Source organism: Mucilaginibacter rivuli (assembly GCF_019391655.1).
Taxonomy (GTDB): Bacteria; Bacteroidota; Bacteroidia; order Sphingobacteriales; family Sphingobacteriaceae; genus Mucilaginibacter; species Mucilaginibacter rivuli.
Genome location: NZ_JAHXPQ010000007.1, coordinates 230,687 through 280,235, shown reverse-complemented (window position 1 = coordinate 280,235; position 49,549 = coordinate 230,687). Strand labels below are relative to the sequence as shown.

Sequence of the window (49,549 nt, the reverse complement as noted above, 5' to 3'; positions counted from 1 at the left end):
TACGAAGCAATCCTAAACTATCCATTTAAGCTGTGCATATTGCAAACCTGTCTATCGGGGATTGCTTCGTGCCTCGCAATGATGTAAATCTTATATCACCATTTCCGGCACATCTCCCTCAACAATCAATTTACCCGCTGTAGCAGCGATGATCTCTTCAACACTAACTCCCGGTGCACGTTCCAATAGTTTGAAACCGCCTTCGGGGAGTACATCGAGCACCGCCAATTCTGTCACTATTTTTTTTACGCAGTGTACGCCTGTGAGCGGGAGCGTGCATTGTGGCAACAGCTTTGACTCGCCTGCTTTGTTAACGTGCTGCATAGCTACAATAATGTTTTCGGCACTGGCTACCAGGTCCATAGCGCCACCCATACCTTTTACCATTTTGCCGGGGATTTTCCAATTTGCTATATCGCCGTTCTCGGATACTTCCATAGCTCCCAGTATAGTGAGGTTTACCTTTTTAGCGCGGATCATACCAAAACTCATGGCCGAATCGAATATGGCCGAACCGGGCAGCATGGTAATGGTTTGCTTGCCCGCGTTAATGGTATCGGGGTCTTCTTCACCTTCGAAAGGGAAAGGGCCCATGCCCAGTAAGCCATTTTCTGATTGCAGCACCACATCCATATCCGCGGGGATATAGTTTGCTACCAACGTAGGGATACCTATGCCCAGGTTTACATAATAACCGTCTTTAATTTCGCGGGCAATGCGTTTGGCAATATCGTTTTTATCGAGCATGGGGCGCCTGGTTTATTAATTGATCAAAGTTAAACAGTTATAGCGGTTTTTTGATTGCCCCGATTTGAAATTAGTGTATCATTAAAAATAAAGCGAAATTTGAGAAAGCACTTCAGCGATAAATCATATGTTATGAGTATACCGGAACAGATAACAAACTATATTAACAGTCAACCCGAAGCAAAACGCATTGATATGGAAAGTTTACATACACTCATACTTCGGGTATTACCAACAGGTAAACTCTAGTTTTTGGATGGTAAAAACAGCGAAAACAAAGTCGTTTCCAACCCTAATATTGGATATGGTGCGTACACTATAAAATATACTGATGGAACAACGAAAGAATTTTATCAAATTGGGATGAGCGCGAACACCAGCGGCATATCTGTATATATCCTTGGCATTGCCAATAAGGACTATTTAGCTCAAACTTTTGGAAAAAACCTGGGCAAGGCAAATGTGACGGCATATTGCATTAAGTTTAAAAAGCTAAAAGATATAAATATGGATGTACTTGAAGCGGCAATACGATACGGGATTGGAGTTACCAACGAAAATACAAACTGAAACACCAGCGATTTTTTAGTTTAAAACTATCTGCGTATCTTTGAGCGCTGCAATTGCAGTACTTTCATTTTTTTACCGTGGTACTCCTAAGTATATCAGCGTTCCCATCCCGGGGATAAATACTCAGTAAACGGCAAACACAAACATTATTTAAATTAGAAAAGCTATGCCTTTACAGGAATTTGATTATAACTCAACGCGCAGTAAATTACTGCTATCGGAGTACGGCCGTAACGTACAAAATATGGTAAAGTACATTGTTGCTTTACCAACAAAAGAAGAACGCAATAAATACGCGTTGGTGGTGATTGACCTGATGGGGTTTTTAAACCCGCACCTGCGCGACGTTGCCGATTTTAAGCATAAGCTATGGGATCACCTGCACATCATATCTAACTTCCAGATCGATGTAGACTCGCCGTACCCACCGCCAAACCCGGAAACGATACACCTTAAGCCCGAGCCTTTAAAATATCCGCACCAGCGTATAAAATACAAGCACTACGGTAAAACCATCGAAATGATGATTACCAAAGCCAAAAGTATTGAAGAGCCCGAGCGCCGCAACCATATGGTACAGGCTATTGCCAACTTTATGAAAATGGCCTACGTGCAGTGGAACAAAGATTCGGTTACCGATGAGACCATTTTTGCACATTTACGCGAATTATCAAACGGCGAGTTGAAACTGGATGAATCTGTTAACCTGAACAAGGTTGAATACCGCAGCGCCAACACGCATAAAACCGAAAGCGCGGGCCGTGGCCGTAATAACCAGAATAACAATAATAAAAACAACCAGAACAACCGCAATAACAACAACAATAAGAACAACCAAAACAACCGTAACCGCAATAGCGGCGGTGGAGGGGGTGGAAGGAAGTACTAAGTCTTGAGTTCTGAGTCTTGAGCCTTTAATCCTAAGTGGTAGTATTTGTAAAATTTATCTTTTAACTTCGGTTCGACTTCCGACTCATGACTTCGGACTCCAGACTAAAAAACTAAACAATGGGTGCATTTGAAATTCGCGGTGGTAAACCGTTAAAGGGCGAAATAACTCCGCAGGGAGCCAAAAACGAGGCGCTGCAAATTATATCGGCAGTGTTACTGACCGAAGAAAAAATTACCATAAGCAACATACCCGATATTGTTGATGTGAACAAGCTGATAGAGCTGGTTGGCGATATGGGCGTTACGGTTGAAAAGCTGGCATCAGATACCTATACTTTTGAAGCTAAAAACATTGATCTGGAATTTTTCCAGTCGGATACATTTAAAGCTAAGGGCGGCAGCCTGCGCGGCTCCATCATGATAGTTGGCCCTTTGCTGGCACGCTTTGGCAAGGCAGCGATACCTAAACCGGGAGGCGATAAAATTGGTCGCCGCAGGTTGGATACCCACTTTTTGGGTTTTGAGAAATTAGGCGCACGATTTGATTATAACCCTGAGACCGGCTTTTTTAATGTAGATGCCTCAAACTTACAGGGCACATATATTTTGCTTGACGAAGCCTCGGTTACCGGGACAGCCAACGTGGTAATGGCGGCTGTTTTAGCCAAAGGCACCACCACTATATATAACGCGGCCTGTGAGCCTTACCTGCAGCAGCTTTGTAAAATGCTAAACCGCATGGGCGCCAAAATTAGCGGCATAGGCAGTAACCTGCTCACCATTGAAGGTGTAACACGCCTTGGCGGAACAGAACACCGCATGCTGCCCGATATGATCGAGATAGGATCATTTATTGGCCTCGCGGCGATGACAGGTTCTGAGATCACGATAAAGGATGTGCATTACGATGAGTTGGGTATGATACCTGATGTGTTTAAACGCCTGGGCATTAAACTGGAGCGCCACGGCGATGATATTTATATCCCTGCGCAGGACCACTACGAGATCGAGACCTTTATTGATGGTTCGATAATGACCATTGCCGATGCACCATGGCCGGGCTTTACTCCCGACTTGTTGAGCATAGTATTGGTTATTGCAACCCAGGCTAAAGGCTCTGTACTGATACACCAGAAAATGTTTGAAAGCCGCTTGTTCTTTGTGGATAAACTGATAGAAATGGGTGCCCAAATCATCCTGTGCGATCCGCACCGTGCTACGGTTATAGGTTTGGATAAACAAATGCAATTACGTGGCATATCGATGACATCGCCGGATATACGTGCCGGGGTATCGTTATTGATAGCAGCCTTATCGGCAAATGGTAAATCAACCATATCAAATATTGAGCAGATAGAGCGCGGGTATCAAAATATCGACCAGCGTTTGATAGCGTTGGGGGCGGATATTAGGAGGGTGTAAGAAATGTTATGGTGATAACACCGTACCATAAACTAAATATTCATAAAATACACCTTGCAAAAATTAAGAATTATTGTGGCGCTGTTGCTTTGCTTTTGGGGACTTCAAGGTTTTGCTCAAACGATTAAAACAGTTGATTCTCTTAGGAACTCTTATCAAACCTGTTTGGATAAAGGAGTATATATGCTCGGATGTTCTAAAGTGCATTATCACCAAATAGACAGCATGTTAAATTTGGCTTATATAAAACTTCGCACAAAACTACTATCTCCCCAAATCTCCAAATTAAAATCAGAACAGGCACAGTGGCTGATTAAACGGGATCAGTATTTTAAAAATCTAACTTTAGATCCTGAAGTAAAGAGTTTGGGAGGCGAAGATAGGGAAATGGTACTTATAGATAAAAAAGCGACATTTGTTGAGGAAAGGGTAATTGTGCTTTTAAGACGACTATAAGCATTCAGCCTGTGGTCGGTGTTATCACCGTACCACCAAACATATGCCTAAATAGCGTGGTATAACATCGGCCGTAGCCAAAATACGTTTTTATCTTTTCAAGTATATTTGCGGTAACATGAGCAAAATTTCCTACCAAATCATACAACCACACGACAAGGAATCAATTGAACTTATTGCAGACTGGTATCTGCATGAATGGAATATTGACCGGGAAAAAACCATCCAACAATTATCTGCATTTTCAGAAAACAGCACAGAATTTCAAATGGTAATGAGCCTAAACAACATCCCGATAGCCACCGGTGGAATCTATGCTCATGTGAGGTTACAGGATGTAGCACCTAAATATAAAGCTTTAGGCCCCTGGCTGGCTTTGGTTTTCACTAAAAACGAATACCGCAAAAAAGGTTACGGTGCGTTACTATGTGAAAAAATACAGGAGGTTGCTAAAAGCAGGGGCACAAAAAAGATATTTCTGTTTACCCACACAGCAGAAACATTATATAAAAGATTGGATTGGCAGCAATTAGAAAGGATCAATTTAAACGGTAGAGAAATTGTTGTGATGACGAAAGAGTTATAATTTGCCTGATGCTTACAACCTGTGATCGGTGTTATCATGATAGGTGTTCTGAAGATTAAAAAAGCGTTGGGGTTGTGCGATTCTCTCCCAACGGGAGGCTTTAGGGAGGGGTTTATGCGACATTGCATTATGCAATTACCCCTACCCACCACTACACAATTCAGCCGCACCCTTCCCCGAGGGAAGAGTTTTGGTAGTTACATTATAATCAGGTGCGGTGATAACACCGACCAGCGCCGGTGTATATTTCAGGTGGCGTGTTTACCAAAGGACACACCCCTTGCCCCTCTCAAGAGGGGAACCTTGCGCACAGGCCTTTTGAGCAAAAAAATAGCGATGGGTTAAACCCATCGCTATTTTTTTGAAAGTTTTTTTAACGATTACTCAGCTGGTGTTGTGTCTTCATTAGCTGCTGCTTCACGTTCTATATCATATAGTGTTTTCTCTTTTTTAAATATAGATGCCCCTATCAAGGCTAATATGGCACCAAGGATGGCATACCATATCGCTAAAAAGAAAGCGCCGCCAATGGGGCCAAACTTTATTGCCATAGCCATCGCTTTTTCAACCTGCTCATCGCTCATGCCTTTTGCTACCATGGCTGCTCTTGAGGTTTCCATCGCTTTGGCAAAAACATCAGGACTTAAAATAGCTAAGTACAGGTAAGTGAATATGGCCAGTAATAAACCATTGAACAATGCAAAGCGGAAACCTGCAGAAAAACCCTGCCCGAAAGTAAGGTAGCCACCCAGCTCATCTTTAAACTCTTTTTGGGTAAGCAATAAGCCTCCTATAAATGGAATATATCCCAAATATTTTACCGGGCTATTCATATCCAGGCCTGAAAACTGGACGGCATAGGTAATAACAATGCCTATCGCAAGGCTGATCAATGCCCATTTCGTCGCAATTTTGGTTGGATTTGGGGGTAGCGGGATAAGTTGGTCTTCCATGATAGTAGGTTTTTTAAGCGTGATTAAATGTTTCTAAGATACTAAAAATAGCCAGATCAAAGTCTTTATTTACAGCGTTTTGCGCAATCTGTTTTTTAGTATCCGCGGTTGGTTTTGGGTCGTAAAAGAAACACATGATGGGGTAGAACAGTTCCTTCAGTTCCGATTCTTCATCAACGCTTTGGGCTACCTTGGCAATTTCGGACACGTTGCTTTCCATTAATATCTGGTTGGCAATCATATCCTCATAAATGCGGTGTTCATCCTGGAACTCGTCTTCCTCTACCAATAAAAACTCTTTTAAAAAGTCTTCCAGTTCAGGCTCAATACCTTCATCTTCGCACTCGTTAAGGTACAGCAGTACGTTAAGCAGTTCGGTTCCGCGGTCAAGCGTATCTTCTTCTATCTGCTCCCATTCGGGCGAGTCGAGGTAATCTTCTTCCAGCTTGATCACATCAGCGCTGAAGAAATTCATCAGCAACAGGTCGAAAAACACTTCGCGGAGTTCTTCCAGTTGGGGATAGTTATCGAACGCGGCATCCAGCAGGTCAACCTTAGATAAAAAGTCTTCGTCGGCCGAAAACACTTTTACCAGTTCAGTATTGATCGCTTTAGCATTTAAGCTTTTGCTGTCGGCGTATAGCTCTATCGCGTTTTGGATAGCTAACTGTATTTTCGGGTCCATCATTTTTATTAAGATTTAAATAAGTGGTTATTGTTACAAGTAAGCAGCACCTTACCGCTTAATTGCTGGCCGATAAACGGCGAGTTGGCCGATTTAGACCTGTTGTTATCTTTAGTGAATGTCCACTCCTGCTCCGCATCAAAAACAACCAGATTGGCTTTGCTGCCTTCGGCAATGATTACTGTGCCGGTGTTTAATATTTTGCGCGGGTTGATAGATAGCTTCTCCACGATAAGTTGGGGCGATAAGCCGGCTTTAAGGCATAGCGACAGGGCAGTTTGCAGGCCTATCATACCATACTCGGCTACCTCGAACTCTACATCTTTAAATTCGATCTCGTGCGGGGTATGCTGCGATACGATGGCATCAATGGTGCCATCTTTAAGGCCTGCTATCAATGCCTTTACATCCTCATCGGTGCGCAACGGTGGTTTTACTTTGTATTGGGAATCGAAGCCTAAAAGGGCCTCGTGCGTTAATACCAAATGGTGCGCGGCTACATCGCAGGTTACTTTGGTGCCTCTCTTTTTAGCCTGGCGTATTAAATCAACAGCGTGCTCGGTGGATATGGTGCTGAAATGTATGGGCGAGTTGGTGTATTCGGCCAGGTACAGGTCGCGGGCTATCATCAGCTCTTCGGCCAGGGCGGGTATGCCTTTCATCCCCAAAAGGGTACTGATCTCGCCTTCATGAACCTTTGCCTTGCCGGCGATGGCTTTATCTTCGGGATAAGAGAAGATCAACCCACCGAAACCTTGCGCGTATAATAAGGCACGTTCCATGAGGCCTGCATCCTGCACAGGATATTTGCCATCGGTAAAGGCTTTGGCGCCGCTTTGGTACATATCGTACATTTCGGCCATATCTTTGCCTTCGCATTTGTGCGATATGGTGCCTATAGGGTATACATCAACCAGGTTGTTATGCGCCTTGTTGAGGATAAACTCCACTTCGGATTTTGAGTGTACGGGTGGCTGGGTGTTGGGCATAAGCGCCAAACCTGTAAAGCCTCCCGCCATGGCGGCTTTGGTACCGCTTTGCAGGTCCTCTTTACTTTCCAGGCCTAACTCGCCGATGTTGCAGTTGAGATCGAAAAAGCCGGGGGAAACGTGTTTGCCGGCGGCATCAAATACGTCTAAGTCCGATTGGATATCCGGGGCTATCTTAGTGATAAGCCCTTTCTCAATTAAAATATCGGCAACTTGATTATTAAAGGGTGAATTTGGATCGGTAATGAGGGCTGATCTGATAAGCAAATTCATTATGGCGCTTTGTTGTTATGTTATGGGTACAGAAACGGCTTGTTTTTCTGCCTGGTAAAACCTGATGAGTAATATTTCGGCGGCCAAACTAATCAGGCCCAAAATTATACAAAGTTTCCATAATTCGATGCCTCTATTTGCATTAACTACGGCATCTTTTAATGTTGGCCCCGAGTTTACCACAATGGTATTGCCGTTGCTGCCGGTTTGGGCCTTTAAGCCTGCATCGTCAAGATAGGTCAGGTCGCTTTCGTTGCGGTTGTTATTGAAGGCCAAAACGGCTACCGTGCTATCCTGCCTTTTTAGTTCGTAATTGCCGGGCTGGTGTACCTGGTCGCTAAAATAAAGTTGCGTGCTTCCCTCCTGCTGGCGCACATCGGGTATGATGGTTTGCTGGCCCATGCTGAGCTTAAGCAGCTGCTTATCGGATGATTGTACTGGCGGCAGTTCGGCGCTTTCATCGCGACCGATCGTATAAAACAAAGGCGAATCGTGCCCGCTTAACAGGGCTATCCTGAACATCAGCGGAACAAATAGCGCGTGGTGCGCCAGGTTGCTGTAATCATCCTGTAAAGGCACGGCAGATACGTATACTTTGCCGCCCCGGGCGGAATAATCGCCGAGGAAAGTTTTTTTACCGGGCAGCTCCATTAAACTTTCGCCGGAAGCTGTGGATTGGCTGAGTTGATAATATTTGCTGATCTGCGGCAGATCGGGGTTTTGCGGCAATTGCTCGAAGGTGTTTTTAAACACCGGGTTTTGCAGGTTGAGGGCGTTTACCTTTGTTTTTTCGGTAATTACCTTTTCGGGATAGGGGGCGCCTAAGGGTTGCAGCAGCGATTGGTAGCTCGGGATATCCGCGCCATCGGCAGGAAAAACCAACAGGGTACCTCCCTTATTAACGTAAGTTTTGAGCTGTTGCGATAAGCCGGTGGAGATGGATTTGATATCGCTTAGCACCACCAGCGGGTATGCGGCCAGCCTTGCATAATCCACGTTGCCATAGTGTACGGCTTGCGGGTTAAAGAACGGATCGGTATTGAAAAGGGCCTGAATGTATTTGTTGGGTGTGCCGCCGTCAACCAGTAGCACGGGCATTTGCTGCTGTACCTTAAAGGTGAAGAAGAATTGATTATCGAAGTTTACGGGGTTATCTTCGAGTGTGATCTCGGCGTGCTGCCAGCCTGCCTGTAATCCCGAAAAGGAAAGCGTATCATTCTGCACGGCGCGTTTATCGATACTGAAACTACCGATGGCCTTTTGCGCGCCGTTGATCATCAGCTTTAGCGGCACTTTATCGGCCTTTTCATCCGCGTAATTATGGAGGCGGACGATGAGCTTTTCGCTTTCGGCGGGGCGGTGTACGGCGCTGAGCAGCCAAACGGAATCGACGGCGACGTTGGGCAGCGAGGTGGCTTTTAGCCTGATGAGGTTTAAACCTGTTGAAGCTTCGGTTTTAACGGGGTGGCCGGTGAACAGGTTCTGCTGGAAATCGGACAGGATGTAGATGCTGCTTACATCGCCATGCTGTGTGCTCAGTAAGCTTTGCTGGCGGTTTATTATTTGCTGCAGGTTGCGGCTTTGGGGGCTTACCTTTATTTTGTCGACCTCGTCGTTAAATTCTTCGCGGTTGAGCAGCCTTTGGTGGTGGCCCTCAAAATCTTGCGTGAGAAGTTGGAAACGGTCGTTAAGGCTATACGCGGCGGCAATTTCTTTGGCGCGGGTGCGGGCTTCGTCCAACAGCGTACCCTCCCGGTTAACGGTAAGCATGGAGTACGAATTATCTACAAATATGGATACCACGTGCTGCCTGCCCAAATTGGTGTTTTGTTTGGATGGGATGTACGGCCGCGCGAAGGCCAAAACTAAAAAAGCCAGGGCCAGCATACGGGTGATGAGGATGAGGCGTTTTTTGAGGTTCTTTTTTGAGGATTGCTGTTGCTGTATGTTTTTAAGGAACTGCACATTGGAGAAATACACCTTTTGATACCGCCTGAAATGGAACAGGTGGATGATGTAAGGTATGGCCAAAGATGCCAGTCCGAATAAAAATGCAGGGTATATGAATTGCATACAGGTAGGTAAAGATAGGGAAATTTAATTTTGAATGATTGATGGATTGAATGATTGATTTTGTAACGATTTGGATGTTTTAATGTGCGAATGGGAAAATGTGCAGATGTGCAAATGAAGAATCTTGATTTAGTGCGTTAACTGCGGGGTTAGATTTGACAAATTTAAAAAGTTGTCAAATCCTTCGGGGGAGAAATTTCCTTATTGAAATACCCGCTTATGTATTATTTTTTCATCAGGATAAAATAATACATACAGATGCCAATATATCACAATAACACAGTTAGTTACATCGGTACATTTGGTATTATAAACCTATAAAAAACATCTTCTTATGAAAAAAACAAGACTACTTTTAGTGGTAGCAATGGTATTTGCTGCGCTTTCTTTTGGCTTTAAAGCCAAGGCACAGGCAACTATTCCGGTGCGCCTAAGTTCGTTATCGGGAACGTACAGCAACTGGACAACCGCCACCATGGTGTATGTTACCCTGCACAACAACACTACCAATGAGGACTTTAATTTTTACACCCGATCCATGGACATGGAAAGTAACGGGATCTACGATTTGGGCCATGTTACCGAGGGGACGTATACCTTAACGGTATCTTACTACAATGCTAACGTTTTTTGGGATCCATTCGACTTTTTGGCTAACGGAGAAGAAGGTTACAATTTGCATATGTATAGTAGTACCGACTATACCCTATCAAATAATATCCCTGTAAGTACTGACCTAGGCGAACTGTTTATAGTGCTTTACGCCTATTAAACCGCAATAAATCAATTAACACCATTTATAAACTATTTAAAAACACAAATTATGAAAAAAACAAGATTACTGCTCGCGTTGGCAATGGTATTTGCAGCGCTTTCGTTTGGCTTTAAAGCTAAGGCCCAAGGTACTGTTCCGGTTTTATTTACGCTGGCATCGGGTAGCTTCCAAAGCTGGTCGGGATCTTATTGGTATTTTACGTTGCATAATAATACCACTAACGAAGACTTTTACCTGTACAACAATTATTACCAATTACGCGATGATGGCGCCTACCACATGGGTTATGTTACGCCAGGTTATTACAGCGTAACGGTTAGTTATTATAACGGCGGCGTTACCTGGGGTAATTTTGACTGGTATATTAACGACCAAAGCGGCAACAAAAGCATGTATTGGCAAACCGACTATGAGTTGGTATCGAGCGTGGAGGCGAGCGATGTTTATTATTACAACCCCAATTATGGTTTAAATATTTATATATGGGGGCAGTAACCTGTTAAAAAACAATTAACATGAAAAGCATTAAATTACTGGTTACGGCGGCAATGGTATTTGCCGCCCTATCACTTGGCTTTAATAAAGCTAACGCGCAAACTACGGTTCCGGCAACGTTAACTACATGGTCGGGTAGTATGCCGTATTGGGCGCAAAACACAATTTGGTGGGTTACGCTGCATAATAATACCACTAACGAAGATTATTATTACCAAGTGTACCCCTACCAGCTAAATTATGATGGATCTTACCACTTAGGTAATATTACAACGGGTACTTATACTGTAACAGTTAATTATTATAACTACAATATTTACTACGATAATTTTGACTGGTATATTAATGATCAAAGTCGCGAAGGTCTGAATATGTGGGCACAAACTGATTATACCTTAACGGATAATGTAGTTGTAAGCGATGATACATTTTACCCTAATAATTACGGATTGAGTATCTATATATGGGCTATGTAAGCCGCAGAGGAATATTGTAATTAAGCCGTCTTCTAAAACAGAAGACGGCTTTTTGTCGTGATACGCCTCCTATATATATCTAATGTAATTATTGTGATATCTACATACCGGATGGATGGGCTAATATGCGGGTGGATTTATTTGTACACATGCATACTTACACATTTGCATAATAACTATTTATACAACAAATATTTCTGTCGCATTAATTTGAACTGGCTTAAGGCGGGTTCCCAGCTTAGCCTGATGGTTTCTTCGCTATCGCCATTCTCAATTTGCTTTTGCAGCTGGGTTGTGCCGGCCAGTTTAGTAAAGTAAGGTATAAAAAAATGCGCTTTATCAGGATAGGCTTTATAAGCGGCCATCAGCCAGCTTAAATTGAGTTTACCAGCGGTTGGGCGGTAATAACGCAGGTCGGTACCGTAGCAAAGCTGTCCCTTTAGTGGTGGGTTATCGCTAACACCGGCTATGGGTTGCGGTGTAAACTCAAACCTGTATTTATCCTTTAACAATGGACTGCCAAATACCATAAACGGGAACGGTGTACCACGGCCAACGCTGACGTTCGTCCCTTCGAACAAGCACAGGCTGGGGTACAGTACTACCGCCTGTTGCGTTTGTAAATTGGGCGAAGGGTTTACGGGCAAGGCAAACTGCAGTTCACGGAAGTAGTTGAGCATTTTAATGATGCGGAGCTTGCATTTGATACCATTTTTTAGCCAGCCCTGGCCGTTTATCATCTGGGCATATTCGGCAATGGTCATCCCGTGAACAATGGGGACAGGGTGCATCCCAACAAAGGAACGCAGGGCGGTATCCAGCAATACGGGGCCGTCAACATAGCCGCCATTGGGGTTTGGCCGGTCGAGCACCATAAGCTCGATGTTATTTTCGGCGCAAGCCTCCATTACATAGTGCAGGGTGGAGATATAGGTATAAAACCGGGCGCCTACATCCTGGATATCGAAAATAAGGATATCAAGGCCTGCCAGATCGGCCGGTGTTGGTTTAAAGTGCTTGCCGTAAAGTGATATGGCGGGGATACCTGTTTTAGCATCAATAGCGTTATTGATCTCGGCGCCATCGGCAGCGTTGCCGCGGATGCCGTGCTCGGGGCCGAAGATCTTTTTGATGGCAACGCCCAACTGGAGCAAGGTGTCAACGCTTGGGGTTTTATTGGAACCTATTATGGAGGTTTGGTTGATCACCATCCCTACATTTTTACCTTTTAAATAAGGCAGGTAGGTGTCGGTGCGGTTGGCCCCGGTAATAATTTTTGGCAGGGCACGCTGCGCGTATCCGGTGGTTATCGCAACCAAAACCAACAATGCCCCTATCGCATTTTTAATAAGTTTTTTCATATCCCATCGCTCTGTAAAACATTAACTTCAAAATCCGCTATCAAATCTGCATCTTTGCTAAAGTACAAAAAAACAGTTTCAACATCTTGAATTTCGCCTCATTTATAGCTTCACGCATTTCGTTCCGTTCAAAACGGACCTTCTCCAAACTCATTGTGCGGATTGCCGTTGCCGGGATAATGCTTGGCCTTGGTGTAATGGTCCTTTCATTCGCGATAATGAAAGGCTTTAAGCAGGAAGTGCGGGAAAAGATACGCGGCTTTTCGGGTGATATCCAGGTGCTCAAGCTCGACCTGAATACATCTTACGAAAACTCACCCGTTGCAGATAGTCCTGCTTTTGTAGCGCAGCTAAAGGCCAAAAAACTGTACACGCATATTATGCCTTTTGCCACCATCCCATGTATTATAAAAGCGAATGATGAGATTGAAGGGGTAGTAATGAAAGGCGTTAACCGTGATTACGACTGGGCCTTTTTTAATAAGATAATGGTTGCGGGTAAAGTACCTGACTTTAGAGATACGGTAGCATCGCAAAAGCAGATTATGATATCGCAGCATACTGCCGACAGGCTAAAACTAAAGGTAGGCGACGATTTTTTAATGTACTTTATCAAAGAGAGCCTGCACAAGCGTAAATTTAAAATAACAGGCATTTTTACCACCGGTATTGAAGAGGTTGATAAAACTTTTGTAGTGGGCGATATCAACCTGATCCGCAAAATAAATCACTGGCCGCCCGATTATATTGGCGGGTACGAAATACAGGTAAAACAATTTGAGGATATTGATGCAGCCAACGCAGCAATGGCTGATGTTATACCTACTACACTGAAAACATTTACCGTAATGGAAAGCTTTGCCCAGATATTTGACTGGCTAACCAAAATTGACATTAATACCCAGATCATGCTGGTACTGATGCTGATAGTAGCTGTTATTAATATGATATCAGCCATGCTGATCATGATACTGGAGCGCACCGCTATGATTGGGATGCTCAAGGCGATGGGCGCCCGAACGCAAACCATACAGCAAATATTTTTGATAAACGCCTTTTACCTGATAAGCCTGGGATTGATACTGGGCAATGCGTTTGGCTTGGGTATAGCTTATTTGCAACAACAAAGCCATTGGATAAAGCTTGACCAGGAATCGTACTATATGAAGTACGTACCCATAAAAGTAGAGTGGCTGGATGTAGTGGAATTAAATTTGGGTACGCTTGTTATCAGCCTCATCGTACTAATTGGGCCATCGTTGCTGGTGAGCCGCATATTGCCGGTTAAGGCCATACAATTTAAGTAGCTGCTATTTAGAAAAGCTGAACCTGAGGTTAAGGCCTGCAGAGCCGAATTTTAATTCATCATAACCTAAACCACCGAGCGGCACCCTGGCAAAGGGCTCAAACACCAACCTGTAACCCTTCCCGAAAGGGAAACCAAAGCCTGCAGACAGGTTTAATATTTTTCCGATATTGAACGTATTCAAGTGCTTTTCAGTTTTGATATCCTGTAATGTATTGTATCCTGACTGTGCCTGATAACCATTGGTATAGGTTTGCAGGTAATTTTCGTTGATATAAGTTGACGAACTTAACCCGGCCGAAATGTAGTTGCCGCTTTTACTAAACAGGTAACAAATATTAACCGGGATATCCAAAACAAGTAAGTCTGCCTGGTAGCTGTTATAATTTACAGAAGAAGAGCCACCGGAAGAGCCGGAACCTGTAGCCGGGGTATTGTAAAGGTACTGATTGTTATACATAGCTGATAATGGCACGGCATTATACTTTAATGCTACACGGTAAACACCCAAACCTGCAGACAACCGCAGCCTGCCTGATAAACTGAAAGCGGCATTTGCACCCCCGCCAAAGTTAACAGTGCGATTGCTGCCTTCGGCATAATTAACAAATGACGATGCATACACGCTAAATGCTACATTAGTAGTTTTTTTAATTTCGGGCTTGGTTTTAGCAGTAGCTGCAACTTTAGCATTGGTTACCGTATCCTTTGTATCGCCGGGTTTACTTGTTTTAGTTACCGCGATGGGTTGGTTCAAACCTATTATGGTCTTATTTTCATTTGCTGTATCTGCTCCAAAAGCCTGGCTATTCTGTTGGTTTGTTATTGTGGCATATTGATCAATAATTACAGGCGCAGTATGTAGCTTTTTTACTGCTACCGCTCTTGATGTATTCCTCTTAAAAGTAACATTATGGATCGATCTACCACTTTTAGTAATGCTAACCGGTTTAACCGAGTGCACAGTTTTTTCGGTTACTACCGGGGTGGTTATAGTGGATAGCGCGGCCGTATCCTTTTTAGTTGATGATACTATCGCTGCTCTGTTAATTTGCTTATTAACAGTAGCATTGTTTTTTGCAATATCAGTTTTATACTGTATTGTTTTATCATTGCTTACGTTGTAATAAAACCATATTGCCCCGCTTATGCAAAGCAGTAATATAGCGGCGGCACTATACCACCAGACAAGCGGGCGTTTTTTATCCTTAGATGGGTATTTTTCGCGCAGCAAAGCCCAAGCGGCATCAGCCGAAGTATCTTCATAATTATCGAAGATATCGTTAATATGGCTTTTTAGCTGTTTATCAAACTCTTCGCTCATGTTCTTTGTCCTCTTGTAACATCGATCTCAATTTTTCCTTTGCCCTGGCTAAGTACACCCGTGATGAGCTTGCAGATATCCCCATCATCGCGGCAATTTCATTATGATCATAGCCGTCTATCTCATAAAGGTTAAACACCATGCGGTAAGCAGGTGGCAGGGTATCCAGCATCTTTAAAATATCATTGGCGTTTAATTGCTGTAATATAGATGCCTGCGAGCCAATGTGTACCGCGTTATCCAACTCAACGTTCATCAGGTGCTTTTTATCCCTGCGGTACTTATCAATAGCTGTATTTACCACTATTTTACGCAGCCAGGCTTTAAATGGCTTATCAGTACGGTAGTTTTCAATATCGCCAAAGGCTTTAATAAAAGCATCGTTAACAACCTCCAAAGCATCATCCCGGTTAGCGCTGTAACGCAGGCCAACCCCCATAGCATAGCCATAGAAGTGTTTATATAACATTTCCTGGTGCTTCAGATCGCCGTTTTTGCATTGCCGAACGAGCTCTTGTTCAGTAATGCCGGGTGGTAGCTGCATTAATTTTATTTAGTTCCGCTTTAGCCGGTATTGATACGTTGTTAACATACCGGGAATGTTCAATGTTAAAATTAAGCTATCTCCTTTATATTCTCTTTTGTATTGAGCATCCAGTTTGTAGGGTGGTGGGTATACCTGTAAAAATAATTGCGACGCTAATGTAAAAGCAATGGCTGTATCCGCCTTCAAGGCGTAGGTGCCTTTTAACGGAACAGAGTTTACATTCGGTATAATAAAGTCCGTGGTGTAATTACCATTATCAAAAGTAATATACACCGGTTTTTCGGTATGGGTATATACAATGCCCAAACTTGATGAAAAATTAAGCTTCCCGGTATATGTGCCTCCAGCCAGGGGTAATATATCACTTTTAGCGCATCCTGTAAAAGCAAGTACCACAAGTACCCCCAAATAAACTAATCTTTTAACTGATCTCATAACGATGTATTTATTGCCGGTACGTAAATTCATATCAAAACGCTACAATGAATTAAAAAAATTAATGGATAGAATTAATGACGGTTGCCAACCGGGTAACATATTCGCGTATTTCAACCGGCAGTTGCCCGACAGAAGTATCAACACGCCAATATATCTTTTTACCATTCTCCATAATTTCAATATAATACCCACCCTGGTCGGCACAATCAGGGCAGCCGAAAGTTTGGTTAGGATGATCACGAAAATACTGCGGAAATGTTTCTTTTAAAGGCACTGCCTTATGATACGAGCTATCGGCCAATGCCTTGGTTTGTAAAGCGAGGGGCTTATTAAAATCAGTAAAAGTTACAGGCACCAATTTATTGCCAGTAATGGCGAAAACTTTACTGCAATTGCCCGCACAAAACGAGTAGTGACTACCAAATGCAAAATAGTTGGCCGTATCAATGTCTGATTTGGAGCAACTACCCACCAAAAACAAGAGTGCGAAAAAACAAGTGATGTATCCGAATGTTTTCATATTTACCAATACGCAACACAGCTACAAAACGCTACAGGGAATTATAAAATTTCTATATTTTTTTTGCCTCGTTCCAAAACTGATCCATTTCGGCAAGGGTCATGTCGCGCAATTGTTTGCCGTTCTCTTTGGCTTTGCTTTCGAGGTACTGGAAGCGTTTGATGAACTTTTTGTTGGTTTTCTCCAAAGCGTTCTCAGGGTTGATGTCGATAAAGCGGGCGTAGTTAATGAGCGAGAAGAGCAGGTCGCCAAACTCGCCTTCGGCTTTTTCCTTGTCAATGGTTTCGGTTCCGGCGGCATTGAACTCGTCGCGAAACTCACGCATCTCCTCCTCTACCTTGTCCCACACCTGTGTTTTTTCTTCCCAGTCGAAACCTACACCGCGGGCCTTTTCCTGGATGCGTGAAGCCTTGACCAATGCGGGTAATGATGCAGGGACGCCTTCGAGTACCGATTTGTTGCCTTCTTTGAGTTTGAGCTGCTCCCAGTTGCGCTTCACATCTTCCTCGCTGCTCACTTCCACATCGCTGTAAATGTGCGGGTGGCGGTGTATCAGCTTATCGCAGATGCCGTTGAGCACATCGGTGATATTAAAATCACCGCTCTCAGATCCTATTTTTGCATAGAAAACCAGGTGCAGCATAATATCGCCTATTTCCTTTTTTATCTCCTGCATATCGCCCTCCAGTATGGCATCGCTTAACTCGTAAGTTTCCTCAATGGTGAGATGGCGCAGGCTCTCCATGGTTTGCTTCATATCCCAGGGGCAATTGGCCCGCAGGTCGTTCATAATAGCAAGTAAGCGTTCAAAAGCGGTAGCTGGGGTGGTGGCGAAAGAAGGCGGGATAAGAGGCATGGTATTGAGTTTAGCCAAATGTAAGGAATTTTGTCATTAGGTCATTGAATCATTAAGTCATTGCATAGTTCGATATGCCTACCAACAGGCAATGACCTAATGATGCGAAAGCAAATGACCTAATGATTTTTTGTAGCCCTCAGCATTTCCCTTTTTCCCAGTGCACCGGGCACTTTCTCAATTTTGCATCCAAGCGCTTTGAGCATACGTTTGAGGTTGCCGGTAATGGCGTAGGTAACAAATACGCCGCCGGGTTTGAGGTGTTTAACGGTGTGCCGGATGGCTTCTTCGTTCCACATTTCGGGTTGGTTAGCTGAGGCAAAGGCGTCAAAGTAGATCACATCGAATTGTTTATCGCTCTGAAACTTCATTAGCGGAAGTGGTGCTACATGCAGGTCAACGCGTCCGTTCAGGCCAACCGTTTGTTGCAAAGCGGCGCGATAAGTCCCAATAAAGCTACCCCACAAACCAGGGGCAACGTATTGCTCGTAACCTGTTTGTCCAATCATTTCATTGCTAAGCGGATAGGCTTCGATGCCGACATAATCCAGCTTTATTTCGCGCATGGTGCAGAAATCAGCACTGAGCAGAAAGTTGAGGCCGGTACCAAACCCAACTTCCAGGATGGAGACAGATTCAACATCGTTCCCCTCAAGGAAATAGCGCAGACCGGAGTTGAGAAACACATGCTGACTCTCCTGCAATGCACCATTACGCGAATGGTAATTTTCGCCCACGGCAGGGTTGTAAATGGTTCTGGAACCATCGACGGTTAGTACGAACGTCATTGTGTCATTGGTCATTGTGTCATTGGTATTGGGGCTTCCAAAGATAGGTCATGCTGAACTTGTTTCAGCACCTCACTTGCTAAGTTTCAAACTCGACTGTCGCACGCTTACCTTTATGATGGGTTCCTGAAACAAGTTCAGGATGACGGCTGGGTAGTAGTTATCGCTTCCCCAAAATCGTAAACCTGTGCGTTTGGTAATATCGCGCTGATAATACTACTCCCCACCGCTGAACGGTAACCTGCGGCGCAATGTACCACAATGGGTTTGTCCGTCGGTATCTCGCTAAGGCGTTCGCGCAGTTCGGGTAGCGGGATGTTGATGGCATTGGGAAAATGAGTCAACCCCTCGGCCTCGCCAACATTGCGCACGTCGATTATGGTATAGTTCTTTGAGTTATTGGTAATAGCTGCAATATCAGCAAGCGATGATTGTTCAGGCAAAGCATCGGGCGCCAACAACGTGCCTTTGATATTTTGTTCGTAGCCGATTTTGGCGGCTTTGCGGATGAGGATATCCAATGTTGCTTCGTCCTCTCCTATCAAATAAAACTGCTCCGTTGGACTAATGATGGACCCCAGCCAGGTTTCAAATTTATCGCCGTTTTGGATATTGATGGCGCCTTTAACGTGTCCTGCCTTGAACTGTGCCTGCGGACGGGCATCAATAACCAGTACACCGTTCTCAAGTGTTTCGTTCTTATTAAGTCGAGGTACTTTGGCGATGCTTTCTTCGAAAGATGATGCACCTTGCTTGTTTAGATCTACATCGTAACCAAAGTATTTTGGTATGAAGGGTTGGTCGTCGGTGAGCGTTTTTACGAACTGTAGTTCGGTCATCAGCTGCAAAGCGTAGTTCTCGCGCAACTCACGACCAATGGTACTGTTCAGATCGGGGCTCATGTTTTTACCGCAGAGCGAGCCGGGGCCGTGGGCGGGATAAACCACCACGCTTTCGGGCAGCTTCATCAGCTTTTCGCGGGTGCTGTGGTACATGGCGCGGGCCAGTTCTTCCTTTTTAGCGGTGAGGTTGCCCACGCTTTCGCGAAGGTCGGGACGGCCAACATCGCCTACAAAAAGGGTATCGCCGGTAAATATCGCTTTGGCCTGGCCAAACTCGTCTTCCACCAAAATACAGATAGAATCGGGCGAGTGGCCGGGGGTATTGATGGCTTTCAGGGTCAGGTCGCCAAGCTCCATGGTATCGCCATCGTCGAAGCTTTTGTGCGCGTAGTTGGCGCCAAGCAACCGGCTCACAAAAATGGTGGCGCCGGTTTGTTGGTGTATTTCCAGGTGCGAGCTCACAAAATCGGCATGAGGGTGGGTTTCGATAACGCCCACCAGTTGCGCGCCGTGTTCGGTAGCAAGGTCGTAATAAGGCTGCGGATCGCGGGCGGGATCAATCACCACCATTTTGCCCTGGCTGATGATGGCGTATGATGCATGGGCCAGGCCCTTATCGTAAAACTGGTGGATGATCATAATAATGTTGCGGCAAATATAATGGTTTAGAGGTAATCGGGATGTAAAGATGTGCGGAAATGGTGGTGCGGATTAGTGGTGCGGTGACAACACCGACCACAGGCTAAATAGATTGGAAGTAATTGGAATGTAATTTGTGTTACATAGCGCGGGTTGTGTGTCTTGCCCTGAAATGAGTGTACTTAAAGTAAACACAATGAAAGGAAAAGACAATTGTTTAGCAAAAATTCACACTTCCAAAATTCAGAATCCGAAAGCTACTTCAAATAAGGATATTTTCTTATCTCTATTTTGATAATTTAAATAAAATAAGCATATTTGTTTATTCTTAAAATACAAAACAATGAGTATCAAGCTAAAACCAATATCGGGCGAGTTGAAATTAGATAGAATCCGTTATGAAAATCCCTGGTGGTTAAGCAATGAGATTGAAAGTCAGTATAAAGAAATGAAATCTCGCCTATATTTTGATTTGTTCTATCCTTTAGTTGAAGAAACGGAGCCGAGAAGAGCTGTTGTTTTAATGGGGCCAAGACGTGTTGGTAAAACTGTAATGATGTACCATACAATACAAAAATTATTAGACCAAAAGGTAGTTGATAAAAATAAAGTATGCTTTATAAATATTGAAAATCCGCTTTACTTCAATATGGCGTTAGAAGAATTATTTTCCCTTGCAAGATCTGCAAGTGGAGTATCAAGTCCGGCCGGATATTATGTCTTTTTTGATGAAATTCAATATTTAACAAATTGGGAGATACATTTAAAAGTGTTAGTTGACAGTTATCCAAAAACAAAATTTATAGTTTCAGGATCGGCGGCAGCAGCATTAAAGCTTAAGAGTTCAGAAAGTGGGGCGGGAAGGTTTACTGATTTTTTACTTCCCCCTTTAACATTCCATGAGTACATACATCTCAAAGATTTTAATCACTTAATCACCCAAACAAAAACTACCTGGAAAGGAGCTCAAACAGCTTGGTTTAAAACCACTAATATCCAAGAACTTAATAAGCATTTTATTGACTATATTAATTATGGCGGTTACCCTGAAGTCATTTTTTCGGAAAAAATTCAAGCAAATGTTGGGAGGTATATAAAAAGCGACATTATCGACAAGGTCTTGTTAAGGGATTTACCAAGTTTATATGGTATTCAAAACGTTCAGGAATTAAATACTTTTTTTACGATGCTTGTTTACTACTGCGGAAATGAAGTTTCACTGGAAAGCTTATCTACCACGAGCGGAGTAAATAAACTTACTTTAAAAAAGTATATTGAATATTTAGAGGCTGCTTTCTTAATTAAACCTATTAGTAAGATTGATGATTGCGCCAAAAAATTCAAGAGGCAAACTAACTATAAGATATACTTGACTAATCCATCTTTAAGAAGTGCTTTATTTTCTCCGTTAACGGCTACTGATGATTCCTTCCCACACATGGTTGAAACTGCAATATTTGCTCAATGGATGCATAGAATTTATTTTACTCCATGGTATGCCAGATGGAAAGACGGGGAGGTTGATTTAGTAGGACTTGACGATAAGAAGTTAAAACCCATGTGGGCAGTAGAAATAAAGTGGACTAATAAGCCGTTTGAAAATCCTTATGATGAACTAAAAAGTTTATTATATTTCTGCAGTAAGAATAAATTAAAGGAGGCTATAGTCACAACTATAGACAAAGACGGTTTAAAATTGATAAATGGGGTTGAAGTGAAATTTGTTCCAAGTTCTATCTATACATACATTGTTGGATACAATAGTATAGAAAATAAAAAAGCTGGAATATTTTAATTGTAATATTCAAGCTTTTTTTATCTCTTTAAAACAACGACGGATGCCCCCCTGCCTTTAAGCGATTAAGGTGCTTGTACGCATTCTCTGTAGCTTCCCTTCCGCGGGAGGTGCGCATTAAAAAGCCTTCCTGTATCAGGAAAGGTTCGTACACTTCTTCAATGGTACCCTCGTCCTCTCCCACGGCAGTAGCAATGGTTTTGAGGCCAACGGGGCCGCCTTTAAACTTATCGATAATAGTGAGCAGTATCTTGTTGTCCATTTCGTCCAGGCCGTGCTCATCCACGTTCAGGGCGTTCAGCGCGTAGCGGGCTATTTCGGTATCAATTTCGCCATTGCCTTTTACCTGGGCAAAATCGCGGGTGCGGCGCAGCAGGGCGTTGGCAATACGCGGCGTACCGCGGCTGCGGCGGGCAATTTCGTAAGCGGCTTCGTCCAGTATAGGTGTTTTTAATATGGATGCCGAGCGCAGCACAATGGTGGTGAGCAGTTTGGCATCATAATATTCTAAACGTGAGTTAATGCCGAAACGGGCACGCAATGGCGCTGTCAGCAAACCAGAACGCGTAGTAGCGCCAACCAGTGTAAATGGGTTAAGCGATATTTGCACCGAGCGGGCATTGGGTCCGCTTTCGAGCATGATATCGATCTTAAAATCTTCCATGGCGCTGTACAGGTACTCCTCCACCAGCGGGCTCAAACGGTGTATCTCATCAATGAACAAAATATCGCCGCTTTCGAGGTTGGTCAACAATCCCGCAAGGTCGCCGGGTTTATCGAGCACCGGGCCCGAGGTGATCTTGATTCCCGAACCCATTTCGTTAGCGATGATATGCGAAAGCGTGGTTTTGCCTAATCCCGGGGGGCCGTGCAGCAATACGTGGTCGAGCGATTCGCCGCGCATTTTAGCTGCCTTTACAAACACCCTCAGGTTAGCGAGAATGGCGTGCTGGCCCGTAAAATCTTCAAAAGCCTGCGGGCGAAGCACCTTTTCGATGTCGCGCTCAACGGGAGAAAGATTATCCAGGTTAGGATCGAGGTTTTCGTTCATTGCCAACGAAATTAGTAAATTTTTTGAAGTCTTAAGTCAAAAGTCTATAGTCTTGAGTCAAAAAATTGAACGAAGATATGCGGACTTATGACTCCCGACTAAGGACTAAGAACTTCAACCTACGCCTGCTTATACTTCCTGAACCAGCTGTTGATCTTCAACTGCAATACGCCTAAAAAAGCTTCGCGGAAAATACTGGTTGACATTTTGGAGGTACCAACCGTACGGTCGGTAAATATGATGGGGACTTCAACCACCTTAAAGCCATGCTTTATGGTGGTAAATTTCATCTCGATCTGGAAAGCGTAGCCTACAAATTTTATCTTATCCAGATTAATGGTTTCGAGTACTTTACGGGTGTAACATACAAAGCCCGCGGTAGCGTCCTGCACCTCTATACCGGTAATAAATCGTACGTAAACCGATGCGAAGTAGCTCATCAGTACACGGCTCATGGGCCAGTTTACCACATTAACACCGGTAACATAGCGCGAGCCTATCGACATATCGGCATCATCAACGCAGGCCTGGCGCAGGCGTATCAGGTCATCAGGATTATGCGAAAAATCAGCATCCATCTCAAAAACAAAATCGTAATGGTGCTTAATAGCCCAGCGGAAACCATGTATATAAGCGGTACCTAAACCCTGCTTACCGGCACGCTCTTCAATAAAAAGTCGCTCCGGGTATTCTTTTTGTATCCGCTTTACTATATCTGCCGTGCCATCGGGCGAGCCATCGTCAACAATAAGCACATGAAAATCATGCTCAAGCGAGAATACCTTATCTAACAGGCGTTCAATATTCTCTTTCTCGTTATACGTGGGGACAATTACTATACTATCAGGCACAATACAAATTTAGGTAAACATGGAGCAGCAACAGGCTTTTCCGGGTTAAGCGGCAAATATAAAATATTGTACCCTCAAACCAGTCAATGCATTTAAATTATTACGAACGATTAACATTAATTAACGTTTAAGGATCTTAAAACCATATCCGGATTTTTACACAATTTATAATTTTAGGCCTGATTTTTTAAAGCGGAAAAACTACCTTTACACTAACCAACTATTAAAACACTATATATGAAACTCATTAAACCGATCTTATTTATCGCCTTGTTTATTCTTGCTTTTATTCCCAAAACAAAGGCACAGGGTCCAAACTGGATTGTTGACCTCGACTACTATTTCAATCACGAATCGCATAAAAACGCCGCGGGGCAAATGGAGCGCTTCCATTATATATGGGAAGAAAAAGACCTGAACGGATACTCAAACTGGGGTGATGCTTTTGTTAAAAATGGCGCTACTTTGAAAAGTTTAGATGAAGCCCCTACTGCTAAAAACCTGAAAGGCGTTAATGTTTACATTATTGTTGACCCTGATACTAAAAAGGAAAACCCGGATGCAAAATATATCGAAGCAGCGCATGTAAAAGCCATTGCCGAATGGGTTAAAGCAGGTGGTGTATTAGTTATTATGGCTAACGATAGCGCCAATGTAAATCTCAAGAGCGCCAATACACTGGCAGAAGCTTTTGGTATACACTTTAATGATGATATACAAAACCATGTAATAAACGATTACCTGCCACAAGGTACATTAATGATACCTGAGGGCCACCCGATATTTAAAACCGCTAAAAAGGTATACCTGAAAGATATGAGCTCGATAAAATTGAGCGGTAATGCCAAATCTGTTTATACAAAAGATGGCGCTGTGCTAATGGCTACGGTAAAATATGGTAAAGGAACAGTTTTTGCCGTTGGCGACCCATGGTTATACAATGAATACAACAACGGGCACCTGCCTGCCGGCTATGATAATGATAAAGCATGCGACGATCTGAGTAAATGGCTATTGAGCCAGATACCTAAAAAGTAATTATTATAGTAGCGATGGGCTTGAAACCCATCGCTATGAACGAGATATAAAACGATGCCGAATAAACACATCTTATTTGCATTTGCTGCAATATTCGCCCTGTTTTCCGCATGCAAAATGCAGCAGACCGATAATGCTTTCCACTCTATCTTCGATGGCAAGACCCTGGATGGTTGGATAGGCGACCCTAAATATTGGCGTGTGGAAAATGGTGAGATAGTAGGCGAGATCACGCCCGCTACCATTATCAAGGTAAATACCTTTCTCATCTATACCAAAGAACAACCGGCAGATTTTGAGCTGAAAGCCGAATACCGCATCTCGGCAAAAGGGAACAGTGGCATCAACTACCGTAGCGTAAGGATAGACACTCTGCCCTATGCCCTTAAGGGCTACCAGGCTGATATTGATGGTAAAGACAAATACAACCTGGGCTATCCGCGTTACAGTGGCCAAAATTACGAAGAACGCGGCCGCCAGTTTTTAGCATTACGCGGACAGCGAACGGTTATTGGAAATGGCAAACCACAACTTACAGATAGCCTTGGCACCAAAGCCGAACTGCTAAAAGCCATAAAATACGACGACTGGAACGAACTCCGCATTGTAGCTAAAGGCAACAACCTAAAGCATTATATTAATGGAGTACTCATGAGCGAGGTAACGGATAACGATGTTACCAACCGTAAAATGAGCGGATTAATAGGTGTGCAGGTACATGTTGGCCCGTCAATGAAAATTGAGTATCGTAACTTTATGCTGAAGAAGCTGTAAGCTATTACAAATCACATTTTTTAATTTTCTCAATTTTGTGCATATTTGCAGCCGCAAAGTAATTTGCAATGGTTGCATAGCTCAACTGGATAGAGCAACTGCCTTCTAAGTAGTAGGTTTCAGGTTCGAGCCCTGATGCGACCACCTTTATCTCAATAAAAGCCTGTAAGTTAATAGCTTGCGGGCTTTTTTATTTTCCCCCAAGCTATCACCGGTACGTTCTTATGCATTCCCCACAAAAAAAGCCGCCCAGTATATCGGAACGGCTTCACACTATTATCATCTAACTTATAAACTTGGCCCAGTTATTATCTCGTGATGCTGCAGGCTCTTCCTGTCGGTTTTTGGAGCTTTAAGGTGCTCTGCAGGGTGGAATGCTTTGTGGTGCTCTTCTTCTTTTTGTCCGCCGAACGATTTGCGTAATTGCATGGCGTAATCAGCTATTTTTTGGCGTACGCCTGCCCCTCTTTCGGTGGTAAACAAATAAGTTACCGCGCCCGCGGCAACCGAACCTATTGCTATGGCGGCTACCAGACCGGTATTGTCGTTTTTTACAAATGGATTTTTCATGGTTATAATGTTTTTGTAGCTTAACAAGCCTTGGCCAATTTGGTTCTGCAATATTTCAACTATCGCCGGGGCATCCCCAAACTGCCATGCAAACCATTTTTGTTAAAAGCTGTTATTCATCATATAATATATATACACATGATAACGCTTACCAATAACACCTCTTATCATAACAACATTATTAATGTTGCCGAATATTACGAAGTTGAACACTGGGCCGAAAAATTTGGAATAACGCCCGAGCAATTAAAATCTGCCGTAAAGGCTGTTGGCGTATCGGCCGATGCGATTGCTGCATACCTCAAAAAATAAATCCCTGTAGTATGAGCCTGGAAAAATATGCAGAGAAGCGCGACTTTAGCAAAACTAAAGAGCCAAAGGCCGGCTTAAGCAAGGATAAGAACCATTTAATGTTCGTTATCCAAAAGCATGATGCCTCGCGCCTGCATTACGATTTCAGGCTGGAGATGGATGGTGTGCTAAAAAGCTGGGCCGTACCCAAAGGCCCCTCAACCGACCCTAAAACCAAACGCCTCGCCATGATGGTGGAAGACCATCCTTTTGATTACCGCAATTTTGAGGGCATCATCCCGGAAGGAGAATATGGAGGCGGTACTGTGATTGTATGGGACGAAGGTACGTATGAACCCATTGAAGAAATAAAAGGCAAAAAGGCGCAAGAAAAGCATTTGCTGGAGCAACTAAAATCGGGCTCGTTAAAAATTAAGTTGCACGGCGAAAAGCTGGAAGGCGAATTTGCGCTGGTGAAAACCCATGGTATGGGCGAGAACGGCTGGTTGTTGATTAAGCATAAAGATGATTTTGCATCCGAGGCTGATATCACCAAAAAGGATAAGTCGGTACTCTCAGGTAAGACCATCGAAAAGATGGAAAAAAACAGCGATAAGGTTTGGCAACATGGCCACGAAGAAGATTTAACAGAACCGGAAAAACCAAAAGCCGGAAGTAAAAAAAAAGCCCTAAAAGAAACGGATGAGCAATTAACCGAAGCCGTTGATACAAAAGGCAGCGAAGATATTGATGTTGCCGGTTTATTGAAAAGTGCGCCAAAATCGCCGATCCCAAAAAACATCAAACCCATGAAAGCCACTTTGGTGGACGAGCCTTTTGACGATGCTGACTGGTTGTACGAAGTAAAGTGGGATGGATATCGTGCTGTGGCAACCATCAACAAGGGCGAGGTGGAACTGTTATCGCGCAATAACCTGCCTTTTGATAAGTTTTACCCCATAAATAAACAACTCGAAACCTGGAAAATAAACGCCGTTATTGATGGCGAGATATTGGTATTGAATGATAAGGGTATATCAGATTTTGGCGCCCTGCAAAACTGGCGCAGCGAAGCTGACGGCACTTTGGTGTATTATGTGTTCGACATTTTGTGGTACGATGGTAAGAGCCTGATGGATTTGCCGCTATCTGAACGGCAGGCTATTTTAAAAGAAGTATTACCGACGGACAGTGACATTATTCGCCAAAGCAAGGTATTTAAAGCAAGTGGCATCGAGTTTTTTCAGGCAGCTGAGCGCATGGGTTTGGAAGGTATCATCGCTAAAAAAGCGAGCAGCGTATATACGTCGGACCTGCGGTCGCGGGAGTGGCTCAAGATAAAGGTGCAGAAAAGGCAGGAGGTGATTATTGCAGGTTTTACCAAAAATGAGGGAACGGCTAAATCCTTCAGCGCATTAATATTAGGAGTTTATGATGGCGGCGTTTTAAAATACGCGGGTAAGGTAGGTACCGGCTTTTCGGATAAGTTGCAGAAGGAAATGATGGAGCAATTTAAGCCGCTCATCACAAAGGATACTCCTTTTGATGTGGAGCCTGATGTGGATAAACCATCACGTTTCCGCCCGCAGCGTTTGGGCGCTAAGCCTACCTGGTTAAAACCGGAGTTGGTTTGCGAGGTGGCGTTTGCCGAAGTAACTACCGACGGTGTATTCAGGCAGGCATCGTTCAAGGGTATGCGTACTGATAAAAAAGCAAAGGAGGTTGTTTTGGAAACACCAAAGGATACGGATGAAACGGTGGAAGAGGTTGATAAAGCTTCGTCGAAGGATGATCACGCGAAAGCGGTAAAACCACCGAAGGATAAAGAGCGCAAAACTTTATTAAACCCCAAAGATGAAACGCAGGTGCGCAAAATTTGCGGGCACGACCTGAAGTTTACCCACTTGAGCAAAGTGTACTGGCCCGAAGATGGCGTTATCAAGCGCGATATGTTTAACTATTATTACCAGGTGGCGGAATATATTTTGCCTTACCTGAAAGACAGGCCTATGTCGCTCAACCGTTTCCCTAATGGTATACACGGGCCAAGTTTTTACCAGAAAGACGTGAAGGGCAAAGCGCCGGATTGGGTGAGCAAAACGTTCCCTTATACTAATGGCGATGGTGAACATAAAGAGTATCTGGTGGGCTCGGATGAATCGTATTTGTTGTGGATGGCATCATTGGGATGTATCGAGATGAACCCCTGGTTTAGCCGGGTACAATCGCCGGATAACCCGGATTATTGTGTGATAGACCTTGATCCGGATAAAAACACATTTGACCAGGTGATTGACGCCGCACTGGAAGTGAAAAAGGTTTTAGATGCCATTGATGTACCCTCCTACCCAAAAACTTCCGGTTCAACGGGTATGCATATTTATATCCCGCTTGGTGCGAAGTATGATTACGATCAGTCGCAGATGTTTGCCAAGATCATTGTGAGCATTGTACACAAACAAATACCCGATTATACCAGCCTGGAGCGCATGATAGCTAAACGAGGCGGCAAAATGTACCTCGATTTTTTGCAGAACCGCCCGGGGGCAACCATAGCAGGGCCATACTCGCTTCGTCCAAAAGTTGGCGCAACAGTTTCAATGCCATTGTTATGGGACGAGGTAAAGCCAGGCCTCACCATGAAAGACTTTACCATCTTTAATTCGGTTGACCGTTTGAAGGAAACAGGTGACCTGTTTAAAGGCGTATTGGGTAAGGGAATTGATTTGGAGAAAACGATAAAGAAAGCACAGAGTGTGTTTAAGTAAAACCGTTTCGTTATTTAAGAGTTATACCTAAACCATTAAAGCACAACGGTTATGAGGTCGATTTGGAAAGGTTCGATTGGGTTTGGGTTGGTTAACATCCCTGTAAAGTTATTTTCGGCTACGCAAAGCAGTACGCTCGATTTTGACATGCTTGATTCGCGCGATCATGCGCGTATCCGTTTTCAGCGGGTAAACGAGCAAACACACAAGGAAGTACCTTATGATAAAATTGTAAAAGGCTACAAGCTTGATGAAGACTATGTGATTATGGATGAGCAGGATTTTGAGGACGCTGCTCCCGATAAAAGCCACGAGATTGAGATAGAAAGCTTTGTTGATATTGCCGAGGTGAACCCGATGTACTACGAAACATCGTACTATGTGGAGCCCGACAGTAAAACCAATAAAGCCTATGCCCTGTTGGTTAAAGCGCTGCAAAAATCAAAAAAAGCCGGCTTGGCCAGGTTTGTTTTGCGCAGCACCGAAAGCCTTTGTATTGTACACCCCGTTGATGATGTGCTGGTGGTAACACGGATACGCTTTGCACAAGAGATACGCTCAGCTGAAGAAATTACAGCGCCTAAAACGGAAGTTGGTAAAAAAGAATTGGATATGGGTTTGGCACTCATAAACCAATATGCCGGTAAATTTGATGTATCGAAATTCAAGAATGAATACTCAGACGAATTGCTTAATATCATCAAGCTAAAAGCCAAGGGCAAACGTGCTACCGTTAAAAAGATGAAGCCAGTGAAAGCCAGCGGCGATGACCTGTACGACCAGTTAATGGCCAGCTTGCAAACAAAGAAAGGTGCTTAATTATGCCTGTGATTGCTTGTTTTTTTTCGACATAATTAAATTATTATTTTAGAAAAAAATATTCTATATTCGATTTACTTATTACCCTTCTTTCATCGGACATTTTTCCGGCAATCGCTTTTATTAATTACGTGCCATGCAAACAGCAGAGCCACACCACATCATTGCAATCGGAGCATCTGCAGGTGGTATGGAAGAGATCAATTCCTTTTTTGATCATACACCTTTAGACGGTGTTTCTTACATCATCATTCAGCATTTATCATCCGATTTTAAAAGCAGGATGCTTGAATTACTATCAAAACATAGTAAACTGGTGGTAAAACAGGCCGAAGACGGGATGAACGTAGAATGCAATGTGGTGTACCTTATCCCCAGCGATAAGTACATGACTATTCAAGATAACACATTACAGCTGGCTGTTAAAGGCAAAATACAGGGGCCACATTTAACTATTAATTGCTTTTTCAACTCGCTTGCAGCCGACTGCGGTAAAAAAGCGATAGGCATTATTCTTTCGGGTTTAGGATCGGACGGTACTGAAGGCGTTAAGGCTATTAAAAAAGTAGGCGGGATGATCATAGCGCGCAACCCGGAAACAACAGAGTTTGGCAGTATGCCCGCCAGCGCCATAGCAACAGGCTTGGTAGATTTTGTTTTGGAACCTGAATTAATGCCTACCGCTATTGAGGATTATGTAAAATATGGAGGCGAGTTGTTAACCGATAACAGAGATGATGAAAAATACCTCAGTGCGATAATTAATCTCATCAAGCAAAAATCGCCTCTTGATTTTTCTGACTATAAACAAAACACCATACTGAGGCGTACCAAACGTAGGGCTGCGCACAGCAACTTTACATCGCTGGAAAGCTATCTTGAGTTTTTAAAAACATCACCTGAAGAGATTGAGGCCTTAGCCAAGGATTTTTTGATCAGCGTTACCTCGTTTTTCAGGGATAAAGAAGCTTTTGAGTTTATACAAAAGAACGTAATACCCGACATGCTTGAAAAGCTTGCCACGGGCGAAGAATTAAAGATATGGATTGCAGGCTGCGCTACCGGCGAAGAGGTATACAGCATGGCCATAATGGTTGCCGAACAATTAACCGGTAACTATAAAGATACTGTTGTGAAAATTTTTGCTACAGATATTGATAGCGCGGCACTATTATTTGCGGGCAAAGCAGTATATGGCGCCAATATTGTAAAAGCTGTATCGGCAGAGCGGCTTGAAAAATATTTTCTACCGGAAGGGGGCACATTTAAAGTAAAACCCTTTATCCGTAAAATGGTAATTTTTGCCCAGCATGACCTGGTTAAAAATCCGCCATACTGTAACATGAATTTTATCAGTTGCCGTAACCTGCTTATTTACATGTCGTCGGTATTACAGAAGAAGATATTTTCGATGCTGTTATTTGGGCTTAAAATGGATGGGTACCTGTTTTTAGGATCGAGCGAAAACCCGATGCCCATTATCAGGAATCTTGAAGTAGTAAATAAAAAATGGAAAATATATAAGAACCTGCAAACTAAACGTGAACTACGTTTTGACACCTTTTTACTGCCGGAGCTGATCGATATTAAGCGTTCGCCCTCATCATCGCGCGAGGATATTTCTAAAAACACAGGCAACAGCTTAGCTGAAGCTGTAAATAACACATTGATTGCCGACCTGGATAGGTTAGTTGTTTGCGTTGATGAACATAACCTGGTGATTAAAACTTATGGCGATACTACCAAATATTTACTGCAAAAAAACTTTAACTCAAACCTTGCCGAGCTTTTGCCAAAGCCGCTTGCCATAGCCTTTAATAATTTAAGTACCATGGTTTTAAAAACCAATAGTAGAGAAACTGTTAAGGGTATAAAAAGCAAATACGGAGAAAAGATTATCGCGGTAAGTTTATCAGTAAGCCCTTTAGTGATAAAAACAGGCGGTCCTAAATTATTGATGGTAACATTTAGTGAAGATGCTGTTGAAACGTCATCGGCAAAGGGTATAGCATTTGATGAAAAAAAGTACCTTGACCAATACACCATTAATATTGAAGAAGAATTAAAAGAACTGAAAGATAAACTGCACACTACCTATGAACAGTTAGACGCATCGAACGAAAACATGCAATCGTTTAACGAGGAGTTACTCTCTGCTAACGAGGAAATGCAGAGCACAAACGAGGAAATGCAATCTGTTAACGAAGAGCTGGATACGATAAACTTAAATTACCAGTTAAAAAACAAAGAACTGCTTGAAATTAATGATGACCTGAACAATTACTTCAGAAGTAATGTTAACGGTCAGCTGTTTGTTAATAATGAGCTACTGTTAATGCGGTTCTCGCCGGGTACGGTTAAACAAATCAATTTATTGGATACAGATATTGGCAGGCCGCTGAGCAATATATCAACCAATATAAAATTCGAGACCATTATTGATGATGTTAAAGAAGTACTTGCACAAGGCATCATCATCAGCAAAGAAATACAAACCAATAACGGCAAATGGTACCAGATAATGACCATGCCTTATATCCAACAGGCAGATAATACCAGTAACGGCGCCATTATTACCTTTAATGATATCACCGAATTAAAAAACACCCAGTTTTTACTGAACAAGAAAAACGGTAGCCTCGGAAGAATAAACGAGGACCTGGACAACTTTATCCATACCGCTTCGCACGATTTGCTGGCACCATTAGGCAACATAGAAACCAGCATTGCCATAATGAACAAGATAAATGTGACAGACCCGCATTTGGGTAAGTTTTTAGCAATTATAAATACCTCCATTAAAAAATTCCGGTCGTTAATAAAGGAGATATCTGTTGTGGCTAAAATAGAGAGCGAGATGAGTACAATGGAGCTGGTTGACCTTGATGAATTAATTAACAACATTGAGTGGAGCCTCGACGAAAAAATTAAAAACAACAATACCCTCATCATCAGAAACTTTGATGTAAAATATATTTACTTTTCGAAAAAGAACCTGAGGAGCATATTATATAACCTCATATCTAATGCTATAAAATTTAAAGGTGTTGCAAGCCCGATCATTGTTGTAACATCAAGTAAAGACAATGATACGATAACACTAACCGTGCAAGACAATGGTATGGGAATACCTGCAGATGATGTTGATCATATTTTTGACATCTACAACAGGATACATGTTGATATTGAAGGCCAGGGTATTGGATTGTTCCTTGCAAAAAAAATGATCAACGCGGCCAACGGGAATATTGTAGTGGAAAGTACTTTAGGAAAGGGGAGTAAGTTTTTGCTGAATTTTGAAGCCACGACCGAGTAACAACAACAATTGCAGGTAGGCAAATTGAACATGAATGCCGGGTGTTTTGGACGGCCTGCACCAAACCCACGCAAAACATTAAATTAATTGTTGATACCAAGTATTATTTGGCCCTGGCTCCACAGATGTTGATTTTGAAATAACTTATAAGACCCATATTTTCCATTTGCACATCCGCACATTAACTAATTTGCACATCCGCATCCAAACATTATTTACCTTTGTTATAATTATGAAGATAGTATTTATGGGCACGCCCGAGTTTGCGGTGGCATCACTGGATGCACTGATAAAGGTGGGCTTTGATGTGGTTGGTGTGATAACAGCCCCGGATAAACCGGCCGGCCGCGGGCAAAAGTTAAGCGAAAGCGCGGTAAAGCAATATGCCGTTGCTAATGGTTTGAATGTATTACAACCCGAAAAGCTGAAGAACCCGGAGTTTTTAGCTGAATTAAAAAGCCTGGATGCCGATCTGCAGGTAGTTGTTGCCTTCCGTATGCTGCCTGAGGTAGTTTGGAATATGCCGCCTAAAGGTACCATTAACCTGCATGCTTCGCTGCTGCCCAATTACCGCGGCGCGGCGCCTATCAACTGGGCTATTATTAATGGCGAGTTGCTTAGCGGAGTAACAACTTTCTTTTTAAAACATGATATTGATACCGGCGACGTACTTTTCAGCGAAAGCGTGCCTATTGATAGTCACCATACCGCGGGCGACCTGCACGATAACCTGATGACCGTTGGCGCGGGCCTGCTGGTTAAAACGGTTAAAGCTATTGAAAGCGGCGACTATAAAGAGTTACCCCAAAACAGCATGACTGCCGATGCTGAACTAAAACATGCGCCTAAGATATTCAAGGAGGATTGCCTGATAAACTTTAACCAACCCGTGGAAAAGGTATATAACCTGATCCGTGGCTTAAGCCCCTATCCTACCGCTTATACTTTTTTGAATGATAAGCTGCTGAAAGTGTTTAAAGCCGAAATGACGGAAACAGAACCCGGCCTATCGCCCGGCGCTTTTTTAACCGACCAAAAAACCTACCTGAAGTTTGCCTGCCCTGATGGTTTTATCAGCGTTACTGATATACAACTGGAAGGCAAAAAGCGTATGGGTGTTGAGGAGTTTTTGAGGGGTGTGAGATTATAGCGACAAAACTAATAGGTTATGCTGAGCTTATTTCAGCATCTCATCAGAAAGATACATCTTCCATTTAGCGAGTGGGGCCGAAACAAGCTCGGGATAACTTTTTTGTGTAATATCACAATTTATTCAACTCATCCATCAGCAACTTGCTCAACTCGTTAAAATAACGGCGAACGCCAAAGCCCATCACCCATTGTATGCCGCGCGTAGCATTGGTAATAAATACTTCATCGGCTTCATACAATATTTCGGGCACTATCTCGGCTTCCACTACAGGGATACCGTTTTTGGTGGCAATATCCATTACCACCTGGCGCATAACACCGCCAATGCAGCCCTCGCTTAGTGCGGGGGTGTACAGTGTATTTTGGTAACGCACAAATACGTTGGCGCTAATGGTTTCGCACAGGTTACCCTTTTGGTTAATGATAAAGGCTTCATCCAAACTATTCTGCGTTTTAAACAGGCCCGCCATTACATATAACATGGAATTGCAGGTTTTATAGTTGGATAATATGTTGATGGCCTTGGGTACATCTTCGTAAATATCCATTATCAACCCGCGGGTATTTAAAAAGTAACGCGGTTCTTCAACCGGAGTAAGTTCAAGGCTGTAGCCGGTTTTGTTTTGTGTTGGTGTGTACAGGCCCTCGGCGTCACGATAAACGGTAAGGCGCAGGCGGGCGTGTTTGGCCTGGTTACGGCGGGCCAGCTCTTCGGCTTTTTCTTTCAAAAACCAACTATCCATTTGCGAGTAGCCTTCCAGTTGCAATGCTTTCATTCCTTTTTGCAGGCGGTCGGCATGCAGGTCAACAAATTTGAGCTTGCCTTTCATCAGGCGCATGCTTTCAAAAAGCCCATCACCATAACGAAAGCCACGATTAGCAATAGTGAGCAAGTTAGTATCGGCAGGGAGTATCTCTCCGTTAAAATTGATGAACGCTGGCATAATTAATTCATGTTAACAATAAACTAACTGTTTTGCTCTGCCGAGGCCGACATATATTTTTGCCACTTTGCTAAAACCGACTTAAAGTCTTCGGGCAGTGGGGCCTCAAAATAAATAAACTCGCGCTTGGTTGGGTGCACAAAACCCAGGCTTTGTGCGTGCAGGGCCTGGCGGGGCATCAGCTCAAAGCAATTGTCAACAAATTGCTTGTACTTACTAAATACCGTACCTTTCAAAATGCTGTCGCCGCCATAGGTAGCATCGCTAAACAAAGGGTGTCCTATATGTTTCATGTGCGCGCGTATCTGGTGCGTGCGGCCGGTCTCCAATTGGCATTCTATCAGGGTAACGTAATTCAACCGCTCCAGCACCTTGTAATGGGTAACGCTCCATTTCCCCTTTTCGGGATCATCGTAAATGCTCATCACTCTACGGTCTTTAATACTGCGGCCTATGTAACCTTCTACAGTGCCGTCGGTTTCCAGATCACCCCAAACCAGTGCTATATACCTGCGGGCAATGGTATGCTCATAAAACTGGCGGGCAAGCCAGGTCATGGCACGTTCGTTCTTACTGATGAGGAGTAACCCCGAGGTGTCCTTATCTATCCGGTGCACCAAACCCGGCCTGCCATCATTCCCCGGAAGGGTTGGCAATTGCTGAAAATGGTACACCAAACCATTAACTAAAGTACCCGTGTAATTATTATACCCGGGGTGCACTACCAGGCCCGGAGGTTTGTTTACTACCAGTACGTCATCGTCTTCGTAAACAATATTGAGCGGTATGTTCTCCGGGTAAACCTCGGTATCTCGCGGGGGATGGGGTAATACTACCGAAATAACATCGAGCGGCTTTACCTTATAGCTGGCCTTTATTGGCTTATCATTAACCAATACGTTGCCCAGATCGATAGCGTTTTGAATACGGTTACGCGATGCGTTCTCAACTTTGTGCATCAAAAACTTGTCTATCCGCAACAGCGACTGACCCTTATCAACCACCACACGCAGGTGCTCATATAAGTCCTGTTCTTCCTGTTCGTCTACTTCGGGTTGCTGGTTCATTAACGGCAAAAATACTTGTTTTTTTAAGGGGTATCTAATTTTGTGTATTTTTAATGTGAGTTGTGAATTTTGCTTAACAAAGTACACAAGGGTTCGTACCTCAGGAGGTGAATGGCACAAGCCATTGCGCAATTGTTAAAGATGAAAGAAATTGAGCTCGAAATATTTAGCCCTATACACGAGATAAGGCATCCTTTGCTGAATGAGAAAGGCATTGACCTGTACCTAAAGCGCGATGATCTGATACATCCCATTATATCAGGCAACAAATGGCGCAAGCTAAAGTATACGCTCCTAAAAGCACGCGATGAAAAGCAGGATCACCTGGTAACTTTTGGCGGCGCATATTCCAATCACCTGCTGGCAACTGCGGCAGCGGCGGCTCAGTTTGGCTTTAAAGCAACAGGCATTGTGCGGGGTGAAGAAGTGACAAATGATCATTTGTTTTTGTGCAGCCTTTACGGGATGAATTTGTTGTTTGTTGACCGGGAAAGTTATCGCGATAAGCCAAGCCTGTTTACCCGATATTTTAGTAACGATGCCAATGCCTTTTTTATTGATGAAGGCGGTTCATCGCCCGAAGGCGCCCAAGGATGCAGCGAATTGATGGATGAACTGATGCATAATTATAACCACATTTTTTGCGCCTGCGGTACGGGTACAACAGCGGCGGGAATTATCAACGGTATCAACAACAATTATCTTGAAACTGAGTTTCACGCTATACCTGTTTTTAAGAATGGTAGTTTTATAGCCAATGAGATTGATAAGTACCTGTTAAAACCATCAGTTTATCAATTGCATACCGATTACCATTTTGGCGGATATGCCAAAACTACGCCCCAACTTATTGGCTTTATACAGCAATTTGTAGCCACTACCGGTATCCTTATCGATCCTGTTTATACCGGCAAAATGCTTTACGCGATATTTGACCTGGCGGGCAAAAATTATTTTAAACGTGGCAGTAAAATATTGGCCATTCATACCGGTGGTACCTGGGGTTTGTTGGGTATGAAAGACAAGTTTTTACCTTTTGCTGATAAATAAAATTTAGGCCCAAAATCAATTAGGGTATAAAAAGCAGGTTTAAATTGTTTAAACATTGTTTTGGCATAAGCAGTTCAAAAACCTTCAAATTTGTTTGTATTAAGGCATTTTGGTAAATTTGGTTAAATACCAAACTGCCATGTATAACCTATCAGTTACAGCCGAAAACGTTCAACCCATTTTACAAAAACACATCCTTGCCGATGGTTTCGACCTGACGTTCGACCTGGAGAAAAGCAAAGGCATACACATCTACGATTCGAAACATAAGCGTACCATTCTTGATTTTTTTAGCTGCTTTGCCTCGGTTCCCATAGGGTACAACCATCCCAAAATGATGGATGATGATGAATTTAAAAACAACCTGATGCTGGCCGCATTGAACAACCCTTCAAACTCAGATATCTACACCACCCAATACGCCCAATTTGTTGAAACATTTGGCCGTATAGGCATACCCGACTACTTGCCCCACGCTTTCTTTGTAGCCGGCGGAGGCCTTGCCATAGAAAATGCCTTAAAAGCATCGATGGATTGGAAGGTGCAGAAAAATTTCGCCAAAGGTTATACTGAAGCCAAAGGCCTTAAGGTGATACACTTTGAGCATGCTTTTCATGGCCGCACGGGTTATACTATGAGCCTAACCAACACCAGTCCCGAAAAAACCAAGTGGTACGCGCAGTTTGATTGGCCCAGGGTATCTACCCCAATTATGGAGTTCCCGTATTCGGATGAGCGGCATGAGGAGTTATTAAGGAAAGAAGCTAGATCGATCGCTCAAATACGAAAAGCTTTTGCTGATAATAAGGATGATGTTTGCGCCATCATTATTGAGCCTATCCAATCAGAAGGTGGCGATAACCACGTACGCCCGGAGTTTTTAGAACAATTACGCCTGTTGGCGGATGAGTACGAGGCTATGCTGATATATGATGAGATACAAACCGGTGTTGGCTTAACAGGTAAATTTTGGTGCCACCAGCACTTTGGTGATAAGGCGCGGCCGGATATAATAGCCTTCGGTAAAAAGATGCAGGTTTGCGGTATGCTGGTTGGTAAAAGGATTGATGAAATAGAGCACAATGTATTTACGGTATCATCACGTATCAACTCAACATGGGGTGGCAGCCTTGCAGATATGGTGCGTGCAAGCAAAATACTGGAAATTATAAATGATGATAAACTATGCGAAAACGCTGCATTTACAGGCGGTTACCTCCAGCAAAAGCTCATAAAAATATCAGAAAAATATGAAGTTATGAGTAATGTACGCGGCCGGGGTTTATTAACAGCATTTGATTTTGAAACCGCGGCTCAACGAAATACGTTTATGCAGAAAGGGTTAGAAAATAATGTATTGTTTATTGGCTGTGGCGATAAAAGCATCAGGTTTAGACCTGCCCTTATTATGGATACCATACATATTGATGAAGGCATGGATATTATTGAGCGAATATTAGTTAATTTTTAGTTTAAAGAAAATAATTATCATAAAACTCACGTATCAATAATGTTATGTCTTTTTTTTATAATAATAAACACTTTTTACAATATAAAACGTTGTATCATTAAATTAAATATATAATTTGCGCAATTAATATACAAAAAAACAAGTAATTTTGCAGATGCATCTGTTTCCCCACGGATGCAATTGTATTACATTCAAGCACTTATTAAGCATCATGAGCAAACACACCGAAAAACTAAGAAAACAACTATTGGAGATATCTGAGGTTGTTAACGCCTTCAACTCAGAAGCCGTACAGGTTAAAATTATTGACAGACTATTAGATAGCATTATTGACGGTGAAAGACACGATTATGATGGCGAATCTATCAAGCTGCAAGATAACCGCGTGCGTAAGAGAAGGGCTGATTATGAAGATGATGGAGAAGGCAGGATACGCGGACGTAAAAAACCCGGTGCAACAAAAATCCTGAACCAGATTATCCATACTGATTTTTTTGATACACGCAGATCAATAGCATCAATAGCAAATTATTGCAAAGAGAGCTATGATTCTGATTTTAAAACCTCTGAATTATCAGGCATCCTGTTAAAACTCGCGAATGAAGGTAAACTTAAACGCGAAAGAAACAATGATAATAACCGTTTTGATTATGTTAAGCCATAATTATTATTGTTACTTATCATAAATATAAGAAAGTCGATAATATCTATCGGCTTTCTTATTTTAATGATTATTTGAGGCTAAACAGGTTTTCAACACCCAATATTTTTTTAGAAGTATAACCCTCGCCATATTTAACACCAATACTTTTGCCAAACTCGCGTGCACGGCCTTCTATAATATCGTAAAAATCGGGAGATGAAATATACGTCTCATTTTTCTCATCCGACTCAGGATTAAAAAACTGGGTTCCGTAAGCACGCACACTCTCCATTTTTTTATTCCAGTGTTCGGTTATATCAATTACAATATCCGGCTGGATATAGTTATCCTGTATAAAGTGTAATGTTAATCCAGGCCGCCACGGTGCCTGTTTTTTACCATCCAATATTGTTTCAACTTTTATCAATCCTGATAAAAATGCAGCGGATTCCACCAACTCACTTGCACGGCCATGATCAGGGTGCCTGTCATGATAAGCATTAGTAATTACAATTTTGGGCTGATACTTACGGATAGCCGAAATAACTTTGAGTTGGTGATCCCGGTCATTCTTAAAAAAGCCATCGGCTAAAGCCAGGTTTTCTCTAACAGTTAAGCCCAGTATTTCAGCTGCCAGGGCAGCTTCCTTATCCCGCAATTCGGCAGAGCCACGGGTGCCCAACTCGCCACGGGTTAAATCAACAATGCCAACTTTATGGCCTAATGCAATGTGCTTAAGTATAGTGCCGCCGCAGCCTAATTCGGCATCGTCGGGGTGTACGGCTAAAACAAGGATATCTAATTTGGACATATTAATTTTTAGATGACAGCAAGCGTGCGATCTTCTTTTTTATTTTTGATGAATTGGGTTTGGTAAAGGGGTAAAAAAAGTCAACAACCTCTCCTTTTCTATTGATCAGGTATTTATGAAAATTCCATTTAGGTGTCGATTTTATGTTCCCATTCAGTTTTTTATCCGCCAGAAACTTATATAAAGGATTAGCATAAGTACCCCTCACCCGTATTTTAGCAAAGGTTTGATAATTAGCGCCATGATTAATTTCGCAAAAAGATGCTAAACCGCTATCGTCTAAAGGTTCCTGTCCGCCAAAATCATTAGATGGAAAAGCCAGTATTTCAAAATCTGTCCCTTCAAACGCTTTGCGTAACTCTTCCAGGTCTTGCAGTTGTGGTGCAAAACCACATTCGGATGCCGTGTTCACAATCAGGAGCACCTTATTGGTGTACCTCGACAGGCTTATCTCTTCACCGTTTAACTTTTTAACATTAAAACGGTAAATGGTATGTTCGTCCATTAGTTTCTATGATATTTATAACCGGCCTGGTTCAATATGTTCTCAATTTCATATTCTTCCTGCGGATCATAGGTTTCTTTTAAGTTATGCCCAAACAACCTTGCAAGCGACTGAAACATGAAAGCATTGATGCTGCCTTTTAATTCTTTAACTAACGCAAAACTTGTAGTGCCTGTTTCACGGTTAACTAATTTAATTAATATTTCGCCCTGGGTTATACTCATGTCTTTTATCTTGTTATTAAACAGATCTTTAATCTGCTTTTCGCAAGCCTTTACCATTTCTTTTTGCTTACCCTTATCAGCAGTGGTGGCCAAATCACGCTCTAACTGGCGGTACCTGTTACCTGCAAACATGGCATACGGGGCAACTTTTAACACGTTATAACGGAGGCGTAAATAACCATCGCGCGATTCTTTGGTTAAAAAAACCCGATGATCATATATATCCACCCCCTTTAAAAGCAGCCAGGGTACCATTTCGCCGTCAAGCTCTGTCACGGCTACATGTATGGTATCATTTTTGCCTAATTTAGGCAATGGCGGGTGCAGGCTTTGGGCCAGTACAAATACCGATAAACAAGTAAATACGCATAAAAGCCCGATAAATTTCATAATTTTACGTGTATAAAATTAAACCTATTTTTTGTGTAAACCCATAAACAGGCTAACAATTAATAGTTTGTTACAATAATATTGCATATTAATACCTTATTACCCCGGAAGTAACCCGTGTTGCCTTGCAAAATAACGAAGAAGTTACACGCATAGTTTGGGGAATACAAAAATAAGCTACTCTGAATGAAAGAATTAGTGATTGACCTGGAAGCCGAAAAAACTGAAATACTAAAAAGATACCGGGCTTTGCTGCGTGCCTGTAAGCCTACTATGCAAAAAGGCGATAAAAGCATGATACGCAAAGCATTTGATATGGCCCTGGAAAGCCATAAAGATATGCGCCGCAAATCGGGCGAGCCCTATATTTATCACCCCATTGCAGTAGCGCAAATAGCCGCCGAAGAAATTGGGCTGGGTACTACATCAATTGTTTGTGCGCTGTTGCACGATGTTGTGGAAGATACCAGTGTTACTTTAGATGACATAGAGCGCGATTTTGGTAAAAAAGTAGCCAAAATTATTGACGGACTAACTAAAATATCGGGTGTTTTTGATACCAACAGTTCGCTGCAGGCCGAAAACTTCCGTAAAATGTTGCTTACCCTTGCTGATGATGTAAGGGTTATCCTGATCAAGCTTGCCGATAGGCTGCACAACATGCGCACCATGGAGTTTATGCCGCGCGATAAGCAGTTAAAACTCTCATCAGAAACTATATACCTATATGCCCCTTTGGCACACAGGCTGGGCTTGTATGCCATAAAGTCTGAACTGGAAGACCTCTCGATGAAATACACCGAGCACGAAACTTATCAGTTCATTAAAAATAAGCTGAACGAGAAAAAGGCCGAGCGCGAAAAATTCATCCGCGATTTTATTGAACCGGTAAGAAAAGTGATCGTTGCGCAAGACCTTCACGTTGATATCTTCGGGCGGCCAAAATCTATTCATTCCATCTGGAACAAGATGAAGAAAAAGGCTATCCCTTTTGAAGAAGTGTATGACCTTTTTGCCATCCGTATTATTTTGGACAGCACACCTGAAAATGAAAAAGCCGACTGTTGGAAAGCATACTCAATAGTTACCGACCTTTACCGTCCTAACCCCGATCGCTTGCGCGACTGGATATCATCGCCCAAAGCAAATGGTTATGAGAGTTTACACACCACGGTAATGGGCCCGCGGGGGCAATGGGTTGAAGTGCAGATACGCACCAAACGCATGAACGAAATTGCTGAGAAAGGCTTTGCTGCACACTGGAAATACAAAGAATCATCAACCGATAGCGGCCTTGACCTATGGGTGCAAAAAGTACGCGAAATGCTGAAGAACCCCGATGCTAACGCATTGGATTTTCTGGATGATTTTAAAATGAACCTATTCTCTGATGAGATATTCATTTTTACACCGAAAGGAGCGCTTATACAATTACCTCAAAATGCTACCGCTTTGGACTTCGCCTTCGAGATACACTCGGATGTTGGCGCAAGCTGTATTGGGGCTAAGGTTAACCATAAACTTGTTCCGCTAAGTTATAAGTTGCAAAACGGCGACCAGGTAGAGATCATCACATCGGGAAAACAAACACCGAAAGAAGACTGGCTGAATATTGTTGTTACCGCAAAAGCGAAGGCCAAGATCAAATCATCGCTTAAAGAGGAGCGCCGAAAAATTGCCGAGGATGGTAAAGAAATATTAGAGCGTAAGCTAAAATCGTTAAAAATAACTTACAACTCGGATAACCTTTATAAGCTGAGCTATTTCTTTAAGCTAACATCAACCCAAGACCTGTTTTACAACGTAGCCAAAGGCGTGATCGATATGAAAGATCTGCGCGAGTACGTAGCTTCAGAAAAGATAATTGAGCTTAAACCACAGGAGAATAAGATAGAGACCGACCAGGTACATAACCTGCTCAAAAACATCAAAGCCAAAGACAGCGATATTTTGCTGATAGGCGAAGATATGCAGAAGATAGACTATAAGCTGGCTAATTGCTGCAACCCTATCCCCGGCGATGATGTATTTGGCTTTATTACCGTTGGCGATGGCATTAAGATACACCGCACCAACTGCCCTAATGCTACAAAACTCATGTCGAACTACGGCTACCGCGTGGTGAAGGCACGCTGGACAAACCAGCAGGAACTGGTTTTCCTTACTGGATTACGCATTACCGGCATTGATGATGTTGGCCTGATCAACAAACTAACCACCATTATATCGCACGATTTTAAGGTGAATATCCGTTCTATTACTGTTGATAGTGATAATGGTATTTTTGAAGGATCAATAATGGTATATGTTAATGATACTGAACACCTGGATAACCTGATCAAAAAACTGAATGCGGTAAGAGGCATTACGGCTGTTACGCGATTTGATTCGGTGGAGAAAGCGTCGTGAGAGCCTTGAGTCTAAAGTCTATAGTCATGAGTAAGACAATAAAAATTGACTCAAGACTGGCGACTCAAGACTATAGACTGTGAACTAAAAAAACTACCTTTGAATTAATAATTAATAAGCATGCCCCAACAGGAAACCATAGCAATGGTTAAAAAGATTTTCGAAGCTTACCTCGAAAATAAAAGCCTCCGGAAAACCCCAGAGCGCTTTGCCATACTCGAAGAGATATATTCGCGCAGCGACCATTTTGATGTAGAATCGTTATACATCCACATGAAAAACAAAAAGTACCGTGTTAGCCGTGCTACGGTTTATAACACATTGGAACTTTTGGTATCATGCGATCTGGTAACCAAGCACCAGTTTGGTAAAAACATGGCCCAGTTCGAAAAATCGTACGGCTACAAGCAGCATGACCATATCATCTGCATTGACTGTGGCAAGGTGGTTGAGTTTTGCGATCCGCGTATTCAACAGATACAATCAATGATGGGTGATATTTTAAAGTTTGAGATAAAGCACCACTCGTTAAACCTGTATGGCAATTGCGACAAACTGAAAACAGGTAGCTGCGACAGAAGAAATTAACACTTCTAAAAATCTTCAAATTAATCTGTATAGTTTAGTTAATGATTATACCTTTGGGCTTCTCAATTTTTAGAACTTCTATTTAAAGAATAAATAAAGCTAATGGCTGTTGACGTATTACTTGGCCTTCAATGGGGCGACGAGGGAAAAGGAAAGATTGTGGACGTATTGAGTCCGGATTATGATTTGATAGCCCGTTTCCAGGGCGGCCCTAATGCAGGGCATACTTTAGAGTTCGACGGTAAAAAATTCGTTTTAAATACCATTCCTTCCGGGATATTTTTTAACAATACCATTAACCTGATAGGTAATGGCGTTGTGATAGACCCCATTACGCTAAAGCGTGAAATTGATAAGCTAAAAGATGCCGGGCATGACCTGCTGGCAAAAAAGAACCTGCTTATCGCGAAAAAAGCGCACCTGATATTACCTACTCACCAATTGCTTGATGCCGCATCTGAAAAGAAGATGGGCGATGGTAAAATTGGTTCGACCTTGAAAGGCATAGGCCCAACTTACATGGATAAAACCGGCCGTAACGGTTTGCGTATAGGCGATATTTTACAGCCGGATTTTAAAGAAAAATATGAAAAGTTAAAAGGTAAACACACCTCAATGCTGCAGGCATTGTATGGCGAGGTTGCCGATTTTAGCGAGCGTGAGGCTGCATTTTTTGAAGCTATTGAGCTCATCAAGAAATTTGAACTGGTTGATTCTGAGCATTACGTTAACAACGCGATCAAACAGGGTAAAAAAGTATTGGCCGAAGGTGCGCAGGGTACCATGCTTGATATTGATTTTGGCTCATACCCTTTTGTAACCTCATCAAACACTACTACTGCAGGCGCCTGTACCGGTTTAGGTATAGCCCCGCAGCAAATTGGCGATGTAATAGGTATATTTAAAGCCTATTGCACCCGTGTTGGCGGCGGCCCCTTCCCTACCGAGCTGGATAACGAAGTTGGTGAAGAGCTACGCAAAGTTGGCCACGAGTTTGGCGCTACAACAGGCCGCCCGCGCCGTACCGGCTGGATAGACCTGCCTGCGCTTAAATATGCCATTATGCTAAATGGCGTTACCCAACTGGTAATGACTAAAGCGGATGTACTAAGTGGTTTTGATAAAATTTATGCATGTACGCACTACATTCATGAAGGTGAGACTATTGATTATATGCCATACGATATCTGCTCGGTAATACCTAAGCCTGTTTACAAAGAAATTGATGGCTGGAATGAAGACTTGACCGGAATACGCGAATTGAATGAGATACCACAACGGTTAAGCGACTATATGGCTTTCCTGGAAAAAGAGTTGGAAGTACCTGTTAAATACCTTTCGGTTGGACCGGACAGGGTACAAACTTTGGTATTGCACTAATATAAAATTACTTAAACAAACAGATAGAGGCCGGTAATACGGCCTTTTATTATTTTATAGGTTTTGTTTGATGAAGATAACCGCTGGTAAAATTAACATGGAAACATTTAAAACTAAGGCGTTGCAATGGGCTTTGGCTTTTGATGTATTTGCGTATCTCAATTCAAACGATTTTTCTGACCAATACAGTAAGTTTGACACCCTGCTTGGTGTTGGCATTAAGCAGCAATTAAAATGCGATACCGGGAATGCCTTTGAGCAACTGGAAACATTCAGGTTAGCAAACCCAGGACACCTGTTAGGATTTTTTTCATACGATCTGAAAAATGAAACTGAAGATCTGATTTCATCGCATCCCGATCACCTACAATTTCCGGAACTTTATTTTTTTGTGCCGGAGCACCTCATCCTGATCAAAAATGGCGAGATCGAGATAGTCTCGGATAATGTCGATAAGGTGCTTAATGAAATAGAAGAACAGGTTTTAATTACAAACACCACACAGCCTGGCTTGAATATTCGATCGCGGTTTAACCGGGATGAATATATTGAAGCCGTGAAAACCATCCAGCAGCATATTATCCGTGGTGATATTTACGAAACCAATTTTTGCCAGGAATTTTATGCTGATGATTGCGCCATCAGCCCGTTAGAAGTATTTACTCATCTTAATAAAATTTCCCCCACGCCGTTTGCCGCTCATTTTAAGCTGGGCGATAAATACATTATTTCCGCCTCACCCGAAAGGTATTTAGCTAAACGGGGTGAGCAATTGATATCACAACCCATAAAAGGCACAGCCAAACGCAGCGCTGATAAAACCGAAGACGAACGACTGAAAGCTGAATTAAAGAACCATCCAAAAGAACAGCAGGAAAATGTGATGATAGTTGATTTGGTACGTAACGACCTTACCCGCGCTGCCAAACCCGGAACAGTACAGGTTGAAGAGCTTTTTGGTATTTATAGCTTTGAGCAGGTGCATCAAATGATATCGACAGTTACCTGCACCAAAGATGAAGCCATAACAGATGTACAGGCCATTAAACGCACCTTTCCTATGGGTAGCATGACAGGCGCGCCAAAGGTAAACGCCATGCGCTTAATGGAACAATACGAACGCAGTAAACGAGGCGTATACTCCGGTGCTATTGGTTATTTTGGACCCGATGGCGACTTTGATTTTAACGTGGTGATACGTACCATTTTGTACAATGCGGAAAACAAGTACCTATCATTCCAGGTGGGTAGCGCCATTACGCATACCGCTGATGCGGAAAAAGAATACGAGGAGTGTTTGTTGAAGGCAAAGGCAATATTTGAGGTATTGGGAAACCCATTATAATTTTTCACTTTAGTTAACAATTATGGTACTTAGTAAAATAAAATCCATCCTATTGTTGATAGGATCGGGTGTGGGCTCACTCGCTTTATCGATTGCTTTCTTAAACTTTGGCGCTATGGAACTTGCGGCACTGACTTATTTTTTCGTCCCATTTGTTGTTCTTTTATTTACGCTTATCCTATTTTTAATTTGCGATTTATGGTGGAAGAATAAACGTATAATATTTATTGTCTGCTATTGTGGAATTAATTTAATAACAGGTGTTTTAATGCGTCTCGATTTTTATTACCACATCATCTTTTAACTAGTGGTAATCTTCCCCGCTACCCTCACCGCCACATCCGATCCATCGGCAAAGAAAGCCGAAAACGGGTTTACACTTAAATACGGTACAAACTCCTCTCCGTATAATTTAGCTATATCCGCATCAAAGGTATAATCCCGCACTTCTCGCACGTTCCAGCTGGGGTGCTCAACGGCATATTCTAACGTTTTGGTTTCGGTAAGCTTGTTATAACCCCAGTAGTGTTCAAATATAAATTCCTCTGCGCTATCTTTTTTCATAGGGAAGGCGTCGAAGTGCACAATGGCACCCAGCATGTTCCATTTTCCTTTTAGCTTCCATTCGTATTTGTGCTCAAAAAGGCCATCGCTAAGGTGGGTAGTATTATGGCGCATGGGCATGGCGCTGTAATGTTCGTTATAAAGCGTGTTAGCCATAATGGCTATAACCGATTTAGGTACAATTTCGCTGATAAATACCGCGCCGCGCTTCCATTCCTTACCATCAAACCTACGTACGTAAAAGCGTAGGTTTACTTCCTCAAAGTTGATATGGAACGGCCATTTGATACCTAATACTTTTGTGTCTTCAAACAGAAAGCCAACCATGCTCACCAAACATTTACCTTCCCATAGGTCCAGTTCGGTACCGGGTGGTAAATGAGGTAGCAAAATTTCGGGCGGGACCTCATAGTTTAACATGAGCAGGTTCGTCCACTTAGCAGTCAGAAATTTTGGCTTGGTCATATATAAAACAAAAGTCCCCTTTTTATGGGGGACCTGTATTTATTTAGTGTAATATTTCATGGCTTCGGGCAGCCTGGCCTGTATATCAGTAATACGTTTTTGATCAGACGGGTGATCGCTTAAAAATTCCGGTGTACCGCCGCCGTTTTTGCTGGCTGTCATCATGCGGTTCCAAAAATTAAGTGCCTCGTGCGGATCGTATCCAGCCATAGCCATAAAAGTTAAACCCAATCTGTCGGCTTCCGACTCCTGGTTGCGCGAATAGCTTAACAAAACCAAACCGCCACCAATACCATACAATTGGTTAATAGCGGTAGCCGTTCCGCCTGTGGTAGAAGCGCCCAATATGCCTCCAACACCCTGAGCCACCATCTGTTGCGATATGCGCTCGGCAGAGTGATGGGCAACGGCGTGGCCAATTTCGTGTGCTAAAACTGTTGCAAGACCGGCATCATTTTGTGTAACGGGTAATATACCTGAATAAACAGCCACCTTACCGCCAGGCATACACCAGGCATTTACTTCTTTACTCTGTATCAGGTTAAACTCCCAATTAAAATTGTACTGATTACTATACCCATTTGTATTCAAATATTTTTCGATAGCGCTTGACAACCTTGCCCCAATCAGCTTTACACGCTGCGCATCGGTACCGGTTCTAACAACAACTGTTTGCGGGCTTGATAATAGTTGTGAATAGCTTGTTGCAGCCGATTGATTTACTTCGGCATCGCTGACGGTATTAAATTGCTTGCGCCCGGTAATTGGCACTGTTGTACAAGATGATATAGCTGCAACAACTAAGGCCGTTACAATAATTTTGGTTGAGAATGTTTTCATAATTACGCGGTTTTCTTTTTGAACAGGTTAACCTTTGATTCTTTACCATTCAATAACCGTTCCACATTGCGCTGGTGGGTAACTAATATCAACACGCAAATGGCCATGCCATATATAATTACCGATTTATTTACCCCTTCGGTAAAAATAAAAGTAACCCCTATCAGGTAAGTAAAGCTTGCCGTTATGGAGCTTAACGAAACATATTTGGTAATTAACAATACAATAATGAATACTGCTACGCAAAGCAATGCGGCCTGTATATTTACGGCTAAAACCATCCCAAATAATGTAGCTACGCCCTTGCCGCCCCTAAAGCCAGCAAATATGGGAAACAGGTGGCCCATTACTGCTGTAATGCCCAGTGCCAGCTGAAAGTTTGTAAAAGCGGTGGAATGTATAGCGCCCGTGGTTGA

General features: G+C 42.9%; 48 protein-coding genes and 1 tRNA gene (1 of these 49 only partly in view). 25 read left to right on the top strand and 24 right to left on the bottom strand.

Annotation, left to right across the window (positions count from 1 at the left end; genetic code table 11):
- Window positions 1-90: 90 nt before the first annotated feature.
- A complete protein-coding gene (locus KXQ82_RS17170) occupies window positions 91-747 on the bottom strand; it encodes a 3-oxoacid CoA-transferase subunit B (RefSeq protein WP_219489684.1) in 657 nt (218 codons plus the stop codon).
- A 252-nt stretch (window positions 748-999) separates the two neighbouring features.
- Here KXQ82_RS17170 and KXQ82_RS17165 point away from each other — a divergent pair, with 252 nt between their 5' ends.
- From KXQ82_RS17165 to KXQ82_RS17145, 5 genes are all read left to right on the top strand, one after another.
- On the top strand, window positions 1,000-1,317 hold the full coding sequence (locus tag KXQ82_RS17165) for a DUF1801 domain-containing protein (protein ID WP_219489683.1): 318 nt from the start codon (window positions 1,000-1,002) through the stop codon (window positions 1,315-1,317).
- A 166-nt stretch (window positions 1,318-1,483) separates the two neighbouring features.
- A complete protein-coding gene (locus KXQ82_RS17160) occupies window positions 1,484-2,206 on the top strand; it encodes a DUF4290 domain-containing protein (RefSeq protein WP_219489682.1) in 723 nt (240 codons plus the stop codon).
- Between the two features lie 119 nt (window positions 2,207-2,325).
- A complete protein-coding gene (gene murA / locus KXQ82_RS17155) occupies window positions 2,326-3,630 on the top strand; it encodes a UDP-N-acetylglucosamine 1-carboxyvinyltransferase (RefSeq protein ID WP_219489681.1) in 1,305 nt (434 codons plus the stop codon).
- A 54-nt stretch (window positions 3,631-3,684) separates the two neighbouring features.
- Window positions 3,685-4,086: a lysozyme inhibitor LprI family protein gene (locus KXQ82_RS17150; protein WP_219489680.1), complete on the top strand. Its 402-nt coding sequence runs from the start codon at window positions 3,685-3,687 to the stop codon at window positions 4,084-4,086.
- Between the two features lie 118 nt (window positions 4,087-4,204).
- On the top strand, window positions 4,205-4,672 hold the full coding sequence (locus tag KXQ82_RS17145) for a GNAT family N-acetyltransferase (RefSeq protein ID WP_219489679.1): 468 nt from the start codon (window positions 4,205-4,207) through the stop codon (window positions 4,670-4,672).
- Between the two features lie 380 nt (window positions 4,673-5,052).
- Here the strand turns inward: KXQ82_RS17145 and KXQ82_RS17140 are convergent, their stop codons facing one another.
- From KXQ82_RS17140 to KXQ82_RS17125, 4 genes are read right to left on the bottom strand one after another with little or no spacing between them, the layout of a single operon-like run.
- The gene (locus tag KXQ82_RS17140; RefSeq protein WP_219489678.1) at window positions 5,053-5,625 is read right to left on the bottom strand and encodes a DUF4199 domain-containing protein; all 573 of its coding nucleotides are present in this window, start codon (window positions 5,623-5,625) and stop codon (window positions 5,053-5,055) included.
- 13 nt (window positions 5,626-5,638) lie between these two features.
- A complete protein-coding gene (locus KXQ82_RS17135; protein ID WP_219489695.1) occupies window positions 5,639-6,310 on the bottom strand; it encodes a hypothetical protein in 672 nt (223 codons plus the stop codon).
- An 8-nt stretch (window positions 6,311-6,318) separates the two neighbouring features.
- Window positions 6,319-7,572: a dihydroorotase gene (locus tag KXQ82_RS17130; protein WP_219489677.1), complete on the bottom strand. Its 1,254-nt coding sequence runs from the start codon at window positions 7,570-7,572 to the stop codon at window positions 6,319-6,321.
- A 15-nt stretch (window positions 7,573-7,587) separates the two neighbouring features.
- A complete protein-coding gene (locus KXQ82_RS17125) occupies window positions 7,588-9,645 on the bottom strand; it encodes a BatA domain-containing protein (RefSeq protein ID WP_219489676.1) in 2,058 nt (685 codons plus the stop codon).
- Window positions 9,646-9,979: 334 nt separating this feature from the next.
- Between KXQ82_RS17125 and KXQ82_RS17120 the strand changes: the two genes are divergently transcribed.
- Genes KXQ82_RS17120 through KXQ82_RS17110 form a run of 3 tightly spaced genes read left to right on the top strand, consistent with a single transcriptional unit; the run spans window position 9,980 to window position 11,391 of the window.
- Complete coding sequence (locus KXQ82_RS17120) at window positions 9,980-10,417, top strand: hypothetical protein (protein WP_219489675.1); 438 nt, start codon at window positions 9,980-9,982, stop codon at window positions 10,415-10,417.
- Window positions 10,418-10,468: 51 nt separating this feature from the next.
- Window positions 10,469-10,915 (top strand): hypothetical protein, encoded by a 447-nt coding sequence (locus KXQ82_RS17115; protein WP_219489674.1) that lies wholly within the window; start codon window positions 10,469-10,471, stop codon window positions 10,913-10,915.
- Window positions 10,916-10,935: 20 nt separating this feature from the next.
- The gene (locus KXQ82_RS17110; protein ID WP_219489673.1) at window positions 10,936-11,391 is read left to right on the top strand and encodes a hypothetical protein; all 456 of its coding nucleotides are present in this window, start codon (window positions 10,936-10,938) and stop codon (window positions 11,389-11,391) included.
- A gap of 176 nt (window positions 11,392-11,567) precedes the next feature.
- Here KXQ82_RS17110 and KXQ82_RS17105 read toward each other — a convergent pair whose 3' ends face one another.
- Entirely contained in the window at window positions 11,568-12,752 is a 1,185-nt protein-coding gene (locus KXQ82_RS17105; protein ID WP_219489672.1) for an exo-beta-N-acetylmuramidase NamZ family protein, read from the bottom strand.
- Between the two features lie 86 nt (window positions 12,753-12,838).
- Between KXQ82_RS17105 and KXQ82_RS17100 the strand changes: the two genes are divergently transcribed.
- Entirely contained in the window at window positions 12,839-14,059 is a 1,221-nt protein-coding gene (locus KXQ82_RS17100; protein ID WP_219489671.1) for an ABC transporter permease, read from the top strand.
- Between the two features lie 3 nt (window positions 14,060-14,062).
- On the opposite strand, the gene KXQ82_RS17095 is transcribed toward KXQ82_RS17100, so the two are convergent.
- The 7 genes from KXQ82_RS17095 to KXQ82_RS17065 all read right to left on the bottom strand — a co-directional run bounded on the left by KXQ82_RS17095 (window position 14,063) and on the right by KXQ82_RS17065 (window position 20,012).
- Window positions 14,063-15,382, bottom strand: coding sequence for a hypothetical protein (locus KXQ82_RS17095; protein WP_219489670.1), 1,320 nt, complete (start codon window positions 15,380-15,382; stop codon window positions 14,063-14,065).
- Window positions 15,366-15,926, bottom strand: a complete 561-nt coding sequence (locus KXQ82_RS17090) for an RNA polymerase sigma factor (RefSeq protein WP_219489669.1) — start codon at window positions 15,924-15,926, stop codon at window positions 15,366-15,368. Before KXQ82_RS17090 ends, KXQ82_RS17095 begins: the two co-directional genes overlap by 17 nt.
- A gap of 9 nt (window positions 15,927-15,935) precedes the next feature.
- Window positions 15,936-16,364, bottom strand: coding sequence for a hypothetical protein (locus tag KXQ82_RS17085; RefSeq protein WP_219489668.1), 429 nt, complete (start codon window positions 16,362-16,364; stop codon window positions 15,936-15,938).
- Window positions 16,365-16,425: 61 nt separating this feature from the next.
- Window positions 16,426-16,887 (bottom strand): hypothetical protein, encoded by a 462-nt coding sequence (locus tag KXQ82_RS17080; protein WP_219489667.1) that lies wholly within the window; start codon window positions 16,885-16,887, stop codon window positions 16,426-16,428.
- Window positions 16,888-16,939: 52 nt separating this feature from the next.
- A complete protein-coding gene (gene mazG, locus KXQ82_RS17075) occupies window positions 16,940-17,743 on the bottom strand; it encodes a nucleoside triphosphate pyrophosphohydrolase (RefSeq protein WP_219489666.1) in 804 nt (267 codons plus the stop codon).
- A gap of 119 nt (window positions 17,744-17,862) precedes the next feature.
- The gene (gene mnmC2, locus KXQ82_RS17070) at window positions 17,863-18,546 is read right to left on the bottom strand and encodes a tRNA (5-methylaminomethyl-2-thiouridine)(34)-methyltransferase MnmC2 (RefSeq protein ID WP_255563702.1); all 684 of its coding nucleotides are present in this window, start codon (window positions 18,544-18,546) and stop codon (window positions 17,863-17,865) included.
- A 122-nt stretch (window positions 18,547-18,668) separates the two neighbouring features.
- Window positions 18,669-20,012, bottom strand: a complete 1,344-nt coding sequence (locus KXQ82_RS17065; RefSeq protein WP_219489665.1) for a rhodanese-like domain-containing protein — start codon at window positions 20,010-20,012, stop codon at window positions 18,669-18,671.
- Between the two features lie 343 nt (window positions 20,013-20,355).
- Here KXQ82_RS17065 and KXQ82_RS17060 point away from each other — a divergent pair, with 343 nt between their 5' ends.
- Complete coding sequence (locus KXQ82_RS17060; protein ID WP_219489664.1) at window positions 20,356-21,807, top strand: ATP-binding protein; 1,452 nt, start codon at window positions 20,356-20,358, stop codon at window positions 21,805-21,807.
- Window positions 21,808-21,835: 28 nt separating this feature from the next.
- Here the strand turns inward: KXQ82_RS17060 and ruvB are convergent, their stop codons facing one another.
- Entirely contained in the window at window positions 21,836-22,858 is a 1,023-nt protein-coding gene (ruvB, locus tag KXQ82_RS17055; protein ID WP_219489663.1) for a Holliday junction branch migration DNA helicase RuvB, read from the bottom strand.
- 119 nt (window positions 22,859-22,977) lie between these two features.
- On the bottom strand, window positions 22,978-23,709 hold the full coding sequence (locus KXQ82_RS17050) for a polyprenol monophosphomannose synthase (RefSeq protein ID WP_219489662.1): 732 nt from the start codon (window positions 23,707-23,709) through the stop codon (window positions 22,978-22,980).
- A 237-nt stretch (window positions 23,710-23,946) separates the two neighbouring features.
- On the opposite strand from KXQ82_RS17050, the gene KXQ82_RS17045 reads away from it, so the two are divergent.
- The 3 genes from KXQ82_RS17045 (at window position 23,947) to KXQ82_RS17035 (ending at window position 25,665) form a co-directional block, all read left to right on the top strand.
- On the top strand, window positions 23,947-24,747 hold the full coding sequence (locus tag KXQ82_RS17045; RefSeq protein ID WP_219489661.1) for a DUF4350 domain-containing protein: 801 nt from the start codon (window positions 23,947-23,949) through the stop codon (window positions 24,745-24,747).
- A 117-nt stretch (window positions 24,748-24,864) separates the two neighbouring features.
- The gene (locus KXQ82_RS17040; protein ID WP_219489660.1) at window positions 24,865-25,521 is read left to right on the top strand and encodes a 3-keto-disaccharide hydrolase; all 657 of its coding nucleotides are present in this window, start codon (window positions 24,865-24,867) and stop codon (window positions 25,519-25,521) included.
- A gap of 70 nt (window positions 25,522-25,591) precedes the next feature.
- Window positions 25,592-25,665 (top strand) — tRNA-Arg (locus KXQ82_RS17035).
- 144 nt (window positions 25,666-25,809) lie between these two features.
- Here KXQ82_RS17035 and KXQ82_RS17030 read toward each other — a convergent pair.
- On the bottom strand, window positions 25,810-26,091 hold the full coding sequence (locus KXQ82_RS17030) for a YtxH domain-containing protein (RefSeq protein ID WP_219489659.1): 282 nt from the start codon (window positions 26,089-26,091) through the stop codon (window positions 25,810-25,812).
- Between the two features lie 138 nt (window positions 26,092-26,229).
- Here KXQ82_RS17030 and KXQ82_RS17025 point away from each other — a divergent pair, with 138 nt between their 5' ends.
- From KXQ82_RS17025 to fmt, 5 genes are all read left to right on the top strand, one after another.
- A complete protein-coding gene (locus KXQ82_RS17025) occupies window positions 26,230-26,403 on the top strand; it encodes a DUF3606 domain-containing protein (protein WP_219489658.1) in 174 nt (57 codons plus the stop codon).
- A gap of 11 nt (window positions 26,404-26,414) precedes the next feature.
- Entirely contained in the window at window positions 26,415-29,150 is a 2,736-nt protein-coding gene (gene ligD / locus KXQ82_RS17020; protein WP_219489657.1) for a DNA ligase D, read from the top strand.
- Window positions 29,151-29,201: 51 nt separating this feature from the next.
- Entirely contained in the window at window positions 29,202-29,969 is a 768-nt protein-coding gene (gene ku, locus KXQ82_RS17015; protein ID WP_219489656.1) for a non-homologous end joining protein Ku, read from the top strand.
- A gap of 136 nt (window positions 29,970-30,105) precedes the next feature.
- Entirely contained in the window at window positions 30,106-33,285 is a 3,180-nt protein-coding gene (locus KXQ82_RS17010; RefSeq protein ID WP_219489655.1) for a chemotaxis protein CheB, read from the top strand.
- 232 nt (window positions 33,286-33,517) lie between these two features.
- Window positions 33,518-34,435: a methionyl-tRNA formyltransferase gene (gene fmt / locus KXQ82_RS17005; RefSeq protein WP_219489654.1), complete on the top strand. Its 918-nt coding sequence runs from the start codon at window positions 33,518-33,520 to the stop codon at window positions 34,433-34,435.
- Between the two features lie 112 nt (window positions 34,436-34,547).
- Here fmt and KXQ82_RS17000 read toward each other — a convergent pair whose 3' ends face one another.
- A complete protein-coding gene (locus tag KXQ82_RS17000) occupies window positions 34,548-35,381 on the bottom strand; it encodes an aminotransferase class IV (protein ID WP_255563701.1) in 834 nt (277 codons plus the stop codon).
- Between the two features lie 23 nt (window positions 35,382-35,404).
- Window positions 35,405-36,448 carry an RluA family pseudouridine synthase gene (locus tag KXQ82_RS16995; RefSeq protein ID WP_219489653.1) on the bottom strand — a complete coding sequence of 348 codons (1,044 nt, stop codon included), beginning with the start codon at window positions 36,446-36,448 and terminating at the stop codon, window positions 35,405-35,407.
- 111 nt (window positions 36,449-36,559) lie between these two features.
- Here KXQ82_RS16995 and KXQ82_RS16990 point away from each other — a divergent pair, with 111 nt between their 5' ends.
- The 3 genes from KXQ82_RS16990 to KXQ82_RS16980 all read left to right on the top strand — a co-directional run bounded on the left by KXQ82_RS16990 (window position 36,560) and on the right by KXQ82_RS16980 (window position 39,633).
- The gene (locus tag KXQ82_RS16990) at window positions 36,560-37,498 is read left to right on the top strand and encodes a 1-aminocyclopropane-1-carboxylate deaminase/D-cysteine desulfhydrase (RefSeq protein WP_255563700.1); all 939 of its coding nucleotides are present in this window, start codon (window positions 36,560-36,562) and stop codon (window positions 37,496-37,498) included.
- Between the two features lie 139 nt (window positions 37,499-37,637).
- Complete coding sequence (lat, locus tag KXQ82_RS16985) at window positions 37,638-38,969, top strand: L-lysine 6-transaminase (RefSeq protein WP_219489652.1); 1,332 nt, start codon at window positions 37,638-37,640, stop codon at window positions 38,967-38,969.
- A gap of 211 nt (window positions 38,970-39,180) precedes the next feature.
- Complete coding sequence (locus KXQ82_RS16980; protein ID WP_219489651.1) at window positions 39,181-39,633, top strand: hypothetical protein; 453 nt, start codon at window positions 39,181-39,183, stop codon at window positions 39,631-39,633.
- A 67-nt stretch (window positions 39,634-39,700) separates the two neighbouring features.
- Here KXQ82_RS16980 and bshB1 read toward each other — a convergent pair whose 3' ends face one another.
- From bshB1 to KXQ82_RS16965, 3 genes are read right to left on the bottom strand one after another with little or no spacing between them, the layout of a single operon-like run.
- The gene (bshB1, locus tag KXQ82_RS16975; protein ID WP_219489650.1) at window positions 39,701-40,423 is read right to left on the bottom strand and encodes a bacillithiol biosynthesis deacetylase BshB1; all 723 of its coding nucleotides are present in this window, start codon (window positions 40,421-40,423) and stop codon (window positions 39,701-39,703) included.
- A 1-nt stretch (window position 40,424) separates the two neighbouring features.
- Window positions 40,425-40,928 carry a glutathione peroxidase gene (locus tag KXQ82_RS16970; protein ID WP_219489649.1) on the bottom strand — a complete coding sequence of 168 codons (504 nt, stop codon included), beginning with the start codon at window positions 40,926-40,928 and terminating at the stop codon, window positions 40,425-40,427.
- Entirely contained in the window at window positions 40,928-41,542 is a 615-nt protein-coding gene (locus KXQ82_RS16965) for a DUF4294 domain-containing protein (RefSeq protein WP_219489648.1), read from the bottom strand. Before KXQ82_RS16965 ends, KXQ82_RS16970 begins: the two co-directional genes overlap by 1 nt.
- A gap of 186 nt (window positions 41,543-41,728) precedes the next feature.
- Between KXQ82_RS16965 and KXQ82_RS16960 the strand changes: the two genes are divergently transcribed.
- The 4 genes from KXQ82_RS16960 to KXQ82_RS16945 all read left to right on the top strand — a co-directional run bounded on the left by KXQ82_RS16960 (window position 41,729) and on the right by KXQ82_RS16945 (window position 47,264).
- On the top strand, window positions 41,729-43,951 hold the full coding sequence (locus KXQ82_RS16960; RefSeq protein ID WP_219489647.1) for a RelA/SpoT family protein: 2,223 nt from the start codon (window positions 41,729-41,731) through the stop codon (window positions 43,949-43,951).
- A 120-nt stretch (window positions 43,952-44,071) separates the two neighbouring features.
- Complete coding sequence (locus KXQ82_RS16955) at window positions 44,072-44,539, top strand: Fur family transcriptional regulator (RefSeq protein WP_219489646.1); 468 nt, start codon at window positions 44,072-44,074, stop codon at window positions 44,537-44,539.
- Between the two features lie 102 nt (window positions 44,540-44,641).
- Window positions 44,642-45,919, top strand: a complete 1,278-nt coding sequence (locus KXQ82_RS16950; RefSeq protein WP_219489645.1) for an adenylosuccinate synthase — start codon at window positions 44,642-44,644, stop codon at window positions 45,917-45,919.
- A 97-nt stretch (window positions 45,920-46,016) separates the two neighbouring features.
- Window positions 46,017-47,264, top strand: coding sequence for an anthranilate synthase component I family protein (locus KXQ82_RS16945; protein ID WP_255563699.1), 1,248 nt, complete (start codon window positions 46,017-46,019; stop codon window positions 47,262-47,264).
- 300 nt (window positions 47,265-47,564) lie between these two features.
- On the opposite strand, the gene KXQ82_RS16940 is transcribed toward KXQ82_RS16945, so the two are convergent.
- The 3 genes in view from KXQ82_RS16940 to plsY are tightly spaced (at most 39 nt apart) and all read right to left on the bottom strand, a layout consistent with a single transcriptional unit that may run on beyond the window.
- The gene (locus KXQ82_RS16940; RefSeq protein ID WP_219489643.1) at window positions 47,565-48,293 is read right to left on the bottom strand and encodes a YqjF family protein; all 729 of its coding nucleotides are present in this window, start codon (window positions 48,291-48,293) and stop codon (window positions 47,565-47,567) included.
- 39 nt (window positions 48,294-48,332) lie between these two features.
- Window positions 48,333-49,133: a M48 family metallopeptidase gene (locus KXQ82_RS16935; protein ID WP_219489642.1), complete on the bottom strand. Its 801-nt coding sequence runs from the start codon at window positions 49,131-49,133 to the stop codon at window positions 48,333-48,335.
- Between the two features lie 2 nt (window positions 49,134-49,135).
- Window positions 49,136-49,549, bottom strand: partial view of a glycerol-3-phosphate 1-O-acyltransferase PlsY gene (plsY, locus tag KXQ82_RS16930; protein ID WP_219489641.1) — the 3' portion only. It continues 237 nt past the right edge of the window; 414 of the gene's 651 nt are visible here — the last part of the coding sequence; its start codon lies off the right edge, out of view; the stop codon is at window positions 49,136-49,138.

What these genes read in the sequence shown, in the direction of transcription:
- KXQ82_RS17170 (WP_219489684.1), bottom strand. Translation starts at nt 747, where the DNA reads ATGCTCGATAAAAACGATATTGCCAAACGCATTGCCCGCGAAATTAAA.
- KXQ82_RS17160 (WP_219489682.1), top strand. Translation starts at nt 1,484, where the DNA reads ATGCCTTTACAGGAATTTGATTATAACTCAACGCGCAGTAAATTACTG.
- murA (WP_219489681.1), top strand. Translation starts at nt 2,326, where the DNA reads ATGGGTGCATTTGAAATTCGCGGTGGTAAACCGTTAAAGGGCGAAATA.
- KXQ82_RS17145 (WP_219489679.1), top strand. Translation starts at nt 4,205, where the DNA reads ATGAGCAAAATTTCCTACCAAATCATACAACCACACGACAAGGAATCA.
- KXQ82_RS17140 (WP_219489678.1), bottom strand. Translation starts at nt 5,625, where the DNA reads ATGGAAGACCAACTTATCCCGCTACCCCCAAATCCAACCAAAATTGCG.
- KXQ82_RS17135 (WP_219489695.1), bottom strand. Translation starts at nt 6,310, where the DNA reads ATGGACCCGAAAATACAGTTAGCTATCCAAAACGCGATAGAGCTATAC.
- KXQ82_RS17130 (WP_219489677.1), bottom strand. Translation starts at nt 7,572, where the DNA reads ATGAATTTGCTTATCAGATCAGCCCTCATTACCGATCCAAATTCACCC.
- KXQ82_RS17125 (WP_219489676.1), bottom strand. Translation starts at nt 9,645, where the DNA reads ATGCAATTCATATACCCTGCATTTTTATTCGGACTGGCATCTTTGGCC.
- KXQ82_RS17120 (WP_219489675.1), top strand. Translation starts at nt 9,980, where the DNA reads ATGAAAAAAACAAGACTACTTTTAGTGGTAGCAATGGTATTTGCTGCG.
- KXQ82_RS17115 (WP_219489674.1), top strand. Translation starts at nt 10,469, where the DNA reads ATGAAAAAAACAAGATTACTGCTCGCGTTGGCAATGGTATTTGCAGCG.
- KXQ82_RS17110 (WP_219489673.1), top strand. Translation starts at nt 10,936, where the DNA reads ATGAAAAGCATTAAATTACTGGTTACGGCGGCAATGGTATTTGCCGCC.
- KXQ82_RS17105 (WP_219489672.1), bottom strand. Translation starts at nt 12,752, where the DNA reads ATGAAAAAACTTATTAAAAATGCGATAGGGGCATTGTTGGTTTTGGTT.
- KXQ82_RS17095 (WP_219489670.1), bottom strand. Translation starts at nt 15,382, where the DNA reads ATGAGCGAAGAGTTTGATAAACAGCTAAAAAGCCATATTAACGATATC.
- KXQ82_RS17090 (WP_219489669.1), bottom strand. Translation starts at nt 15,926, where the DNA reads ATGCAGCTACCACCCGGCATTACTGAACAAGAGCTCGTTCGGCAATGC.
- KXQ82_RS17085 (WP_219489668.1), bottom strand. Translation starts at nt 16,364, where the DNA reads ATGAGATCAGTTAAAAGATTAGTTTATTTGGGGGTACTTGTGGTACTT.
- KXQ82_RS17080 (WP_219489667.1), bottom strand. Translation starts at nt 16,887, where the DNA reads ATGAAAACATTCGGATACATCACTTGTTTTTTCGCACTCTTGTTTTTG.
- mazG (WP_219489666.1), bottom strand. Translation starts at nt 17,743, where the DNA reads ATGCCTCTTATCCCGCCTTCTTTCGCCACCACCCCAGCTACCGCTTTT.
- mnmC2 (WP_255563702.1), bottom strand. Translation starts at nt 18,546, where the DNA reads ATGACCAATGACACAATGACGTTCGTACTAACCGTCGATGGTTCCAGA.
- KXQ82_RS17065 (WP_219489665.1), bottom strand. Translation starts at nt 20,012, where the DNA reads ATGATCATCCACCAGTTTTACGATAAGGGCCTGGCCCATGCATCATAC.
- KXQ82_RS17060 (WP_219489664.1), top strand. Translation starts at nt 20,356, where the DNA reads ATGAGTATCAAGCTAAAACCAATATCGGGCGAGTTGAAATTAGATAGA.
- ruvB (WP_219489663.1), bottom strand. Translation starts at nt 22,858, where the DNA reads ATGAACGAAAACCTCGATCCTAACCTGGATAATCTTTCTCCCGTTGAG.
- KXQ82_RS17045 (WP_219489661.1), top strand. Translation starts at nt 23,947, where the DNA reads ATGAAACTCATTAAACCGATCTTATTTATCGCCTTGTTTATTCTTGCT.
- KXQ82_RS17040 (WP_219489660.1), top strand. Translation starts at nt 24,865, where the DNA reads ATGCAGCAGACCGATAATGCTTTCCACTCTATCTTCGATGGCAAGACC.
- KXQ82_RS17030 (WP_219489659.1), bottom strand. Translation starts at nt 26,091, where the DNA reads ATGAAAAATCCATTTGTAAAAAACGACAATACCGGTCTGGTAGCCGCC.
- KXQ82_RS17025 (WP_219489658.1), top strand. Translation starts at nt 26,230, where the DNA reads ATGATAACGCTTACCAATAACACCTCTTATCATAACAACATTATTAAT.
- ligD (WP_219489657.1), top strand. Translation starts at nt 26,415, where the DNA reads ATGAGCCTGGAAAAATATGCAGAGAAGCGCGACTTTAGCAAAACTAAA.
- ku (WP_219489656.1), top strand. Translation starts at nt 29,202, where the DNA reads ATGAGGTCGATTTGGAAAGGTTCGATTGGGTTTGGGTTGGTTAACATC.
- KXQ82_RS17010 (WP_219489655.1), top strand. Translation starts at nt 30,106, where the DNA reads ATGCAAACAGCAGAGCCACACCACATCATTGCAATCGGAGCATCTGCA.
- fmt (WP_219489654.1), top strand. Translation starts at nt 33,518, where the DNA reads ATGAAGATAGTATTTATGGGCACGCCCGAGTTTGCGGTGGCATCACTG.
- KXQ82_RS17000 (WP_255563701.1), bottom strand. Translation starts at nt 35,381, where the DNA reads ATGCCAGCGTTCATCAATTTTAACGGAGAGATACTCCCTGCCGATACT.
- KXQ82_RS16995 (WP_219489653.1), bottom strand. Translation starts at nt 36,448, where the DNA reads ATGAACCAGCAACCCGAAGTAGACGAACAGGAAGAACAGGACTTATAT.
- KXQ82_RS16990 (WP_255563700.1), top strand. Translation starts at nt 36,560, where the DNA reads ATGGCACAAGCCATTGCGCAATTGTTAAAGATGAAAGAAATTGAGCTC.
- lat (WP_219489652.1), top strand. Translation starts at nt 37,638, where the DNA reads ATGTATAACCTATCAGTTACAGCCGAAAACGTTCAACCCATTTTACAA.
- KXQ82_RS16980 (WP_219489651.1), top strand. Translation starts at nt 39,181, where the DNA reads ATGAGCAAACACACCGAAAAACTAAGAAAACAACTATTGGAGATATCT.
- bshB1 (WP_219489650.1), bottom strand. Translation starts at nt 40,423, where the DNA reads ATGTCCAAATTAGATATCCTTGTTTTAGCCGTACACCCCGACGATGCC.
- KXQ82_RS16970 (WP_219489649.1), bottom strand. Translation starts at nt 40,928, where the DNA reads ATGGACGAACATACCATTTACCGTTTTAATGTTAAAAAGTTAAACGGT.
- KXQ82_RS16965 (WP_219489648.1), bottom strand. Translation starts at nt 41,542, where the DNA reads ATGAAATTTATCGGGCTTTTATGCGTATTTACTTGTTTATCGGTATTT.
- KXQ82_RS16960 (WP_219489647.1), top strand. Translation starts at nt 41,729, where the DNA reads ATGAAAGAATTAGTGATTGACCTGGAAGCCGAAAAAACTGAAATACTA.
- KXQ82_RS16955 (WP_219489646.1), top strand. Translation starts at nt 44,072, where the DNA reads ATGCCCCAACAGGAAACCATAGCAATGGTTAAAAAGATTTTCGAAGCT.
- KXQ82_RS16950 (WP_219489645.1), top strand. Translation starts at nt 44,642, where the DNA reads ATGGCTGTTGACGTATTACTTGGCCTTCAATGGGGCGACGAGGGAAAA.
- KXQ82_RS16945 (WP_255563699.1), top strand. Translation starts at nt 46,017, where the DNA reads ATGGAAACATTTAAAACTAAGGCGTTGCAATGGGCTTTGGCTTTTGAT.
- KXQ82_RS16940 (WP_219489643.1), bottom strand. Translation starts at nt 48,293, where the DNA reads ATGACCAAGCCAAAATTTCTGACTGCTAAGTGGACGAACCTGCTCATG.
- KXQ82_RS16935 (WP_219489642.1), bottom strand. Translation starts at nt 49,133, where the DNA reads ATGAAAACATTCTCAACCAAAATTATTGTAACGGCCTTAGTTGTTGCA.